Here is a 57,671-nt window from a genome sequence, read left to right as displayed (position 1 = left end):
TCCACGCCGATGCTGGTGGCGATCCCGGCGAAGACGACCTGGGTGACCCCGCGGCGCCGCAACTCCGCGTCCAGGTCGGTGTCGTGGAACGCCCCCCACCGCCGCTTGGTGACGCGGAGGTCGCCGGGCTGCGCGCCCAGTTCGGGGACCAGCTCGGCCCAGTCGGCCGGCGGGGTGCCGCCGCGGCCGCCGGCCTCGGTGCGGCCCGGGGCGCCCCCGGTGACGTTCACCAGGACGACCGGCAGCCCGTGGGCGCGGAAGGCCGCGGCGAGTTGGGCGCCGCGGGCCACGATCTCGGCGGCCGGGTGGATGGTGGGCAGCGCGGTGATGCCCTTCTGGAGGTCGATCAGGACCAGTGCGGTGGTGGCGTCCAGGGTGGTTGCGGGCACGGTAACTCCTCGGTGGGGTAAGGGGGTTGAGGGTTGGTTCAGCCGAGGGTGCGGGCGCCCGTGGTGCCGAGCGTCCGGTCGGCGAGGGTGAGCACCAGCAGCAGTACGCCGAGCGCCGCGCCGGGCAGCGCGATGGCGTGCAGGCCCGGGTCGGTGGCGCGCTGGCCGTAGAGCAGGCCGATGAGGCTGGAGGCGGTGATCGCGCCGAGGTACTGGGCGGTGCGCTGGAGGCCGGCGGCCGCGCCCACGCCGTCGGCCGGCGCCTGGGCGTAGACCGCGGCCTGGTTGCCGGTGGAGGCCAGCCCCTGCGGGATGCCGAACAGCGCGCCCGCGACGAGCAGGAGCGGCAGCGGGCTGGTGTCGCGCAGCAGCAGAAAGAGCGCGCTGCCGGCGGTCAGGCAGAGCGCGGCGACGGTCAGCGGGGCGCGGATGCCCCGGGTCCGGGCGCCGGCGAGCGAGCAGAGCGCGGCCGCACCGGACATCGGCAGCATCACCAGCCCGGCGTGGAAGGACGAGAAGCCGTGCGCCTGTTCCAGCCACTGGCTGAAGCCGTACAGCACGCAGTAGATGACCAGGTAGGTCAGGCCGTGTCGGAGGTAGGTCAGCACCAGCGCGCGATTGCGGGCCAACATCCGCAGGTCGATGAAGGGTTGGGGGTGGCGCAGCTGCCACCACACCAGGACGGCGGTCAGCGCCGCGGTCGGCGCGAGCAACGGCCACTGCGGGGCGTCGAGCCGGAGCAGGAAGAACATCGCGCAGGTCAGTGCGGAGGCGAAGAGCGCGATGCCGAACGGGTCGAGGGAGCCTTGGGGCGCGGCGTCGGGGCCGTCGGCGGCGGTCGCCGCCAGGGTGTCCCGGTCGGCCGGGAGCCAGAGCAGCGCGCCGGCCAGGGCCAGCAGCGCCAGCGGAACGTTGACCGCGAAGACCGCCCGCCAGCCGGCGGTCGCGGCGAGCAGCCCGCCGAGGGTGGGGCCGACCGCCGCACTGGCCAGCGCGGCCAGCGAGATCCGCCCGAGCACGGCGCGCGGCGTGGGCCGTCCCACCCGGCGCGACTCGGCGCGCAGCATCGCCATCGCCGCCGGGTACGCGGCCGCGGTGCCCACGCCGAGGACGATCCGGGAGACGATCAGCAGCGCGAACGTCGGGGCCAGCGCGCCGAGCAGGCCCGCCGCGCAGACCGCCACGGTGCCGGCGACGAAGACCCGGCGCGGCCCGAACCGGTCCGCGACCCGGCCCAGCGAGGGCTGCCCCACGGCGCTGGCGAGATACATCGCCGAGATCAACCAGGCGGTGTCGGCGGGGCCGACGCGGAAGTCCCGGCCGATGGCCACCAACGCGGTGGCGATCATCGTGGAGTTGATGGGGTTGAGGAGCGACCCCAGCAGTAGCGGGGTCATCAGACGGGCGCCGAAACCGTTCTCGCCGGTGGGGAGTTGGGACGGTTCGGTGGTCGGGGCGGCGGAGCGGTCCGGGGCGTCGGGGCTGCTCATTCCCCGATCAGCCGCCGTATCAGCGCGGTCGCCTCGGCCAGCGTCCGCTGCTCGTCGGCGGTCAACTGCTCGGCGATGGCCACCGCGAGCCAGTCGTTCTTGGCGGCCCGGACGTCCGCGAGGACCCGGTGGCCCCCCTCGGTGAGCGAGAAGACCACCTGACGGCCGTCGGTCGGATGCGGGCTGCGGGCGAGGATCCCGTGCTCCTCCAGCGCGCCGACGGTCACCCGCATCGACTGCGGACGCACCAGCTCGGCGCGGGCCAGCGCCGCGATGGTGGACGGTCCGTCGGCGTCGATCCGGGCGAGCACCGCGCGCTGCGTCGGGGTCAACTCGCCCTGTGGCGAGGCCGCGCGCAGCCGGCGCATCAGCAGGGACACGGTCGCGCCGAGGTCGGTGGCGATCCGTTTCTGGTCCTTGTCTGGCATGGCACCAGGCTAGGAGAATGACAGGGAAACTTGCAAGTAAGGCTTGCAAGTTTCCCTGTCGGAATGGTGGAGCGCTACGCGGGCCGCGGGTGGCGCGGTCGCCGCGCCCGGCCGGGAGATGGTCTTGCCAGGGTCACATACGGGGCTTACGGTCGCCTCCACACGCGTAGATCCGCGTGTTTGCAGGTCGACGCACCGACAAAGGAGCAGCCGATGTCCGATGTTGTGCGTGCCGCACTGGTCCAGGCGACCTGGACCGGCGACACCGAATCCATGATCGCGAAACACGAGGAGCACGCCAGGGCGGCGGCCGCGCAGGGCGCGAAGGTGATCGGATTCCAAGAGGTCTTCAACGCCCCGTACTTCTGCCAGGTCCAGGAGCCCGAGCACTACCGCTGGGCCGAGCCGGTGCCCGACGGGCCGACCGTGCGGCGGATGCAGGCGCTCGCCCGGGAGACCGGGATGGTGATCGTGGTCCCCGTCTTCGAGGTCGAGCAGTCCGGCTTCTACTACAACACCGCCGCCGTCATCGACGCCGACGGCACCGTCCTCGGCAAGTACCGCAAGCACCATATCCCGCAGGTCAAGGGCTTCTGGGAGAAGTACTACTTCCGCCCGGGCAACGCCGGCTGGCCGGTCTTCGACACCGCCGTCGGCCGGGTCGGCGTCTACATCTGCTACGACCGCCACTTCCCCGAGGGCTGGCGGCAGTTGGGCCTCAACGGCGCCCAGCTCGTCTACAACCCGTCGGCCACCTCGCGCGGCCTGTCCGGGTACCTGTGGAAGCTGGAGCAGCCCGCGGCGGCGGTCGCCAACGAGTACTTCGTCGCCGCGATCAACCGCGTCGGCGTCGAGGAGTACGGCGACAACGAGTTCTACGGCTCCAGCTACTTCGTCGACCCGCGCGGCCAGTTCGTCGGCGATCCGGCCAGCGACAGCAAGGAGGAACTGGTCGTCCGCGACCTGGACTTCGGGCTGATCGACGAGGTCCGCCAGCAGTGGGCCTTCTACCGCGACCGCCGGCCGGACGCCTACGAGGGGCTGATGCACCCGTGACGCGGGACGCCGACGAGCTGCACGCGCGCCACCAGGCGGTGCTGCCGTCCTGGCTGAGCCTCTACTACGAACGCCCGCTGGAGCTCACGCACGGCGAGGGCCGGCACGTCTGGGACGTCGAGGGCAACCGCTATCTCGACTTCTTCGGCGGCATCCTCACCACCATGACGGCGCACGCCCTGCCCGAGGTGACCAAGGCCATCGCCGAGCAGGCCGGCCGGATCGTGCACTCCTCCACGCTCTATCTCTCCCGCCCGATGGTCGAGTTGGCGGAGCGGATCGCCGCGCTCTCCGGCATCCCCGACGCCCGGGTCTTCTTCACCACCTCCGGCACCGAGGCCAACGACGCCGCGCTGCTGCTGGCCACCACCTACCGCCGGTCGAACCAGGTCCTGGCGATGCGCAACAGCTACCACGGCCGGTCGTTCTCCACCGTCGGCATCACCGGCAACCAGAGCTGGTCGCCCACCAGCCTCTCGCCGTTGCAGACCCTCTACGTCCACGGCGGGGTGCGCTCCCGGGGCCCCTACGCCGACCTCGGTGACGCGGAGTACATCGCGGCCTGCGTCGCGGACCTGGAGGACATGCTCCAGCAGACCGCCGGCGGCGTCGCCGCACTGATCGCCGAACCGGTGCAGGGCGTCGGCGGGTTCACCGCCCCGCCCGACGGGCTGTACGCGGCGTTTCGGGAGGTGCTGGCCCGGGAGGGCATCCTGTGGATCAGCGACGAGGTGCAGACCGGCTGGGGCCGCACCGGTGACCACTTCTGGGGCTGGCAGGCGCACGCCGACAACGGTCCGCCGGACCTGCTGACCTTCGCCAAGGGCATCGGCAACGGCATGTCCATCGGCGGAGTGGTGGCCCGCGCCGAGGTGATGAACTGCCTGCCAGCCAACTCCATTTCGACCTTCGGCGGCAGCCCGATCACCATGTCCGCGGGCCTGGCCAACCTCACCTACGTCCTGGAGCACGACCTCCAGGGCAACGCCCGACGGGTCGGCGGGCTGCTCATCGAGCGGCTGCGGGCGGTGGCGGCCGGCCTGGACGTGGTGCGGGAGGTGCGCGGGCGGGGCCTGATGATCGGGGTCGAGCTGGTCCGGCCGGGCACCGACGAGCGCTCGCCCGAGGCCGCCTCGCTGGCCCTGGAGGCGGCCCGGGAGCGCGGGTTGCTGGTCGGCAAGGGCGGCCAGGGCGGCAACTCGCTCCGCATCGGCCCGCCACTCACCCTCACCGTGGCCGAGGCCGAGGAGGGCGCGGAACTCCTCGCGGACGCCCTGCGGTGGGTGCAGGGGCGGTTGGTGGGCTAGGGCCTGTCCGATGGGTCGTGGTCGGGGCCGCAGCGGATCGCCGTCCGGTGCGGCCCCGTCGTGCGCGGTGCGTTTTTGACCGTCAGCCGGTCGGTGCGACATCCCCGTAACTGCGGCCCACCGCGGGGCCGTTGAGCCAGGCGGTGGCCTGGCCCTTGACGGTGTCGGAGCGGTAGACGCCCCACTTGTCGGTGACCCAGTCGGCGCGCAGCGTCGCCGCGGGGTACTGCTCCACGCCGCCGGGCAGCTTCTGGGCGGCGCCGTCGTGCCACAGCCGCACCCAGCCCTTGGCGGGGTCCTTGGAGACCTTGATGCCGATGACGAAGTCGTGCCAGGTGTTGAGGGCGAGCGGGGTGTGCCAGAGCCGGGTGGTCTTCAACTTCGGGTCGGCGTACTCCAGATCGACCAAGCCGTCCCCGCGGGCGCGCAGCGACAGCGGCGGGGTGGCGGCGCCCGAGCCGTAGTCCTTGAGCTGCCACAGGACCACCCAACCGCCCTTCTGCGTCGGCAGCGGGCCCCACATCGAGCGCCAGCCGATGTAGTAGACGTCGCCCTCCTTGGAGAAGCGCAGCGGCCCGTTGGCGGTGCGGTGGCCGCGGGTCTCCACCCGGACCCGGGTGGGGCCGTCGATCTTGTCGCCGGAGGTGTGGAGTTGGTAGGACTTCCCGTGCTTCCCGGTCGGGTCGTCGACGACCTTGACCGAGCCCGGCTTGGTCTCCACGCCCTCGAAGGCGGCGGTGCCCTTGGCCGGGTCGGCGCGCCACAGGGGGGCCGCGTGGTGGTCGGCGGCCGGGTGCGCGCCGCCGGGCCGGGCCGCGGACGGGGCCTGTTGGGCGGCCGCGGAACAGGCACCGGTCAGCGCGATACCGGCGACGAGGGCAACTCCCCACCGTATGCGGTGGGTTAGGGGGCGCTCCATGGGTGTACTCCCGACGTGGGGGGATGGGACGGGAGTTGAAAGTTAGGTTTGTTGCCAGTCGGCGTCAAGGGGGGGGTAGCGGGTGGCCGGTGCGCGGCGCATCGCGGGCCCCGGCGCTACTTCCGGGCGGCGGCCGCGCGCACCGCGCCGGCGACCTCGGTGAAGAAGCGGGAGTGGGCGCGCCGGCTCACCGGGGCCTCCGGGTTCCACGGCAACAGCCGGGCGCGCGCCTCGATGGCCCGCCAGTTCTCGTCCGCCCGCAGCGCCCCGATGCGGGCGGCGTTGACCCGCGCGTCGATCAGGACGACGTCCGGGGCGAGCGCGGCGGCCTCCGCCCAGCCGACCGTCGACCAGTTCGTCCCCGCGCCGGCCACCGGCTCCGGCAGCCTCACGCCGTGCTCGGCCAGCGCCCGCAGGTCGGGCCAGGTGCCCGGGCGGGCCAGGTGGACCTTGTCCGGGCCGGCCGGGGACAGCGCCACCACCCGGGGTTGCGCCGGGCCGGCGGTGGCCCGCCGCAGTTCGTCCTCCGCGGCGTCCAACTCCCGTGCCAGGGCGAGCGGTTCGCCGTGGCCGAGGGATCCGGCCAGCGCGGCGAAGCGCTCGCGCACCTCGGGCAGGCTGCGCCCCGGGCCGACCGCGACGGTGGCCACCGGGACCTGCTCCTCCAGCTCCTGCGCGGTCTTCGCGGCCAGTCCGTACAGGCTCTCGCCGTCGTAGGTCACCGCGACCACCAGGTCCGGGCGGTCCTCCAGCAGGGCGTCCGGGTGCAGCGCGGCGCCCGAGCCGAGGTAGCGGACCTCGGCCAGCGGCAGCTCACCTGCCTTGGCCGGGTCGGCCGACGCCCCGTCGTGCATCGACCCGAACAGGCCGACCGGCCGGATGCCGTGATCCCACAGCGTGGCCCCCGCCTGTATGTAGGCCACGATCCGTTCTGGCCGTTCTCCGGCCACCACCAGGCGCCCGCGGTCGTCGGAGAACTCCCACGGTGTGCTCTGCTCCATGACGCATCGCCTTTCCGGCGCCATCCGCGCTCCCTGACGCCTTGGGTGCCAAATGTGAAGGTGCGGTCCTGCGTTGACTTTCGATGTGGTGGGTCCGGGGACTGTTACCTGCCCATCCGGCAGCCCCGGAACCCCTCCCCAGCCTCCACCCGGTCCGGCCCCCGGCGCAGCCCGTTCGGCCACCCGGCCGACCGCCGCGACGAAACCAAGCCGGAGGCTGATCTTCCATCAGGCCCTTGCCGTGACGGGTGACATGCTTCTACGGTGTCTGCTTCCCGTCCGGAATCTACGGGTGTAGACCAGCTTGTGACATGGCGTCAGTCAAGATGGAAGGGGACTGCTCGGGTATGACTCGCACCCTCATCACCGGCGGCCTGGTGATCACCGCCGCCGAGGAACTGCACGCGGACGTGCTGATCGAGAACGGACGGATCGAGGCGGTGGCGACGCCGGGCAGTCAGCGGTGGACCGCCGACCGCGTCCTGGACGCCTCGCACAAGTACGTCATCCCGGGCGGGATCGACGCCCACACCCACATGGAGATGCCGTTCGGCGGCACCTTCGCGTCCGACACCTTCGAGTCCGGCACCCGGGCGGCGGCCTGGGGCGGGACGACCACCATCATCGACTTCGCGGTGCAGTCCAAGGGCGCGGCACTGCGGGCCGGCCTGGACGCCTGGCACGCCAAGGCCGACGGCCAGTGCGCCATCGACTACGGCTTCCACATGATCGTCTCCGACGTCAACGCCTCGACGCTGGCGGAGATGGACGGGCTCGTCGGCGAGGGGGTGACCTCGTTCAAGCTGTTCATGGCGTACCCCGGGGTCTTCTACTCCGACGACGGGCAGATCCTGCGTGCCATGCAACGGGCCGCCGGCAACGGCGGGTTGGTCATGATGCACGCCGAGAACGGCATCGCCATCGACGTCCTGGTCGAGCAGGCGCTCCAGCGCGGCGAGAGAGACCCTCGATACCACGGCGAGGTCCGCAAGGCGCTGTTGGAGTCCGAGGCCACCCACCGGGCGATCCGGCTGGCCCAGGTCGCCGGTGCGCCGCTGTACGTCGTGCACGTGTCGGCGCAGGAGGCCGTCGCCGAACTGGCCCGGGCCCGCGCCGAGGAGCTGCCGGTCTTCGGCGAGACCTGCCCGCAGTACCTCTTCCTGTCGACGGACAACCTCGCCGAGCCCGACTTCGAGGGCGCCAAGTACGTGTGCAGCACGCCGCTGCGCCCCAAGGAGCACCAGGCGGCGCTCTGGCGCGGCCTGCGCACCGACGACCTCCAGGTGGTCTCCACCGACCACTGCCCGTTCTGCTTCGTGGGCCAGAAGGAGCTCGGCCGCGGCGACTTCTCCAAGATCCCCAACGGGATGCCGGGCGTCGAGCACCGGATGGACCTGCTCCACCAGGCCGTCGTCGACGGGCACCTCTCGCGCCGCCGCTGGATCGAGATCGCCTGCGCGGCGCCGGCCCGGATGTTCGGCCTCTACCCGCGCAAGGGCACCCTCGCGCCGGGCGCCGACGCCGATGTCGTCATCTACGACCCGCGCGCCGAGCACACCCTCTCGGCCGCCACCCACCACATGAACGTCGACTACTCGGCCTACGAGGGCAAGCGCCTGACCGGGGGAGTGGAGACGGTCCTCTCGCGCGGCGAACTCGTCATCGACCGAAGGGAGTTCACGGGCCGTGCCGGGCACGGCGTGTACGTCCCGCGCGGCACCTGTCAATACCTGAACTGAGGAACCAAGGGGCATCACCATGGATTTCGGACTCGTCCTGCAGACCGACCCGCCCGCCTCCGAGGTCGTCCGCCTCATGCAGCGCGCGGAGGCGGGGGGCTTCACCTATGGCTGGACGTTCGACTCGTGCGTCCTGTGGCAGGAGCCGTTCGTCATCTACAGCCGCATCCTCGCCGAGACCAGCCGTCTCACCGTCGGCCCGATGGTGACGAACCCCAGCACCCGCGCCTGGGAGGTGACCGCCTCCACCTTCGCCACCCTCAACGACATGTACGGCAACCGCACCGTGTGCGGCATCGGCCGGGGCGACTCCGCGATGCGGGTGGCGGGCCGCAAGCCCAACACCCTCGCCAGGATCAGCGCGGCCATCAGGATCATCCGGGCGCTGGGGCGCGGCGACGAGGCGGACATCGGCGGCGGCACCGTCGTCCGCTTCCCCTGGGTGCGCGAGGGCGCCCAACTGCCCGTCTGGATGGCCGCGTACGGCCCCAAGGCGCTGAAGATGACCGGGGAGGAGGCCGACGGCTTCATCCTCCAGCTCGCCGACCCGTTCCTCACCGAGTGGATGATCAAGGCGGTCCGGGACGCCGCCGTGGTGGCCGGCCGCGACCCGTCCGACGTCAAGATCTGCGTCTCCGCCCCCGCCTACGTCACCGCCGACGACTCGCCCGAGGCGCTCGACCACGCCCGCCAGCAGTGCCGTTGGTTCGGTGGCATGGTCGGCAACCACGTCGCCGACCTGGTCTCCACCTACGGCGCCGACTCGGGCCTGGTCCCGCACGAGCTGACGGACTACATCAAGGCCCGCGACGGCTACGACTACGCCCACCACGGCCGCACCGACAACCCCGACACCGCCTTCGTCCCCGACGGGATCGTGGACCGTTTCTGCCTGATCGGCCCGCCCGCCGCGCACGTCGAAAAGCTGAACCGGCTGCGGGAGTTGGGCGTCGACCAGTTCGCGCTCTACGCGATGCACGACGCGAAGGAGACGGTGATCGACGCCTATGCGCGGGAGGTCATCCCGGCCGTGAACGGCTGAGCCGCGGACCGCGGCCCGGGGGTGGCGGTGCGGAGCCGGGGGACGGCGATGGCCGTCACCAGGAGCCCGGCCCGCGCCAGCCACCGCCCGTCGAACCCCGGCAGCCGGGCGCCGTTCACCTCGGGCCCGGGCACCAGCAGCCGGGCTCGGAAGGTGCCGGCCGCCGGATCGACGGTGACCTCGGCCTCCTCGAAGTCCAGCCACCGGTGGGTCAGCGGGAACCACGCCTTGTAGACGCTCTCCTTGGCGCTGAAGACCAGCCGGTCCCAGTGGATCTCCGGGCGCATCGCGGCGAGTTGGGCGACATGGGTCCGTTCGGCGGGGCGGAGCACGGTCTCTGCGACGCCGTTGCCGGGCAGCGGGCCGTTCGGCTCGGCGTCCAGGCCGACGGTGGCCAGCTCGGTGGCGCGGGCCAGCGCGGCCGCCCGGTATCCCCGGCAGTGCGTCATGCTGCCCACCAGCCCGTCCGGCCAGCGCGGGGCGCCGCGTTGGCCGGGCAGGATCGGCACCGGGTCGTGGCCGAGCCGGGCCAGTGCCTCGCGCGCGCAGGCCCGCACGGTGGCGAACTCCGCGCGGCGCCCGGCGACCGCCCGCTCGACCAGGGCGGCCTCCTGCGGGAACAGTCGGGGCGGCGGATCGGCGTCGCCGAACGCCTCGGCGGTCTCGATCGGCGGGGGCAGCAACTCGGATATCACGGCTATCACGGCGTCCTCTCGGGGTGTCCAGGCGCCGACACCGGGAGCGGGCCGGTCAGCACGCGGTTCGGGCGGCCGGGCGACCGACCATGACCCATCAGACAGACCCTAGCCCCGCACCCGGCAACCCCGCCTGAGAGTACGGGCGTTGACCGCCCCCTGACTGTGCCCCTCCGATGCCCGGAAAAGTTAGGGGTTGTGTGCGCCCGCCCGGCACCGGCAGGCTCCTGACGGACCGCTCGTTCCCATGGGGGAGCCGCCCCACGCGAGCGGGCACGAAAGGACGACGCCAGGTGAGCGCGAACCCCACCGACACCAGCCCGTGGATCCGCCGGTTCCACCCTGCTGACGGCGCGCGGGCCAGGCTGTTGTGCCTGCCGCACGCCGGCGGCTCCGCGCCGTTCTACTTCCCCGTCTCCAGGGCGCTCTCGCCCGACGTCGACGTGCTCGCCGTGCAGTACCCGGGACGGCAGGACCGCCGTCACGAGCCGTGCATCGACTCGCTGCCCGCGCTCGCCGACGCGCTGGTGGAGGAGGTACTGCCGTGGGCCGACCGGCCGTTGGCGGTGTTCGGGCACAGCATGGGCGCCACCCTCGGCTTCGAGGTGGCGCGCCGCCTGGAGAGCCGGGGCACGGTGCCGCTGGTGCTGTTCGCCTCCGGCCGGCGGGCGCCGTCCAGGCACCGCGACGAGAGCGTCCACCTGCGGGACGACGACGGGATGATCGCCGAACTGCGGGCGCTGAACGGCACGGACGCGGAGGTGTTCGGCGACGAGGAGCTGCTGCGCCTCGTCCTGCCCGCCATCCGCGGCGACTACCGGGCCGTCGAGACCTACCGCTACACCCCCGGCCCGAAGCTCGCCGCCCCCATCCAGGCGCACACCGGCCTCGACGACCCCCGGGCGAGCCTGGACGAGGTGCGGGACTGGGAGCTGCACACCGAGGGCTCCTTCGACCTGCACACCTACCCCGGCGGCCACTTCTACCTCAACGCGCAGGCGCCGTCGGTCATTTCGACGGTGGCGAAAACGATTTCCGGGCTGCTCGACGCCCGGTAGTTCGGCGCGGGCGCCGCGTTGATGCTCTCGTTATTCGCCCGGACTGGAAATTCTCGTGGTGCACCGAATACCATCCAGGCCGGCGTGAGTGTTTTCCGCGCCCTGGGTATTTTCGTGTGAGCGGTGGGGTTAATTGTGGCTACTGGACAAGTAATTCGTTTCGACGCGGTTCGCGGCTATGGGTTCGTGTCTCCCGAAAATGGTGGGGGAGACGTCTTTCTGCACGTCAACGACCTCCTGGTGGACAAGTCCCTGATCGCTCCCGGCGTCACGGTCGAGTTCGACATCGAGGAGGGCGACCGGGGCCTCAAGGCGGCCGACGTGCGGGTCATTTCGGGCGCCCCGGCCGTGCCCGCCGCCTCGTTCTCGGTGGGGCACCCGGTGTCGCGGGACGGCATCGAGGACGGCATGTGCGACGTGCTGACCGTTAAGGAATTCACCCGGGAAATCACCGAGACGCTGCTGCTCGCGGCGCCCGGTGCGACCGGGGAACAGATCCTCCAGATCCGCCGCCGGCTGACCGAGGTCGCCACCCGGCACGGCTGGGTCGAGGCGTAACCGCCGGCACGGATCATCCGGGGCGGACCGGCGGCGACAGCGCTGCCGGTCCGCCCCGCGGTTGTCGTGGGCGCCCCGGCCCGGGGAACGGGCGGCGGCGGGCGGCTCTGCGAGACTGGTCGCCCTGGGGCCGGTCCGTGCCCGATCCACCGGACGGGCGCCAGTCCTCAACAGGTCGTCGCGGAAGGCGGGGTGGAGCCGGCGTGCGGACGGAAGGCAGTCGGGCGGCCGCGGGGCGGCACGCCCCCGAACGGCCCCCGGGCACCCGGCTACGGCCGGTGGTGCTGGCGCCGGTGCGCGGGGTGGCGCTGTGGGCGATCGACGCCGCCGGCTTGGTGCTGCTGGCCGCGACCCTGATCACCGCGCAGGCCACCTACCTCCTCGGCATCCCCTACGCCCATGTCACCGTCGTCGAACGCGGCCGCGCGCTCACCAACCTGACCCGGCGACTGGCCGGCATCTGGTCGGCGGTGCCCGTCCCGGCGCCGTACCACCCCCGCCCCGCCCCGCCGCGGGCGGACGCCGACGGGCTGCACCGGTACCAGAACAAGCTCTACCGCTCGGCCTGGATGCCCCACCACAAGCTGCTGGTGCGCTGGATCGTCAACGACGACGCGTCCTGGCGGGACGTGGGGTGGCTGCTGCTGGCCCCGTTGAGCTGTGGGCCGTTGGCGGCGCTGCCGGCCGCGCTGATCGGGGCGGGCGCGGTGGTCGCCGCGGCGGGCGCGGGCGCGCTGCACCTCGGTGACCTCGTCGCCCCGCTGCGGTCCATCGATCCGGCCGGGGTGTGGCTGGTGCCCGCCGGGGCGCTGCTGGCCGCGGTCGGGTTCGCCGTCGGCCCGGCGCTGCTGCGCTGCCACGCCGCGGCCGCCCGGCTGTTGCTCGCCCCGTGCCGACGCTCCCGCTTCGGTGCGGCGGTGCGCGCGGTGATGCGCTCGGGGGTGGCGCTGCACCGGCTGACGGTGCTGATCGGCGTCGCGGTCGCGGAGTTGGCGATGTTCGCGTTCCTGGCCGTGGCGTTCGTCGTGCTGCACGTGCTGGGCCTGGCCGTGCTGTGGTGGGAGCTGGTCGCCGCACCGGCCCGCCGGCTGGTCGAGTTCGGCCGCCGACTGGTCCGCGACCGCACCGGTCGCACCCTCCCCGCGCCCTACCTCCCCGAGCCGCCGCCCCCGCGCCAGCGCGCCGACGGCCTCTACCGCTCCGGCAAGCGCCTCTACACCAGCCAGCGGCAGTCCGCCCAGCGCGAGCGCGTGCGGTGGATCAGGAACGACGTGGCCACCTGGCGCGACCTGGTCTGGCTGGCCACCGACCCGCTGCTGGTGGCCGCGGTGGTGCTGCCGCTGACGCTGCCCGCGCTGATCGGCGTCTTCGCCCTGCTGTGGCCCTGGCTGTGGTGGCCGTTGGCGGGGCCGTTCCTGCCCTACGACCCCGCGGCACCCTGGCACGCGCTGCTGAGGCTGCTGCCCGGCGACGGGGCGGCGGCGCTGTCCCACCCGGCCTTCGGCGTGCTGCTGGCGCTGCCGCTGATCGCCCTCAGCGGCGTCCTCGCCGAACCGCTGCTGCGGCTGCACACCCGCTGGGCGCAACTGTTGCTCGCCCCGACCGGCGGCCGGCTGCTGGCCCAACGGGTCGAGGAGCTCACCGAGACCCGGACCATCGCCACCCACGCCCAGGCGGCCGAACTCCGCCGCATCGAACGGGACCTGCACGACGGCTCGCAGGCCCGGCTGTTGGCCATCGGCCTGAAGCTGAACACCGTCAAGAACCTCGTCGACTCCGACCCCGCCGCGGCCAAGCAGGTCGTCGGGGAAATCCAGGAGGCCGCCGCCCAGGCCCTGGCCGAGCTGCGCGACCTGGTGCGCGGCATCCACCCGCCGGTGCTGGCCGAGCGGGGACTCGGCGACGCGGTCCGCGCCCTGGCCATGGACAGCCCGCTGGACGTCGCCGTGCACCTGGAGCTGACCGAGCCGATCCAGCAGCCGTTGGAGACCGCCGTCTACCTGGCGGTGTCGGAGCTGCTCAGCAACGTCACCAAGCACGCCAGCGCCAGCCGGGTGGCGATCGACCTGGTGACCAGGGACGGGGCGCTGACCGTGACGGTCACCGACGACGGGCGGGGCGGCGCGGCCCCCGGCCCGGGCAGCGGGCTCAGCGGCATCGCCCGCCGCCTCACCCCGTTCGACGGGACGCTTTCCATCGTCAGCCCGCTCGGCGGACCGACCACCATCACCCTCAACCTCCCGCTGGTAGGGGCCCGTTCGGACGCCTATAGGGGTGCGACGAACCCCTCGTAGGGGTAGGGCTGGGTCCGGGCAAGGGGTGGGTCTATCTAGACCCCACTTCGGGGCCTATACGGATTCCTCGCGTCCGGCTCCGGCCCTATCGTCGAAAACGACCGTCGGGACTCGCGTCCGGGCGCCGTTCGGGAAGCGAACACGGGAGAGCATTGAGATGAGCCAGGGCCAGCAGCCGCACTACGGTGCCGCGCCGTATCAGGAGCCGTACGGTTCCGCGTCCCAGGGGAACGCGCGGTTCACCGAGGAGGAGAAGAAGCAGATCGCCGCCGCCCGCCGCGGTCTGCTCAAGTCCCTGTTCATCAGCCTGATCCTGCCGCTCGGGCTGTACTACGGGCTGCGCGAGTACGGCGTCTCCCCGCTGAACGCGCTGCTCATCGGCTGTGTGCCGCCGTTCCTGAAGGCGCTCTACACGATCATCAAGGAGCGCAAGGCCGACCCGGTCTCCCTGTTCACCCTGAGCCTGCTGATCATCGGCGGCCTCACCTCCCTGATCACCGGCAGCCCCCGCTGGATCCTCGCCAAGAGCGGTGTGCTCACCGTCGTGCTCGGCATCGCGCTGCTGCTCACCACCCACAAGCGCCCGGCGATCTTCCAGGGCCTGATCAGCCTCCAGACGTCGGCCGAGTCGACCGCGAAGTGGGAGGCGCTCTGGCAGGACTACGCGGAGATCCGCCACATCATGCGGGTCACCAACGTCATTTGGGGCGTCGGCTTCTTCCTCGACGGCATCATCCGGATGTTCCTGGCCTATCGGCTCGACATCGACGCGGTGCCCACCGTCACCACCGTGATGTTCGTGGTGAGCATCGTGCTGTTCCAACTCGTCAGCAAGCGCTACGGCCGGCTCTACATGCGCCGCCGCGGGCTGCGGCTCAACGGCACCACGGTGGAACGCCTCTAGGGCCCGTCCCTAGGGCCATCCCGTTCCCCGCACACCGACGCGCGCCCGGCCGGCACCCCGGGCGCGCCCCGCCCCCCACAGGAGCCCCCATGCCGCGCGCCCACATCGCCGTCTTCAGCTACGCCGCAGGCGGCCACGTCACCCCGCTCCTCGGGATCGTCGAGGAACTGGTGGACCGGGGGCACCGGGTGACCTGGCCGACGACCGAGGAGTTCGCCGAGCGGGTCGAGGCCACCGGCGCCACGGCGCTGATCCACCCGGCGTCGCGGCCGGTCTTCGCCGGCGGGGCCGCCGCCGTCACCGCCGAGAACGCGGCGGAGCTGTCGGCGGCACAGTTCCGGCAGACCGTCGACGCCGCCGACGTCGCGGCGGCCCGCTTCGCCGCGGACGCCCCCGACCTGGTGCTCTACGACACCACCGTGCTCGCCGTCGGCCGGCTGATCGCCCTCAAGGCCGGCTGCCCCGCGGTCCAGGTGTTCCCCACCTTCGCCGCCAACGCCAGGTTCAACCTCTACGAGAAGCTGCCCGAGACCAGCAAGATGCTGGCCGAGACGGGCGTCTCGCGGATGATCGTCGACATGCTGGCCGAGTTCCTCGCCGTCCACGGGCTCGACATGACGGTGGACCGCTTCCACGCCAAGTCCGAGGCGCTCTCCCTGGCCGTGCTCCCCAAGCCCTTCCAGTACGCCGCCGAGCGGTTCGAGGACGGCGACCCGGTGTTCGTGGGCCCCTGCCTCGGCTCCCGCGCCGACGACCGGAGTTGGACCCCACCCGCCACCGACCGCCCGATCGTCGTGCTCTCTCTGGGGTCCCACCGCTACGACGGCGGCGAGCAGTTCCTGCGGGACTGCGTCACCGCGTTCGCCGACGCGCCCTGGCACGTCGTGCTCTCCACCGGGCATCACCTGCCGCCCGAGGAGCTCGGCCCGCTACCGTCGCACGTCGAGGCGCACGCCTGGCTGCCGCAGACCGCCGTGCTGCGGCACGCCGCCGCCTTCGTCAGCCACGGCGGCATGGGCGGCACCACGGAGGCGATGTACTTCGGGGCGGCTCAGGTCGCGGTGCCGATGATGCCCGAACAGGCCGCGGTCGCCGACCGGTTGGTGGAGACCGGCCTCGGCGTGAAGGTGCCGCACGAGGAGCTGTCGGGGGAGCGGATCCGGGACGCCGTGGCGCAGGTCCTCGGCGATCCCGACATCGCCCGGCGGGTGCGGGAGTTCGCCGGCCATGCGCGGGACGCCGGCGGCGCCCCGCGGGCCGCCGACGCGATCGAGGGCGTCCTCGGCGGGGCCGGCGGGCCCCAACAGACCACCACCCCCAGGGCCGACGCCGCCGGCTGACCCCCGCGGCCCGGCGTTGCCCACCGGCGTGCGTGCGGAGACCAGTTCTCCGCACGCACGCCGGACCTTTGTGTCGTGCGGCAGTTGCGTTACACCGTGCGTCGGAGGACAAAAGGCGGGCGGGCCACGGGAATCAACTCCCGTGGCCCGCCCGCCGTTTCGGCGTCCGCCCCGACTCAGCCGACTCAGCCGGCGCCGTAGAACTCGCGGACCGCGCCCACGATGCGCTCCTGGTCGGCCGCCGTGAGCTGGGTGTAGGTCGGCAGGTACAGGCCGTCCTCCGCGAAGCGGTGGGCGTTGAGGGTCGGCCAGATCGGATCGAGGTAGCCGGGTTGCTGGCTCATCGGCTTGAAGAACAGCCGGGTCTCGATGCCCGCCTCGGCGAGGAAGCGGCGCAGCTCCTCCCGGCGTTCGGCGCGCAGGTCGTACATCCACAGCACCTCGCGCGGCGGCATCAGTGTGATCCCGGGGATGTCCCGCAGGCCCTCGTCGTACCGCTTCTCGATGTCGCGGCGGCGGGCGAGGATCTCGTCGAGCCGTTCCACCTGCGCCAGCGCGACCGCGGCCTGCATGTTGGTCATGCGGAAGTTGTAGGCCAACTTCTTGTGCAGGAAGTTGTGTTCCGAGGAGAAGGCCATCCCGCGCAGATGGGCCATCTGGCCCGCCAGCCACGGGTCGTCGGTCAGGCAGATGCCGCCCTCACCGGACGTGATGATCTTGTTGGCGAAGAGCGAGAAGCACGCGATGTCGGCCACCGGCCGCACCCCGTGCGCCTCGGCGGAGTCCTCCACCACCCGCAGGCCGTACTGGAACGCGATGTCCATGATCGCGTCCATGTCGCAGCGGCGCCCGTAGACGTGCACCGGCATGATGACCTTGGTGCGCGGGGTGATCTTCTCCTCGATGCGGGCGGCATCGATGGTGAGGTCGTCGCCGCAGTCGACGAACACCGGCGTGCCGCCGACGTATTCGACCGCCCAGGCCGTGGCGATCATCGTGAACTCCGGCACGATGACCTCGTCGCCCGGCCCCACGCCCAGCGCCCGCAGCGCCAGCGTCAGCGCCGTCGTCCCCGAGGAACACGCGACGCCGTGCGCCACGTCGTTGTAGCCCGCGAACGCCTCCTCGAACCGTTTGACCGCCGGCCCCTGGGAGGAGATCCAGCCGCTGCCGACCGCCTCCGTCACATACTCCAGCTCACGCCCTTCGAGCCATGGCTGGGACACCGGGTACTCGTAACCCATGAACTTTTCGCTCCTCCACGTCGACCTTGCCTGATTCGGGTGCCGGTCACGCGTGGTCGGATGCGATCCGCTCCAGCTGCGCGGGGGCGGTCTCCACGCCCGGCATGGCCAGTACCTTCCGCTTCGCCTCCGCGGCCCGGTGGGCGAACGCACCGTCGCCGAGGACCGCCCCGCACGCCCGCGCCACCGCCTCCGCCGTCGCGTCGGCCGCCTGAAGTCCCAGCCCCAGCTCGGCGATCCGCCGCGCGTTGTGCGGCTGGTCCGCGCCCTGTGGGCACACCACCATCGGCACCCCGGACCGCAGCGCCTCCCGGATGCCGTTGTAGCCACCGTGGTTGAGGAACAGGTCGGCGACCTCCAGCACCAGCGGCTGCGGCACCGAGTCCACGAGGTGCACATGCGGGGCCCGCGGCAGATCCGCGCCGATCCCCCCGCTGGCCACCAGCGCCACGCAGTCCACCTCGGACAGCGCCTCCACGATGAGCCGCGCCTCGTGCTCCGGCCGGATCGACGACGGCAGGGTCACCCCCTGCTGCTGGAGTTCGGCCTGCATCGGCAGGGAGGTGCCCAGCGCGGCGTACACCAGCGGCTTGTCCGCGGGCAGTTCGGCGATCCAGGGCGGCAGCGACTCGCCGTGCCGGGCCAACACCGGCTGCCTGTAGCGCAGTTCGACCGGCCACGGGTGGGCGGTGAAGGACAGCTCGGCCGGGACGTAGTCCACCCGCCCGAAGCCGTACAGGCCCCGGCCCGAGCCCGTGACGCCCAGCGCGGCGCCGTGCGCGTCGAGCGGGTCGGCCAGCCGCGCCGGGTCCAGCAGGATCGTCGAGCCGCCCGACATCGTGACGTGCGGAACGCCCAACTGCTCGGCCGCCAGATAGCCCAGCAGGTCGAAGTCGTCGCGCAGCAGCAGGTCCGGCTTGAACTCCCGGGCCGCCTCGGTCACCGGCGGCAGCAGCTCCCGCCAGAAGTCGAAGGCGAACAGCGCGTTGAAGCCCTCGGTGTGGTCGGTGGCGTCGGTACTGGTCTCCACCCCGGCGGCCTCGGCCGCGGCCATGCCCTGGAGCATCGCCTTCAGCCCGTCGTAGGCGTTGGGCATCAGGGTGGAGATTCCGACCTTCTCCCGGGCCAGCTCCTTCACGACGGGTGCGGAGGTGATGAAGTGCACCTCGTGTCCGGCGTCGGTCAGGGCCCGGACCAGCGGGACGAACTTGCGGGCGTGCGAGGGCGAGGCGTTGACGGTGGCGAGGACGCGCACGGGGATCAGGCTCCTGTTCCAGCGGTACGGGTCAGGCCCGGGGGGACGGCTCGGCGGCGGCGTGCGCGAGGACGAGGTCCGCGGCCCGGGTGAGGCCGCCCGCCTCCCGCTGGCGCGCGCTCCAGTACCGCGCCCGCTCGGTGAAGCTCTCCTGCTCCAGCAGCGCGGTCAACTGCCGGGCGATCCACGCCGCGTCGGGCTCGGCCGCGTACGTGACGGTCAGGCCGAAGCCGGCGTCCACGACGCGCGCCGCCCAGTCGTAGCAGTCCATCCAGAACGGCATCACCAGCAGCGGCTTGCCGAAGTAGCAGCCCTCGCTGACCGCGTTGCCGCCGCCGTGGTTGAAGAACACCCGCACGTGCGGATGGGCCAGCACCTCGGTCTGGGACGGCAGCCACGACTCGATGCGCAGGTTGGCCGGCAGCTCCTCGCGCGGCGGCAGCAGGTGCTGCTGGGACTCCGGGAGGCGCCACAACACATGGTGCTCGGGGGGCAGTTGGCGGATGGCCTCGACCAGTGCGCCGATCTGTCCGGCGGAGGGGCGCATGATGGTGCCGAAGCCGATGTAGACGATCGACTCGTGCGCGTCGAGCCAGTCGCTCAGCGCGGTCCGCTCGGTCTCCGCCGGCACCGGCGGGACCAGCGCGCCGACCATGGTGAGGTTCTCCGGCAGGTCGGGGAACTCGTAGTCGACGCCGAAGACGGTGAGCCCCAGCACCGCCCGGGCGCCGTCCGCGTACTGGGACGAGACGCAGGCCGGGTTGGCGAAGCCGGCGGCCACCCGCTGCTCCACGAACTTCCTGATGCCGGCCGAGTTCGCGGCCCACTCGCCGACCTCGCGGGTGAACTCCTCGTTGGCCGCGAGCTGTTCGGGGGTCATCTTCAGCGGCAGGCCGGTGAAGGTCTTCGGGTACTCCTCGGGCACCCGGTGGCCGTAGACCGCGCCCATCGGGATCGGCACGGTCATCACGTACGGGATGTCCCGGGCCTGCGCCGCGTCGAAGGCGTAGGGCACGTCCTGGTCGGCGATGATCAGCGCGGGCCGCACCTCGTCCACGACGGTCAGCAGCCGGTCGTAGACGGTCTGGAGGAAGTCGGCGTCGGTGACCCGCTCCAGATACGCGGAGACCGCCTGGGCGCGGGAGGCGACGGTGAACGCCTCGAACGTCTCGTTGTCCCAAGTCTTCGGCAGGTGTGCCGGGTTGGGCTCGCCCAGGGACGCGAACCGCACGGGGGGCGTGCCGGGCAGCGCCTCGATGTCGCCGCGACAGTCCTCGGTCGTGGCGAAGACCGACTCGACGCCGCCGCGCCGGCCGAGCTCGGCGGCGATGGCCAGCAGCGGATTGATCCGGCCGGACTCCGAGCTGCTGACAAACAGCAGCGGCCCACCGTGCAGATCTGACATCGAGGGTTCCCCCAGTCGTTCCTCTTGAGTACCGGTACCGGCCGGTGGAGCTTCGCCCCTGTCGCCCGCCGCCGGGTCTGTGGTGGCGGAGTGCGGCGGCCGCACGTGAGATACGGGGGAGCGGGCCGAGCCGGCCCCATACAAGACGCGCCGGACCACCGGGAGCAACCCCTATCGCACCCCAGTCATCACCGGGAACGGGGCGGGAGCCGCCACCTCCTGCGGCAGCGGCTCCCGCCCACGCAACGTCCCCTTACGAGGCGACCGACTCGGGCGGCAGCGCGCCCTTGCTGCGCCCGACAGCGTTGTCGGTCACTAACGGTTCACCGTCCTTGAGGCGCAGCGGGAGGTCCGACCGGCGCTTCACGTTGAGCTTGCGGTACACCCGCGTCAGATGCTGCTCGACGGTGCTCGTCGTGATGTAGAGCTTGCGCGCGATCTCCCGGTTGGTGTGCTCGGTCGCGGCCAGCGCGGCGACCCGCCGCTCCGCGTCGCTGAGGGTGTCCACGGCGTCGGTGGGCGAGCCGGCCGGGCGGTGGGCGCCGTCGGACGGGTAGAGCACCTGCCGGCACAGCGTCTCCATGCCGCAGTCCTCGGCGACCTGCATCGCCAACTGCCCCATCATCCGCGCCCGGTTGAACTCCCCGAGCTCGTGGTGGGCGCGGCTCAGCTGCGCCCGGGTCAGCACCAGCTCGCAGCGGTCGCCGGACTCCTGGAGCAGCCCGATGGCCTCGCGCAGCAGCCCGGGGCGCTGCTTCAGGCACTCCGTCGCCGCCAGCACCCGCAGCGAAATCCCCCGCGTCCGGGGCGAGTCGGCGCCCGGCAGCGACAACTGCTCGACGACCATCCCGTGGGCGGCCTCGGGCCGGTCCATGCCGAGCTGTACCTGCGCCAGATCGCTGCGCCACGGTACGAGCGCGGGCAGGTCCAGCGTCCAGTCCCGGGCCAGGTCGCCGCACCGCCGGAAGTCGGAGAGGGCGGCCTGGAGCCGGTTGGTGGCCAGGTAGTGATGGCCCCGCGCGTGCAGGTACTTCAGCCCGTACAGACCCTGGAACATCGCCTTCGGCACGGCCCGGCGGACCACCCGGGAGGCGTCCTCGTGCTTGCTCATGGCGGTCTGCGCCAGCAACTGCACCGCCAGCGGATAGCCGATGGCCACCCCCCAGCCGTGCGCGGAGATCAGCCCCAGCGCCTGGACCGCCCGCTCCTCCGCGGCGGGCAGATCCCCTTGGCGCAGGGCGATTTCGGCGTGGATCGCGGTGAGCAGCGCCTGCCAGGTGTTGGCCCGGCTCGCCCGGGCCTCCGCCAGGAAGCCCCGGCAGGCCGTGGCGGCCCGGTCCAGGCGGCCGGCGTGCAGCAGCAGCGACAGCCCGAACTGCACCGTGCCGATGGTGGTGTCGCCCAACGAGATGCTGCTCAGCACGGACTCGGCCCAGTGCACCGCCGCCCCGTCCGGACCGTCGCGGAGCGCCGACGCCAGCACCGACGACGTGGTCAGCTCCGCCGGTTGCGCGATGAAGAGGCTGATGGCGGCCGGCGTCTGGGCCCCGTCGCGGTCCGTCGGGGCGCGGTCCAGCCGGAGCCAGTGCTGGAGGTCCTCCAGGCTGCCCAGGTCGGCCGCGGTCGAGGGATCGGAGGTGTCGACCACGGACTCCAGCCGCGCCAACAGCTCTTGGGCGTTCTCCACCCGGCTGTGCCAGAGCAGGTACCGGGCCACCGTGATCGCGTCCCGGTCCTGGAGGAGCCCCGCCACCAGGGCCTCCTTGAGCGGGGTGAGGTGGCAGGCGGCGGCGGACGGGTCGCGGCGCCACTTCAGCCGCGCCAGCGACAGCGTGATCAGCGCGGCCTGTTGCGGGTCGTCGTCGCAACTGCACCGGGCCAGTTCCAGGCACTCCACGGCGAGGTCCACCCGCTCCTCGGCCAGGGCCTGCGCACAGGCGTCCTGGAGGACCGGAACGGCCCAGGCATCCGGGGCGTTCCCCGCGGCGATCAGGTGCTCGGCGATGCTGAGCGGATCGGCGCCGCAGTCGTGCAGCAGCCGCGCGGCGTGCAGGTGCATCCGGCCGCTGTCGTCGAGCGGGAGGGTGTTGAGCACGGCGGCGTTGACGGCCGGGTGCCGCAGTTGACCGTCCCGTTGGAAGCGGGAGTGGGTCAGCACGCCCATGATCTGCTCGACCTGTGCGCTCTTCATGCCGGTCACCTGCCCGATGAGGGAGGGGCTGGCGTGGTCGCCGAGCAGGGCCAGGCCGCGGGCGACCTCGATGGTGCTCTCGTCCCAGCGGTACAGACAGGCGAACACGGCCTGTTGGAAGGACTCCTTGGCGATCGGCCGCGCCGACAACGTCCGTCCGCCGCCCGGCTGTTGGACCATCGCGTCCTCGATCAACCCGCTCAGCAGCAGCGGGTTCCCGCCGCTCACCTCGCTGTAGGCGGGGGCCAGTCGGGCCGCGGTGACCTCGTCGACGTGTTCGGCGAGCACCTCGGTGATCCCGGCGACGGTGAGCGGAAGGAGCTGGATGCGGTGGGAGTTGGGCTGGCGGAGCAGCTCGGCACGGAAGGTGGGGTGGGCCGGGGGCGAGACCTGGCACTCGCTGAGGAGCACCAGCAGCCGTTCGCTCCGCAGACGGCGCAGCAGGAACAGCAGGATCTGTAACGACGACTCGTCGGCATGCTGGATGTCATCGATGGAGAGCACCACGTGCCGCTGGGTGGTGAGTTCCAACAGGGCGCTGCACAGGGTCCGGGCGAGCTGCGCAGTGGTCTGCTGCATGGTGACCGGATCAGGTCCCTCGGCGGGGGCCGGGGCCTGGGCGAGCAGCGCGTGGGCGTCCCCGCCGAGCGCCGGTTGGAGTTCCTGGTGGTGGAGCACTTGGCTGATGAGGCCGAACGGATGGGTCTGTTCGGCGCGGGATCCGGTCGCGGTGAGAACGACGGCGCCGGTTTCCTCGGCCTGCTCGGCGAACCTGTGGAGCAATGCGGTCTTGCCGCAGGCGACGGGCGCTTCGACCAGGACCGTCTGAGCTTTGCCCTGTTCCGACTTGGAGTACAGGTTTCTCAGTAGAGCCATCTCGAAGTCGCGTTCGGCGAATAGCATGCACTGTCCCCCTTCCAAACTCCCATCCGTCGCCGCAAAGTTTCAGTCAATACTTGTTAACGAGGGGTTTTCTGAGGCGACGTCAAGGAGCTGGCCAATTCCGTGAGTGGTAAATCTATCGCATATGCCCGGCGGTTGGGTTCGGCAATTTGGCGGCCGATCTGGTATCCGGGCGCCGGCATCCGCTCCGGGTCCGCTGCTATGCGCGCGATTCCCGTCGAAATCTTGCCATCGGAGCTCGGGGTTTGCGACCGGGTCTTGGTCAAGAGACGCCGCATCGCGGGCAATTGAGACACGGGTCACATGTCGCGGATGCCCATGAGATCCCGGTCACGTCCCCGGGGTGCGATTGAGGTACGCCAGCACCGCCAGCACCCGGCGGTTGTCGTCGTCGGAGGCGGCCAGGCCCAGCTTGTTGAAGACCCTCGTGGTGTGCTTGCTGACCGCGCCCTCGCTGACGTAAAGCCGGGCCGCGATGGCCGCGTTGGACCTCCCCTCGGCCATGAGCTGGAGGACCTCGATCTCCCGGGCGGTCAGCGCCGCGAGCGACGTGGTGCCGGCGTTGCTGGTCAGCAACTTGCTGATGACTTCCGGGTCCAGGGCGGTGCCGCCCGCGGCGACCCGGTGGACCGCCTCGATGAACTGAGACTCGTTCAGCACCCGGTCCTTGAGCAGATAGCCGACCCCGCCGGCCGAGTCCGAGAGCAACTCCCGGGCGTAGAGCTGCTCCACGTGCTGGGAGAGCACCAGCACCGGCAGGCCGCGGTTCTCCCGCCGGGCGGACAGCGCGATGCGCAGCCCCTCGTCGGTGTGGGACGGCGGCAGCCGCACATCGACCACGACGATGTCGGGGACGTGCTGCCGCAGCGCCTCCTCCAACTCCGGGCCGCTGCCGACCGAGGCGATGATCTCGAACCCGTGGGAACTGAGGAGGTTGCTGATCCCGTCTCTCAGTAGGAAGAGGTCCTCCGCGAGGACGACTCGCATTGCGGCTCCAAGGGCAGAACTCACTACGACGGGCGCATCGGCGACTCGCAGTCTACCCACTGGCCCACGGCCGTCCGGGGATGTGAAGGGCTGTTCACAACTGGGAGCGCCCCACGCGTCTTTCCGCGCCGGCACGCCGGAGGTGGGAGGTCTGAACCTTCTTCCCCACTGACTCGGTAGCGGCCCTTAGGGGGCACCGCGAAGACGCCTGTTAGGGGTCGCTAGGGGTGGTAGCCCGGCGCGGCCGCAGCGTAGCCTCCGAACGAAGATATGAATCGGCCGGATTCCGTTCGTCGTCGATTCAAGATGTCGGAATTTCCGCGTCACATTGCGAGGAAAAGGCGCGGTGTAGGCGTCCGGTCGCCCGGCGAGTAAGTCGCCGGAGCCGGCCACGGGCGATTCGTGCGCACGCCGGCATTCGTTGCCGTTCGGTGAGTGCGTGAACACACGGGGGTAACGGGGGCTTTGGATGTCTGACAGGCATGACGTGCCGGGCAACGGTGTGGCCGTCGTCGGGTTGGCCCACCGATTTCCAGCGGCGAAAGAACCGGATGCCGGTACCGTCAAGGAGGCCGGCGAGCCGGGCGAACCCGCACTGGTCGCGCTGACCAGGGAGGCGCTCGGTCCCCTCGTGCACCAGGTCGCCGACGGCGCCGCGGTGTTCCTCTGCGGCGACGCCCCCCGCCAGGGCCACCTCCTGGCGCCGCTCCTCGGGAATCCCGCCCCACGCCCAGCCGCGGAGGACGGGGGCCCCGCCCTCGACCGCGCCATACGCCACGCCTGCACCACGCTCCTCACCGGTACCGCAACGCGCGCCGTCATCGGCGGAATCTGGCCACCCCAACATCCGGACGGACCAGGCGAATTCGGCACTCGGGGCCGCACCGACGCGGACACCTGCGCCGTCCTCGTCCTCAAGACCGAGGCCCGCGCCCGCGCCGACGGCGACCCCATCCTGTGCGTCCTGCAGGACGGCGCGCTCCCCGAGCCCACGGACACCCACCACGCCGAGGCGTCCCCGACGGACGGCACGCCCGTGCCCGAAGTGGCGGCGCTCGCCGAGGCCGTCCGACGGCTGGAGCGCGGCGGGCACGGCAGGCCCCCCGCGGCCCGAGACGGCGGCCGCGGCACCCAGGACGGCGAGAACGAGGTCACGGTCGCAGTGCAGCCCCACCGGTCCCACGAACCCGACGCCCCCCTCCCGCGCTCCGGGGCGGCCCGGCCCACCACCCCCCACGGCACCGCGTTCCTCTTCTCCGGCCAGGGCAGCCAACGCCACGCCATGGGGCGCCAACTCCACCGCACCCAGCCGGCGTTCCGGGAGGCGTTCGACGAGGCGTGCAGCCACCTCGACCCCGGCCTCGAAACCCCGCTCGCCACCCTGCTCTTCGCCGGCCACGCCGACAACGCCGGCCACGCCGACAACGCCGGCCACGCCGACAACGCCGGCCACGCCGACAACGCCGGCCATGCCGACCGCGCCCACCCGCTGCTGCACCGCACCGACCACACCCAGGCCGCCCTCTTCGCCCTCGAAGTCGCCCTCTACCGGCTCGTCGAGAGCCGCGGACTGCGCCCCGACCACCTGATCGGCCACTCCATCGGCGAGTTGGCCGCCGCGCACGTCGCCGGCGTGCTCTCGCTCCCGGACGCCTGCGCCCTGGTGTCGGCCCGCGGCCGGCTCATGCAGGCCCTGCCCGAGGGCGGCGCGATGGTCGCCGTCCAGGCCACCGAGGACGAGGTCCGCGCCCAACTCGCCGCCGTCGACGGCGCGGACGGCACCGTCGACATCGCCGCCGTCAACGGCCCCTCCTCCGTGGTCCTCTCCGGCGACGCGCAACCCGTCCAGGACCTCGCCGCACACTGGTCCCGGGCCGGCCGCAAGACCAGCCGACTGCGGGTCAGCCACGCCTTCCACTCCCCGCACATGGACCCGATGCTGGCGGACTTCCGCCGCGTCGCCGAGGCCCTCACCTTCCACCCGCCCGGCATCCCCGTCGTCTCCAACGTCACCGGCGACCTCGCCCGCCCCGAGGACCTCACCACCCCCGACTACTGGGTCCACCACGTCCGCCGCCCCGTCCGCTTCCTCGACGGCATCCGCACCCTGCACGCCGCCGGCGCCCGCACCTTCCTCGAACTCGGCCCGGACGCCACGCTCACCCCCCTCGTCCGCGACTGCCTCCCCGACGACGCCCCGGCCACCGTCGTCCCCGCCCTGCGCCGCGACCGCGACGAGGCGACCACCCTCGACGCCGCCCTGGCCCGCTGCCGCCGGCCACACGACGCCACGCCCCCCACCACCGCGCCCCGCACCGACGCCCGGCACCTAGCCCCCCTCACCGCACCCGAACAACACCGGGCCCTCCTCGACCTCGTCCGCACCGAAGTGGCCCGCGCCCTCGACACCGTGCCGGCCGGGCAGATCGCCGACGACGGCCCGTTCACCGACCTCGGCGTCGGCTCGCTGACCGCCGTGGAGATCCGCGACGCGCTCACCGCCGCCACCGGCACCCCCCTGCCCAGCACCCTGCTCTTCGACCACCCCACCCCGCGCGCCCTCGCCCACCATCTCCACCGCCAACTCCTCGGCGTCACCGACCCGCAGGCCGACCACGACCCGACCGACGACACCGCCGGCGACCCGGACGAACCCCTCGCCATCGTCGCGATGAGCTGCCGACTGCCCGGCGGCATCCACACCCCCGAAGACCTGTGGGAACTGGTCCGCACCGGCGGCGACGCCATCACCGGCTTCCCCGAGGACCGCGGCTGGGACACCACCCGGCTGTTCCACCCCGACCCCGAGCGCCCCGGCACCTCCCACACCCGGCACGGCGGATTCCTGCACGACGCCGCCGAGTTCGACCCCGGCCTCTTCGGCATCTCCCCCCGCGAGGCCCTCGCCATGGACCCCCAGCAGCGCCTGCTGCTGGAGCTGAGCTGGGAAGCCCTCGAACGCGCCGGCATCGACCCGACCTCCCTGCGCGGCAGCCGCACCGGCGTCTTCGCCGGCACCAACGGCCAGGACTACGGCACCCTGCTGCTCGGCGCCCCCGACGACCTGGAGGGCTACCGCGGCACCGGCAGCGCCGCGAGCGTGGTCTCCGGCCGCCTCGCCTACACCTTCGGCCTCGAAGGCCCCGCGGTGACCGTCGACACCGCCTGCTCCTCCTCCCTGGTCGCGCTCCATCTGGCCGCCCAGTCACTGCGCGCCGGCGACTGCTCGATGGCACTGGTCGGCGGCGTCACGGTGATGGCCACCCCCGCGAAGTTCGTCATCTTCTCCCGCCAGCGCGGGCTGGCCGCCGACGGCCGCTGCAAGTCGTTCGCCGAGGCCGCCGACGGCACCGGCTGGAGCGAGGGCGCCGGCGTCCTGCTGGTGGAGCGACTGGCCGACGCGCGCCGCCGCGGACACCCGGTCCTGGCCGTCGTCCGCGGCTCGGCGATCAACCAGGACGGCGCCTCCAACGGCCTCACCGCCCCCAACGGCCCCGCCCAACAGCGCGTGATCCGAGCCGCGTTGGCCAACGCCCGGCTGACCACCGCCGACGTCGACACCGTCGAGGCACACGGCACCGGCACCCGCCTCGGCGACCCGATCGAGGCCCAGGCACTGCTGGCCACCTACGGCCAGGACCGGCCGGCCGAACGCCCGCTGTGGCTGGGCTCGTTGAAGTCCAACCTCGGCCACACCCAGGCCGCCGCCGGCGTCGCCGGCGTGATCAAAATGGTGCTGGCCATGCACCACGGCCTGCTGCCGGGCACCCTGCACCTCGACCGGCCGACCTCGCACGTCGACTGGGCGGCCGGCGCCGTCGAACTGCTGGCCGAGGCCCGGCCCTGGCCCGAGACCGGGCGCAGCCGACGCGCCGCGATCTCCTCGTTCGGGGTGAGCGGCACCAATGCGCATGTCGTGCTGGAGCAGGCGCCGGAGGAGGACCGGCCTGCGGCTGACGGCTCCTCGTCCCCTGCGGCCCCGGTGGCTACTGCCCCCGCCACCCTGCCCTGGCTGGTGTCCGCCGCCACCCCGGCGGGGCTGCGGGACCAGGCCCGACGGCTCCACGAACACCTCGCCGCGCACCCCCAACTCGACCCCGCAGACGTCGGGTTGTCCCTGGCCACCACCCGCGCCCAACTCGGCCACCGGGCGGCCGTCGTCGGCGCCGACCGGGACGCCCTCCTGGCCGGCCTGGCCGCGCTCGCCCGCGACGAACCCGCCGCGGGCGTGGTCCGCGCGCCGTCGGCCCCCGCCGGCCGCGGTCGACTCGGCGTGCTCTTCACCGGCCAGGGCGCCCAACGCCTGCACATGGGACGCGCCCTGCACGCCCGCTTCCCGGTCTTCGCCGACGCCTTCGACCGGGCCTGCGACCTCCTCGAACGGGCCCTGGGCGCACCGCTGCGCCCTGTGCTGTGGGGCGCCGATCAGGACCTGCTGAACCAGACCGTGCACGCCCAGGCCGGCCTCTTCGCCGTCGAGGTTGCCCTGTTCCGCCTGCTGGAGTCGTACGGGGTCGCCCCGGACGCGCTGATCGGCCATTCGATCGGCGAGTTGGCGGCCGCGCACGTGGCCGGGGTGCTGTCGCTGGAGGACGCCTGCACGCTGGTCGCCGCCCGCGGCCGGCTGATGCAGGCGCTGCCCCAGGGCGGCGCGATGCTCGCCGTCCAGGCACGCGAGGACGAGATCGCCGAACTGCTCGGCGCAGCGGTGTCGTTGGCCGCGGTCAACGGCCCGGAGTCGGTGGTGGTCTCCGGCGACGCCGACGCCGTCGAGACCATACGGGAATGGGCCCAGGCACACGGCCGCAAGACCAATCGGCTGCACGTCTCGCACGCCTTCCACTCCCACCGCATGGCCGGCATGCTCGACCAATTCGCCGACGTAGCCGAGCAGTTGACGTACCACGCCCCACGGATTCCGGTGATCTCGACGCTGACCGGCGAGCCGGCCGGCGAGCGGGAGCTGTGCTCGCCCGCGTACTGGGTGCGCCAGGTCCGCGAGGCCGTGCGGTTCGCCGACGCGGTCCGCACCGCCGCCGCACAGGGCGTCACCCGCTTCATCGAGGTCGGCCCGGACAGCGTGCTCACCGCCCTGGCCGACACCACCCTCGCCGGCAGCGACCCGGCCGCGCTGTGCACCGCCGCCCAACGCGCCGACCGCGACCCCGAACTCGCCCTGCTCACCGCCCTGGCACGGCTCCACACCCACGGCACGGACCTCACCTGGGCCCCGCTGTTCCCCGGCGCCCGCACGGTCACACTGCCCACCTACGCCTTCCAACGCCAGCGCTACTGGCTCGACGCCCCGACCCCGTCGCCCGCAACGGCCCCCGCCGACCCCGCCGACCACCACTTCTGGGACGCGGTGACCGGCGAGGACTGGGACACCCTCCGCGCCGCCCTCGGCCTGGACGACGCCACCTCGCTGTCGGCCGCCCGCGCCGCGCTCACCGCCTGGCGCCAGGCCCAGGACACCCGAGCCACCCTCGACCGGTGGCGCTACCGCATCCGGTGGGCGCCCCTCACCGGCGCCAACAGCGCCCCTCTCAACGGGACTTGGCTGCTGGTCCAGCCGTCCACCGACGGGCCCGCCGACGCCGTCGCCGACGCCCTCACCGCCGCCGGCGCCCGCGTCGTCCGGATGCCCGTCGACGGCGCCCGCGACCGCGCCGAGTTCGTCCGCCTCCTCACCGCCGCCCTCGACGGCGCCGACGAGCCGACGGCGGTGGTGACCACCCTCGCCACCGACCTCCGGCCACACCCCGACCACCCGTCCCTGCCGTTGGGCACCGCCGGCCTCACCGCCCTGCTCCAGGCCCTCACCGACCTGGACATCGACGCGCCCCTGTGGTCCCTCACCCAAGGCGCCGTGCACGCCACCTCCGCCGACCGCCTCGACGCCCCCGCCCAGGCACTGGCCTGGGGACTGGGCACCGTCGCGGCGCTGGAACACCCGCGGCAATGGGGCGGCACCATCGACCTCCCGCCCGTACTGGACGCGCGCGCGGCCGAGCGACTGTGCACCGTCCTCTCCGGACACACCGGCGAAGACCAGGTCGCCATCCGGGACATGGGCCTCCTCGCCCGCCGCCTGGTACGCACCCCCCGGGACGCCGCAACCCAGCCCCACCCCGCCCGCCGGGACCTGTCCGGCACCACCCTCATCACCGGCGGCACCGGAGCGCTGGGCGCCGACGTCGCCCGCCGGCTGGCCCGGGAGGGCGCCGCCCACCTCCTCCTCACCAGCCGCCGCGGCCCCAACGCCCCCGGCGCCCCCGAACTCCGGGCCGAACTGACCGCGCTCGGCGCGGACGTCACCGTCGTCGCCTGCGACGCCGCGGACCGCACCGCCCTGGCCGCGCTGCTCGACACCGTGCCCGCGGACCGCCCGCTGCGCACCGTCGTCCACGCCGCCGGCACGCTCGCCGACGGCACCCTCCAGACCCTGACCCCCGAGCGCTTCGCGGCGGTCCTCGACGCGAAGACCGCCGCCGCCCACCACCTCCACGACCTCACCCGCCACCTCGACCTCGACGCCTTCGTCCTCTTCTCCTCCGACACCGGCACCCTCGGCAGCGCCGGCCAGGCCAACTACGCCGCCGCCAACGCCGGTCTCGACGCCCTCGCCCAACACCGCCGCGCCCACGGACTCCCGGCCACCTCAATTGCCTGGGGCCCCTGGGGCGCCCACGGCATGGCCGCCCGCGGCGCCGCCCAGGACCGGCTGCGGCTGCGCGGACTGGGCGCCATGGCGCCCCAACTCGCCCTCGACGCCCTGTTCCAGGCGCTGGACGACGACGAGACCCTGCTGACCATCGCCGACATCCAGTGGGAGCGCTTCACCGCCGCGTTCACCGCCGCCCGCCCCAGCCCCCTGCTGAGCGCCCTGCCCGAGGCGGCCCGGAACACCACAGGCACCACCCAGACCACCCCGGACGCCGACTCCCCGGCCAACCGCCTGGCCGGCCTGCCCGCCGCGGAACGGCGGCACGCCCTCACCGAGACCGTCCGCACCCACGCCGCCTCGGTCCTCGGCCACGCCGACCGCGACGCGGTGTCCGCCAACCGGCCCTTCAAGGACCTGGGTTGCGACTCCCTGACCGCCGTCGAGCTGGCCAACGCCCTCGGCGCGGCCACCGGAATCCGCCTGCCGGCCACCGCGGTCTTCGACTACCCCACCCCGCGCGCCCTCGCCGAACACCTCGCCGCCACGCTCTTCCCCGGCACCCAAACACCGGACGCCGCCGCCCCCACCACCGACGGCACCCCCGCCGCCGACGAACCGGTGGCCATCATCGGCATGGCCTGCCGCTTCCCCGGCGGCATCCGGACCACCGAGGAGTTCTGGACGTTCCTCACCGAGGGCCGGGACGCCATCGACGACTTCCCCACCGACCGCGGCTGGGACGCCGACGCCCTCTACGACCCGGACCCCAACGCCCCCGGCAAGTCCTCCGTCCGCACCGGCGGATTCCTGCACGACGCCGCCGACTTCGACCCCGCGTTCTTCGGCATCTCCCCCCGCGAGGCCACCGCGATGGACCCCCAGCAGCGGCTGCTGCTGGAGACCTCCTGGGAGGCCATCGAACGCGCCGGCATCGACCCCACGTCCCTGCGCGGCAGCCGCACCGGCGTGTACGTGGGCATCAACACCCACGACTACGCCGAACTGCTCCTCGACGCCGGCGACGACCTGGAGAGCTTCCGCGGCACCGGCACCGCCTTCAGCGTGATGTCCGGCCGCGTCGCCTACACCCTCGGACTGGAGGGCGCCGCGGTCTCGGTCGACACGGCCTGCTCGGCGTCCCTGGTCGCCCTGCACTCGGCGGCCCAGGCACTGCGCGCCGGCGAGTGCACGCTGGCGCTCACCGGCGGCGCGACCATCATGGCGACCCCGCGCCGCTTTGTGGAACTGTCCCGCCAGGGCGCCCTCTCCGGCGACGGCCGCTGCCGCGCCTTCGCCGACGGCGCCGACGGTACCGGCTTCGCCGAGGGCGTCGGCATGCTCCTGGTGGAGCGCCTGTCGGACGCGCGCCGCAACGGGCACCGGGTGCTGGCGGTGATGCGCGGTTCGGCCGTCAACCAGGACGGCGCGTCGAACGGCCTGACCGCGCCGAACGGTCCGTCCCAACAGCGGGTGATCCGCCAGGCGTTGACGAACGCCCGCCTCTCGGCCGCCGACGTGGACGTGGTCGAGGCGCACGGCACCGGCACCAAGCTGGGCGACCCCATCGAGGCCCAGGCACTGCTGGCGACCTACGGCCAGGACCGGGCCGCGGACCGTCCGCTGCTGCTGGGCTCGGTGAAGTCCAACATCGGCCACACGCAGGCGGCCGCGGGCGTGGCCGGCGTGATCAAGATGGTCGAGGCCATGCGCCACGGCCTCGTACCGAAGACCCTGCACGTCGACGCGCCCTCACCACACGTGGACTGGTCAACGGGCGCGGTGGAGTTGGCCACGGAGAACCAGTCCTGGCCGGACTCCGGCCAGGTGCGCCGCGCGGGCGTGTCGTCCTTCGGCATCAGTGGCACCAACGCCCATGTGATCCTGGAGCAGGCGCCGGAGTTGGATGTTGCGGAGGGCGAGCCGCGGCCGTCGGACGGGGCGGGTCCGGTGGCGTGGGTGCTGTCGGGCAGGTCCGAGGCGGGGTTGCGGGCGCAGGCGGATCGGTTGGGTGAATTCGTCTCCGATCGGCCGGAGTTGGTGCCGGCTGATGTGGCGTTTTCGTTGGCGTCGTCGCGTGCGGTGTTGGAGCACCGGGCGGTGGTGGTTGGTGCGGATCGGGAGGCGTTGCTGGCGGGTGTGCGGTCGGTGGCGGCCGGTGATCCTGCTGCGGGTGTGGTGACGGGGGCCGGCTTGGATGTTGGTTCGGGTGCGGTGTTGGTGTTCCCGGGCCAGGGCTCGCAGTGGGTTGGCATGGCCGCCGAACTCCTCGACTCTTCCGAGGCGTTCGCGTCGCGTTGGGCCGAGTGTGAGCGGGCGTTGGCGCCGTTTGTGGACTGGTCGTTGACGGAGGTGGCGCGCTCGACCGACCCGGCCGTACTGGAACGCGTTGATGTGGTCCAGCCGTTGCTGTGGGCGGTGATGGTGTGTCTGGCGGCGACGTGGCAGGCGGCTGGTGTGGAGCCGGCGGCCGTGATCGGTCACAGTCAGGGTGAGATCGCGGCTGCTGTTGTCGCCGGTGCGCTGTCGGTGGAAGACGGCGCGCGGGTGGTGGCGTTGCGCTCGCAGGCGATCACCGCGCTGTCGGGTGCCGGCGGCATGCTGTCCGTTCCGCTGCCCGTCACCGAGGTGGAGTCGGTCCTGGCCGGCTACGAGGGCCTGGGCGTCGCGGCGGTCAACGGCCCGTCCGTGACGGTGGTTTCGGGCGACGCGGCGGCTTTGGATGCCGTGCAGGCAGCCTGGGAAGCGAAGGACATCCGCGTCCGCCGCATCCCGGTGGATTACGCCTCGCACTCCCCGCACGTCGAGGCCATTCGCGACCGCATCCTCTCCGACCTCGCCCCGATCGTCCCGGCTTCGTCGCCCGTGGGCTTCTTCTCCACACTCACCGGCGAGGCGACCGACACCGCCGGCCTCGACGCCGGTTACTGGTACCGCAACCTGCGCCAGACCGTCCGTTTCGAGGAAGCGATCCGGGCTGCGGTTTCCGCTGGCCACACGGTCTTCATCGAGGCATCTGCGCACCCCGTGCTGACCGTTGGCGTCGAGCAGACTCTCGACGCGGTGAGCGCGATCGGTGCCGCCTTCGGCACCCTGCGTCGCGACCACGGCGACACGGCCCAACTCCTCACCTCCCTCGGCCAGGCGCATCTGTACGGTCTGCCCGTTGCCTGGGAGAAGGTCCTGGCCCCGCACCACCCCCAGCGGGTCGATCTGCCCACCTACGCCTTCCAGCGTCAGCGTTACTGGCCCAAGTCCGTGGTGCGGGTGTCTGGCGATGCGCAGGGTCTGGGGTTGGGTTCGGCGGGACACCCGTTGTTGGGTGCGGCGGTGACGTTGGCGGACTCCGAACAGGTGGTGCTGACGGGCCGGTTGGCGCTCTCCACGCACCCGTGGCTGGCCGATCACGCCGTCATGGGGACCGTCGTGCTGCCTGGGGCGGCCTTCCTGGAGTTGGCGGTCAGCGCCGGTGAACAGGTCGGGCACGGTTCGGTGGAGGAGCTGATCCTGGAGAAGCCGCTGCGGCTCACCGAGTCCGGTGGGGTGCAGGTGCAGGTCAGCGTGCAGGCGCCCGACGAGGGCGGTAGGCGGGCGTTGGCGATTCACTCGCGGCGCGAGGCGGAGACCGGCGGCGTCTGGACCCGACATGCGACGGGTGTCCTCGCGGCGGCGTCGGCCGCTCCGTCGCCGACCGGCCTGGACATCTGGCCACCGTCGGGCGCGCGGGCCGTCGAGACCGACGGGTTCTACGAGCGCCTGCTCGGGATGGGGTACGAATACGGGCCGGCCTTCCGTGGGGTCCGGGCCGCCTGGGAGCGCGACCAGGAGTTGTTTGTCGAGGTCCAACTGCCGGAGGAAGTGCGCTCGTTGGCGGGGGAGTTCGGCCTGCATCCGGCGCTGCTCGACTCGGCGTTGCAGAGCCTGCGCCTGGCGTCCTTCGCGGAGCAGCCCGCTCCCGGGCAGGTGCGGATGCCGTTCTCGTGGAGCGGTGTCAGCCTCCATGCCGCGGGTGCCGCGACGATGCGGGTGCGCATCGCGCCCGCCGAGTCCCCCGAGGCCGTGACGCTCACGCTGGCCGATGCCACGGGGGCGCCGCTGGCCACCGTCGATGCGTTGGTGTCCAAGGCGGTGTCCGCAGGTCAGATAGGGGAGGCGGGCGCGGGGGACGGCCTGCTGGCGGTCGAGTGGGTGCCCGTGGCGACCCAGCGCGGGGACGGGACTGGGATACCCAACTGGGTGGGGCTGGGCAAGCTCCAGGGCCCCGGCGGTTGTCACGCGGACCTGGTGGCGCTCGGTGCCGCCGTGGACGCGGGGGCACCGGTCCCGGACGCCGTGGTCGTCGAACTGGCGGATGTCTGTGCCACCGACGCGACCCCGCGGGCCCATGTGCACGCCGTGTGGGAACTGGTGCGGGCCTGGCTTGCCGGCGCATGGTCCGCCGCGTCCCAGCTGGTCGTGGTGACGCGGGGCGCCGTGGGTGCCACCGCGGGGGACCGGGTCGACGGACTGGCCCAGGCCGGTGCCTGGGGCCTGTTGCGGTCCGCCCGTTCGGAACACCCCGGGCGGTTCGCGCTCGTGGACCTGGACGAGCCCGACGAGTTGGACGTCCCGGCGGCCTTCAGCGAGTCGCTGCCCGCGGCCCTGGCGGTCGTGGCGGCGGGCGAGCCGCAGGTCGCGGTGCGCGACGGCATACCGCTCGTACCGCGGTTGGCACGGGACGCGACACCGGCGCAGCCCGTAGCCGTACCCGCGCAGACCACAGCCGTTGCCGCTGCCGAGGCGCCCCTCAGCCCGTTCGCGCCGGACGGCACCGTCCTCATCACCGGCGGCACAGGCACCCTCGGCCGGCTGATAGCCAGGCACCTGGTGGTGCAGCACGGCGTGCGGCACCTGCTGCTGACCAGCCGTCGGGGCCCGGCGGCCCCGGGCGCCCAGGAACTGGCCGCGGAACTCGCCGAGTTGGGGGCGTGCGCCGAGATCCGGGCCTGTGACGCCGCGGACCGGGACGCCCTGGCCGAGGCGTTGGCCGGGGTCCCCGAGAACCGGCCGCTGCGGGCCGTCCTGCACGCCGCGGGCGTGCTGGACGACGGCGTCATCGAGGCGCTCACCCCCGAGCGACTGGAGACGGTGCTCCGCCCCAAGGCCGATGCGGCACTCAACCTGCACGAGCTGACCCAACACCACGACCTGACGGCGTTCGTGCTGTTCTCGTCCGCGGCCGGGGTGTTCGGCAATGCGGGCCAGGCCAGTTACGCGGCCGGCAACGCCTTCCTGGACGCGCTGGCCCAACACCGCAGGGCCCGGGGCCTGCCCGGCACCTCGCTGGCCTGGGGACTGTGGGCCGAGGCCAGCGGCATGACCGGGCACCTCGCCGACACCGACGGTCAGCGGATGGCGCGTCGCGGCGCCCTGCCGATCAGCACCGAGGGCGCCCTCGCCTTCCTCGACGCCGCCCTGACCCGGAGCACCACCGGAGCGCTCGCCCTACCGGTCCGCCTGGACCTCAACGCGCTGCGCGCCCACGCCACCGACGGTTCCGTGCCCGAGGTGCTCGGCGCCCTCGCCCGCGGCCTGGTCCGCCCCGCCGTCTCGCGCGGCCGCGGCACGCCAGGCACCGGCGGCCCGGCCGGCGCCCCAGGCACCACCGGCACCTCGTTGGCCGAGCGCCTGGCCGGACTGCCGGCCGAGGAAATCGACCGGCTGCTGCTGGACCTGATCTGCGGACACGTCGCCACCGTCGTCGGCTACGCCACGCCGGACGCCGTGCAGCCCAACCGCCCCCTGAAGGACCTGGGCTTCGACTCCCTGATGGCCGTGGAACTGCGCAACCGGCTCAACGCCGCGACCGCCCTGCGCCTCCCCTCCACCCTGGTCTTCGACTACCCGACCCCCTTCGCGATCGCCAAGCTGCTCCAATGCGAACTGGTCACCGAACCGGCCGCCGCACCAGGCACCGCAGCGACGTCGGTCGACGGCGAACTCGACCGCCTGGAGGCCGCGTTGGCCGCCATGGAAGACGCCGACGACGGACGTCAGCGGATCGTCGCCAGGCTGGAAGCGATGCTGGCCAAGTGGCAGGACATCGCCGCAACGGGCCCGGACGACGACCCGGACGACGTCACCGACCGGCTCGACGCCGCCACCGACGAAGAGATCTTTGCGTTCATTGACACCGAGCTCGGGTCCTGACCCCGATCCAGACCCGGCGCGCGTTGCGCGAGAAAGTGGCACTAGATGGTGAACCAGGACAAGCTGCGGGACTACCTCAAGCGCGTCACGGCGGACCTGCACCAGGCCCGCCAGCGCATCCGCAGCCTGGAAGCATCCGAACGCGAGCCGATCGCCATCATCGGCATGGCCTGTCGCTACCCCGGCGGCGTGACCTCGCCCGACGGCCTGTGGCAACTGGTCAGCAACGGCGAGGACGCCATAGGTGACTTCCCCGCCGACCGCGGCTGGGACCTCGACCGGCTGTACTCCCCGGACCCCGACCGGCCAGGCACCACCTACACCCGGCAGGGCGGATTCCTCTACCAGGCAGCCGACTTCGACCCCGAGTTCTTCGACATCTCACCGCGCGAGGCACTCGCCATCGACCCGCAGCAACGCCTGCTGCTGGAGACCGCCTGGGAAGCCATCGAACGCGCCGGCATCGACCCCACCACACTCCACGGCAGCCGCACCGGCGTCTTCGCCGGCACCATGTACCAGGACTACGCGTCCCGGTTGAGCGCGGTGCCCGAGGGCCTGGAGGGCTACGTCGGCAACGGCAGCGCCGCGAGCGTCGCCTCCGGCCGGGTCGCCTACACCCTCGGCTTCGAGGGCCCGGCGGTGACCGTCGACACGGCGTGCTCCGCGTCCCTGGTGGGCCTGCACCTGGCCGCCCAGGCACTACGGAACGAGGAGTGCTCGCTCGCCCTCGCCGGCGGCGTCACCCTCATGGCCAGCCCCCGCGCGCTGCTCAGCTTCAGCCGACAGCGCGGCCTCGCGCCCAACGGCCGGGCCAAGTCCTTCGCGGCCGACGCCGACGGCACCGCCTTCGCCGAAGGCGTCGGCATGCTCCTCCTGGAACGCCTCTCGGACGCCCGACGCAACGGCCACCGCGTCCTGGCAGTGATCCGCGGCTCCGCGGTCAACCAGGACGGCGCCTCCAACGGCCTGACCGCCCCCAACGGCCCCTCCCAACAACGCGTCATCGAGCAGGCCCTCCGCAGCGCCGGCCTGACCACCGCCGACGTGGACGCCGTCGAGGCCCACGGCACCGGCACCCCGCTCGGCGATCTCATCGAGGCCCAGGCCCTGTTGGCCACCTACGGCCAGGACCGCCCGGACGGCCGCCCGCTGCTGCTCGGCGCGCTCAAGTCCAACATCGGCCACACCCAGGCGGCCGCGGGCGTGGCCGGCGTGATCAAGATGGTCGAGGCCATCCGACACGGGGTACTGCCGCCCACCCTGCACGCCGACCACCCCACCCCCGAAATCGACTGGAACGCCGGCCAACTGCGCCTCCTCACCGAGGCAACCCCCTGGCCCGAAACGGACCGGGCACGCCGCGCGGCCGTCTCCTCCTTCGGCATCAGCGGCACCAACGCCCACGTCATCCTCGAACAGGCACCGCACGACGAGGAGTTGGCCGAAGCGCCGGGCGCGTCGTCGGAGTCCGACGGCCCGGCGAACGCAGTGATCCCGTGGACACTGTCCGCCAGGTCCGAGCCCGCCCTGCGCGCACAGGCCCGCCGCCTGGGCGCCCATCTGCTGGACCACCCCGAACTGTCCCCGCTCGACGTGGGCTTCTCCCTGGCAACGACGCGCTCCGCGTTCCCCCACCGCGCGGCGGTCGTGGCTGCCGACCGCGACGCCCTGCTGACCGGCCTGGCGGCACTGGCCGAGGACCAGCCGGACCCCGGCGTCCTCCGCGGCCGGGCCCACCCCGCCGCCGGCCGAGTGGCCTTCCTCTTCTCGGGCCAGGGCACGCAACGCCTGGGCATGGGTCGGGAGTTGTATGCCCGCTTCCCGGTGTTTTCTGAGGCTTTCGACGCGGTGGTGGGTGAGCTTGAGCGTGCGTTGGGCTCGCCTGTGCGTGGGGTGCTGTGGGGTGAGGACGAGGCCGAGCTGAATCGGACTGTTCACGCTCAGACGGGGTTGTTTGCGGTTGAGGTGGCGCTGTTCCGCCTGCTGGAGTCCTTCGGCGTCGTCCCGGACGTGTTGATCGGTCATTCGATTGGTGAGTTGGCGGCGGCGCATGTGGCGGGGGTGCTGTCGCTGGAGGATGCGTGTGTGTTGGTTGCTGCCCGTGGTCGGTTGATGCAGGCGTTGCCGGAGGGTGGGGCGATGCTCGCCGTCCAGGCCCGCGAGGACGAGATCGTCGGCGCTGGCTTGCTGGGTGAGTCGGTGTCGTTGGCTGCGGTCAATGGGCCGGATTCCGTGGTGGTCTCCGGCGATGCCGACGGGGTTGAGACCGTACGAGACTGGGCGCAGGCGAACGGCCGTAAGTCGAGCCGGCTGCGCGTCTCGCATGCGTTCCACTCCCACCGCATGGACGGCATGCTGGACGAATTCACCGCCGTGGCAGAGCAGTTGACATACGCGGCGCAGCGGATTCCGGTGATTTCGACGCTGACGGGTGAGGTCGCTTCCGGGGACGAGGTGTGTTCGGCGGCGTACTGGGTGCGGCAGGTGCGGGAGGCCGTGCGGTTCGCGGATGCGGTGCGCGGCGCGGCCGGTGTCGGCGTGACCCGGTTCGTTGAGGTCGGCCCGGACGGTGTCCTCACCGCCCTGGCGGGAGCCGTCCTTGCCGAGGGCGCGGTCGACTCCCTCTGCGTGGCGACGCAGCGCGCGGACCGCCCCGCCGAACACGCTCTGGTCTCCGCTCTGACCCAACTCCACCTTCACGGCGCACAGTTCGACGTGGCGCGACTGCTCGCCGGCGGTCGGGCGGTCGAACTGCCCACGTATGCCTTCCAACGGCAGCGGTACTGGATGGAGGCCGGTCCGGCCGATGTGCTCGGGCTCTCCGCCGAGGCGGTGGGGATGGCGAAGCGCGGCGACCGGTCGGCGGTGGATGACTGGCGCTACCGGATCTCGTGGGCGGCCCTGAGCGAGTCCGAGGAGAATCGGCTCTCGGGCCGGTGGCTGCTGCTGACCGGCGAGAGTGATGAGGAATACGCCGATGTCGCACGGCAGTTGGCGGCACGTGGGGCGGAGGTCAGCCGGCTGAGTGTGCCGTCCGTGGTGGATCGTGCCGGGCTTGCTGAGCTGCTCCGCTCCAGCGTGGGATCGGCGGCGGTGTCCGGGGTGCTGTTGGCGCTGGATGCGGTGCGGACGGCGAGCGCGGTACAGGCGCTGTCCGACGTCGAGGTCTCCGCAACTGTCTGGGGGCTGACGAGGGGTGCGGTGTCGGCTACTCCCTCCGATGAGGTCATCGATCCGAACGCCGCGATGGTGTGGGGTTTGGGTCGTGTGGTGGCGTTGGAGTCGCCGAATCGTTGGGGCGGTCTGGTTGACGTGCCGGCCGTGCTGGACGACCGGGCGGGGCGCCGGCTGGCTGCCGTTCTGTCGCAGGGCGTTGAGGACCAGGTGGCCGTACGTCCCTCCGGCGTCTTCGGCCGGCGGTTGGTGCGTTCGGGCCGTGTGGCGGGGGAGGAGTGGTCGGCTGCCGGTGGCACGGTGCTGGTCACCGGCGGTACGGGTGCGTTGGGTGCGCAGGTGGCCCGTTGGGTTGTCCAACGGGGCGCGCGTCGCGTCGTTCTGCTGAGTCGGCGAGGTGAAGAGGCCCCTGGCGCGCTGGAGTTGCGGGAGGAGCTGACGGCGGCCGGTGCGGAGGTGCGCATCGCTGCCTGCGACGTGGCCGATCGTGCGGCGTTGGCTGGGGTGTTGGCCGACGAGGAGGTCTCCGCGGTCTTCCACACTGCCGGTGTGTTGGACGACGGTGTGGTGGACGGGCTGACGCCCGACCGCTTCGCTCGGGTCTTCGCTCCCAAGGCCGATGCGGCTCGCCACCTGGACGAGCTCACCCGCGACCACCCCCTCACCACCTTCGTCCTCTTCTCCTCCATGGCCGGGGCCATCGGCGGTGCGGGGCAAGGGAATTACGCGGCGGCGAATGCGTGTCTCGATGCGCTGGCGGAGTCGCGGGTGCGTGAGGGGCTGCCGGCCACGTCGGTGGCGTGGGGTGCCTGGGACCAGGCGGGCATGGCCACCAACAACGCCGTGGCCGACCGGCTCGCTCGCGGTGGTGTCGGCACCATGGCGCCGGAGCTGGCGCTGCGCGCGTTGGAACGGGCGTTGGGGGCCGAGGTCTGCCCGCTGATCGCCGACATCGACTGGGAGCGTTACGCTCCCGCGTTCACCGCGGCCCGGCCCAGTCCGCTGCTCGGCGGAGTGCCCGAGGCCCGAGGCGCGTTGGAGGGCGCGGACCCGGCCGGTACGGCGGGTGAGGAGGGCGCGCTGGCGGCCCGACTGACAGGGCTGCCGCCCGCCGAGCGCGAGCGGACTGTGTTGGACCTGGTATGCGCCCAGGCAGCCGCTGTACTCGGCCACCGGACGCGGGACGCCGTCGCCCCGGACCGGGCCTTCCGGGAGCTCGGCTTCGACTCCCTCACCGCCGTCGAGTTCCGCAACCGCCTCACGTCGGCCACCGAACTCCCGCTCCCCGCCACCCTGATCTTCGACTACCCCACCCCGACCGCGCTTGCCCGCCACATCACGGCCCAGGCACTCGGCGACGACGCACGACCCGACGACGAGGCGCGGACGACCGCCGCGGCGCTGCCGGGCACCGACGATCCGATCGCCATCGTGGGCATGTCCTGCCGCTTCCCGGGCGGCGCCAACTCCCCCGAGGACCTGTGGCGGCTGCTGGTCACGGGCGTCGACACCATGGGGCCGTTCCCCGAGGACCGCGGCTGGCAGCTCGACTCGCTGATCGACCCGGAGCGCAGCCGGCCGGGCACCAGCTACGTCGGCGAAGGCGCATTCGTCCGCGACGCGGCCGACTTCGACGCCGAGCTGTTCGGGATCTCGCCGCGCGAGGCGCTGGCGATGGACCCGCAGCAGCGACTGCTCCTGGAAGCCTCCTGGGAGGCGATCGAGCGGGCCGGTATCGACCCGGTCTCGCTCCGCGGGGACCGGGTCGGCGTCTTCGCCGGCACCAACGGCCAGGACTACAGCACGCTGTTGCTGCACGCGACCGAGGACGTCGAGAGCCAACGCGGCACCGGCGGGGCGGCCAGTGTGTTGTCGGGCCGAGTGTCCTACGTCCTCGGCCTGGAGGGCCCGGCCGTCTCCGTCGATACGGCGTGTTCGTCGTCGTTGGTGGCGTTGCATTGGGCTGCGCAGGCGTTGCGTGGTGGTGAGTGTTCGTTGGCGTTGGCCGGTGGTGTGACGGTGATGTCGACGCCGGGTGCGTTTGTGGGGTTCTCGCGGCAGAGTGGGTTGGCTGCTGATGGGCGGGTGAAGGCGTTTGCTGAGGCGGCGGATGGCACGGGTTGGGGCGAGGGCGTTGGCGTTCTCGTCCTGGAGCGGTTGTCGGATGCGCGTCGGAATGGGCATGAGGTGTTGGCGGTGGTGCGTGGCACGGCCGTTAACCAGGATGGTGCGTCGAATGGTTTGACGGCGCCGAATGGGCCTTCTCAACAGCGGGTGATTCGGCAGGCGTTGGCCAGTGCGGGGTTGTCGGCGGCTGAGGTGGATGCCGTCGAGGCGCACGGCACCGGCACCCGCCTCGGTGACCCCATCGAGGCCCAGGCGCTGCTGGCGACGTATGGGCAGGAGCGTGATGCCGACCGGCCCCTGCTGCTGGGTTCGATCAAGTCGAACATCGGGCACACGCAGGCCGCCGCGGGAGTTGCCGGTGTGATCAAGATGGTGCAGGCGATGCGGCACCGTGTGTTGCCGAAGACGCTGCATGTGGATGCGCCGTCGTCGCAGGTGGATTGGTCGGCGGGGGCGGTGGAGCTGCTCACCGAGAACCGGCCTTGGGAGGGTGGGGACGGTCGGGTGCGTCGTGCCGGCGTTTCGTCGTTCGGCATCAGCGGCACCAACGCCCACGTCATCGTCGAGCAGGCGCCCGTCGCGCCCACCCAGGCCGCCGGGGTACAGCCCGTGGCCGGCGGGGTGGTGCCGTGGACGGTGTCGGCGACTTCGGAGGCCGGCATCCGCGCCCAGGCCGAGCGGTTGCATGCCTTCCTGGCCGAGCGTCCGGAGCTGTCTCCGGCCGACATCGGCCACTCCCTGGCTACCACCCGGGCTGACTTGGAACACCGCGCGGCCGTCGTGGCCGCCGACCGCGAACGGCTCCTGAACGGCCTCGAAGCGCTGGCCGAGGCGGCCCCCTCGGCCGATGTGGTGCGCGGCGTCGCCGCGTCCGTCGCCGGACGGACCGGGTTCCTGTTCTCGGGCCAGGGTGCCCAACGGCTGGACATGGGGCGGGGGTTGCACGCCCGCTTCCCGGTGTTCGCCGATGCCTTCGACGCGTGCGTCGAGGGGCTGGAGCGGGCGTTGGGCTCGCCGCTGCGTGAGGTGGTCTGGGGCGAGGACGAGTCCCGTCTCCACCAGACCGTGCACGCCCAGACCGGGTTGTTCGCCTTCGAGGTGGCGCTGTTCAGGCTTCTGGAGTCCTTCGGGGTCGTCCCGGACGTGCTGATCGGCCATTCCATCGGTGAGTTGGCGGCGGCGCATGTGTCTGGTGTGTTGTCGCTGGAGGACGCGTGCGCGTTGGTCGCCGGCCGCGGCCGGCTGATGCAGGCGTTGCCTGAGGGTGGCGCGATGCTCGCCGTCCAGGCCAGCGAGGGCGACATCGCCGATCATCTGGGCGAGTTGGTGTCGCTCGCCGCGGTCAACGGCCCGGGCGCGGTCGTGGTCTCCGGTGATGCCGACGCCGTCGAGGTTGTGCGCGAGTGGGCCCAGGCGAACGGCCGGAAGACCACCCGGCTGCGCGTCTCGCACGCCTTCCACTCGCACCGCATGGACGCCATGCTCGACGCATTCGCCGCCGTTGCTGGCAAGTTGACGTACCGGGCGCCGCGGATCCCGGTGGTTTCGACGCTTACCGGCGAGGTCGCGTCCGCGGACGAGCTGTGCTCGCCCGCGTACTGGGTGCGGCAGGTGCGCGAGGCGGTCCGCTTCGCTGCCGCGGTGCGTACGGCAGCCGACGCCGGCGTGACCCGGTTCGTGGAGGTCGGCCCGGACGGTGTGCTCACCGCCCTGGCCGCCGGCACGCTCGCCGATGCGGATACAGGCACAGGCACAGGTACAGGCATAGATGCGGAGACGGAGACCGGGCGCGCCACCTGCGTGGCGACGCAGCGCGCCGACCGCGACGCCGAGCACACCCTCGTCACCGCCCTCGCCCAACTCCACACCGTCGGTGTGTCGGTCGACTTCGGCCCCGCGGTGGTGGGTGGACGCACGGTGGAGCTGCCGACGTACGCGTTCCAGCGGCGGCGGTACTGGGTGCAGACCTCGCCGCTGCGCGCCGGGGACCTGCCGTCGGTGGGGCTCGGCACGGTCGGGCATCCGCTCCTGGGGGCGGCCGTGACGCTGGCGGACTCCGGGCAGGTGGTGCTCACCGGCCGGTTGTCGCTGTCGTCGCAGCCGTGGTTGGCGGATCACGCGGTGCTCGGGTCCGTGGTGCTGCCTGGGACGGCCTTTGTCGAGCTGGCGGTGCGCGCGGGGGACCAGGTCGGTTGCGATCTGGTGGAGGAACTGGCCCTGGAGGCGCCGCTGGTGCTCCCGGAGTCGGGTGGCGTGGCGTTGCAGGTCGTGGTGGAGGCCGAGGACGCGGCCGGCCGGCGGTCGGTGAGCGTGTACTCGCGGCCGGACGAGGACCCCGAGGCGCCGTGGACCCGGCATGCCACGGGCGTGCTGGCCGGCGCGTCCCGCAAGGGCGCCGTCGCCGCGGAGTCCGAACCGTCCGCGGGCTTCGAGGTCTGGCCGCCAGCGGCCGCGGAGGTCGTGGAGACGGCGGATGCGTATGAGGCGCTGGCGAGCGCGGGTTACGGGTACGGGCCGGTGTTCCGCGGGTTGCGTGCGGTGTGGCGGGACGGTGGCGCATTGTGGGCGGAGGCGGCGCTGCCGGAGGGCGTTGACGGGGTGACCGGCTTCGGCGTGCATCCCGCGCTGCTGGATGCGGCCCTGCACGCGGCGCGCGTGGGCGGGTTGTTGGAGCCCGGGCCGGCCGAGGGGCCGCGACTGCCGTTCGCCTGGTCGGGCGTGCGGGTGCATGCGGTGGGGGTGACCCGGGTGCGGGTTCGCCTGGCCGCGCTGGGGCGCGACACCATGTCCGTGGAGATCGCCGACGAGACCGGCGCACCGGTGGCCACCGTTGAGAGCCTCGCGGTGCGCGCCGTCGCCCCGGAACAGCTCCGCGCGGCCCGGGAGTCCGGTGCGCTGTTCGAAGTGCAGTGGGAGACCGTCGAGTTGGGACGGACGTCGACTGCCGGTCACTGGGTCGGGGTCGGCGCCGGTCGGGACCGGGACACGTTGGGGGTAGGCGACTGGTACGCGGACGTGGCTGCGCTCGGCGCCGCCCTCGCCGCGGGTGCTCCGGCGCCCGACGCGGTCCTCGTCGACGTGGTGGGCGACGGGACCGAGGAGGTCCTGGTCTCGGTGCTCGACACGGTCCAGGCATGGTTGGCCGACGAGCGCCTCGCCGGGTCGCGGATGGTGCTGCTCACCGGCGGTGCCGTGGCCGTCGGGACGTCACACGACGCGATGGACGCGCCAGCGCAGGCCGGCGTCTGGGGACTGCTGCGCTCCGCGCAGGCCGAGCACCCGGGCCGGTTCGTGCTGGTGGACCGGGAACCTGGAAAGGCTCCAACGGCAGCCGTGCTGGCGGGAGTTCTCGCCGGCGACGAATCCCAGGTCGCGTTGCGCGGCGGGGCGGCCTACGTACCGCGGCTGCGCCGTGCCGCCACCGTCACCGCCGGGGCGGCCGCCGACGCGTCCCCAGCCACCACGCCCGCCCGCACCGCCTGGAACCCCGACGGCACCGTGCTGATCACCGGTGGCACCGGGTCCCTCGGCGGGCTGCTCGCCAGGCACCTGGCGGCCCGGCACGGGGTGCGGCACCTGCTGCTGATCAGCCGCAGCGGGACCCGCGCCCCCCAAACGGACGAGCTGGTCGCGGAGTTGGCCGGGCACGGCGCCGAGGCGCGGATCGCCGCGTGCGACGTTGCGGACCGCGCGGCGCTGGCCGAGGTGCTGGCGACGGTACCGGCCGAGCACCCGCTCACCGCCGTGATCCACGCGGCCGGCGTGCTGGACGACGGCATCGTCGAGTCGCTGACCCCGGAACGGGTCCGCACCGTGCTGCGCCCGAAGGTCGACGCCGCCTGGCACCTGCACGAGATCACCCGCGAACTGGGCCTGGAACTCGACGCGTTCGTCCTGTTCTCCTCGGCCGCCGGCGTGCTCGGCGCCTCCGGACAGGGCAACTACGCGGCGGCCAACGCCTGCCTGGACGCGCTCGCCGCGCACCGGCACGCCCAGGGACTGCCCGCGACCTCCCTCGCCTGGGGGCTGTGGGAACAGTCCGACGGCATGACCGCACAACTCGCCCAGGCGGCAACGGCCCGCAAGTCCCGGGCCGCCATCCGCGCCCTGTCCGCCCAGGACGGGCTCGACCTGTTCGACGTCGCGCTCACCCGGCCCGCGCCGCTCCAGGTGCCCGTCCGGTTCGACTTCGCGGGCCTGCGCCAGCGGGCCGCGGCGCCCGCCGGACTGCCGCCGATGCTGCGCGGGCTGGTCAGCACGCCGGTCCGGCGCACCGCACGGACCGGTGGGGACCGGGCGCCCGAGCTGCGGCGCCGCCTGGCCGGCCGCAGCAAGGCCGAGCAGCAGCGCATCGTCCTGGACCTGGTCCGCTCCCACGTGGCCACCCTGCTCGGGCACGGCTCGGCGGACGCGGTCGGCTCCGGCCGGCTCTTCAGCGAGCTCGGCTTCGACTCGCTGACCGCCATCGAACTGCGCAACCAACTCGGCGCCGCCACCGGCGGGTTGCGACTCCCCGCGACGCTGATCTTCGACTACCCGACGCCGGCCGCACTCGCCACGTACCTGCGCGGCGAGGTCCTCGGCGACGCCGCGGACGACGCCGCCGAGCCGGTGACGGCGGCGACGCCCCACCCGACGGCGGGCGATGCGCCCGAACCGATCGCCATCGTGGCCATGGCCTGCCGCTACCCCGGCGGCGTCACCAGCCCCGAACAGCTCTGGGACCTGGTCGCCAGCGACGGCGACGCCATCTCCACCTTCCCCACCGACCGTGACTGGGACCTGGCCAGGCTCTTCGGCACCGGCCCCGACAACCCCGGCCGCAGCAACACCCGCGAGGGCGGATTCGTCTACGACGCCGCCGAGTTCGACGCCGCGTTCTTCGGCGTCTCGCCGCGCGAGGCCACCGCGATGGACCCGCAGCAGCGCCTGCTGCTCCAGACCTCCTGGGAGGCCCTGGAACGCGCCGGGATCGACCCGGCGTCCCTGCGCGGCAGCCGCACCGGCGTGTTCGCCGGCCTGATGTACCACGACTACGCGTCCCGACTGAAGGCCGTCCCCGACGAGGTCGGCGGCTACGTCGGCACCGGCAACTCCGGCAGCATCGTCTCCGGCCGCATCGCCTACACCTTCGGCTTCGAGGGCCCGGCGGTCACCGTGGACACCGCCTGCTCGTCGTCGCTGGTCGCGCTGCACCTGGCGGCCCAGGCACTGCGCGCCGGCGAGTGCTCGCTGGCCCTCGCCGGCGGCGTCACCGTGCTGGCCAGCCCCGAGGTGTTCGTCGAGTTCTCCCGGCAGAACGGGCTGGCGCCCGACGGCCGCTGCAAGGCGTTCGCCGACACCGCGGACGGCACCGGCTGGGGCGAGGGCGTCGGCGTCCTGCTGCTGGAACGGCTCTCCGACGCGCAGCGCAACGGACACCAGATCCTCGCCGTGCTGCGGGGCTCGGCGGTCAACCAGGACGGTGCCTCCAACGGCCTGACCGCGCCGAACGGCCCGTCCCAACAGCGGGTGATCCGCCAGGCATTGGCGAACGCCCGACTGTCGACCGCCGACGTGGACGCGGTGGAGGCGCACGGCACCGGAACCCGACTGGGCGACCCCATCGAGGCCCAGGCACTGCTCGCCACCTACGGGCAGGAACGGCCCGACGACCGGCCGTTGCTGCTGGGCTCCATCAAGTCCAACATCGGCCACACCCAGGCCGCCGCCGGCGTCGCCGGCGTGATCAAGATGGTGCAGGCCATGCGGTACGCCACACTGCCGAGGACCCTGCACGTCAACGAGGCGTCCTCGCACGTGGATTGGGCGGCCGGGGCGGTCGAACTCCTCACCGAGGCCCGCCCGTGGCCCACGACCGGCCGGCCCCGCCGCGCCGGCGTCTCCTCCTTCGGCATCAGCGGCACCAACGCCCACGTCGTCCTGGAGGAGCCGCCGGCGGGGGACCGGACCGCACCGGACGCACAACCCACCCACCAGCCAGCCACCAACGAGCCGGACACCGCCGGCCCCCGAACCGCCCTCCCCTGGCTACTGTCCGCGGCCTCCGAGACCGCACTCCGGTCCCAGGCACAACGGCTCCACGACCACCTCACCCACCACCCCGACTCGTCCCCCGCGGACATCGGCCACTCCCTGGCCACCACCCGTGCCGCACTCGACCACCGGGCCGCGGCGATCGGCGCCGACCGGGACGAGCTGCTGCGCGCCGTCGCGGCCCTCGCCGCCGGCCAGCCCTCGCCCGCCCTCGTCCACGGCGTCGCGGTCGGTGATAGGGGCAGGCTAGGGGTGTTGTTCTCCGGCCAGGGCTCGCAGTATTCAGGCATGGGCCGCGAACTGTGGGAACACTTCCCGGCGTTCGCGGAGGCGTTCGACGCGGTCTGCGACCGCCTGGACCAGAGCCTGCCGGGCTCGCTGCGCCAGGTGGTGTGGGGCCGGGACGAGGACGAGCTGAACCAGACCGTCCACGCCCAGGCCGGGCTGTTCGCGGTCGAGGTGGCGCTGTTCCGCCTGCTGGAGTCGTTCGGGATCGCCCCGGACGTGCTCATCGGCCACTCCGTGGGCGAGCTGGCGGCAGCCCACGTGGCCGGCGTGCTCTCGCTGTCGGACGCCTGCACGCTGGTCGCCGCCCGCGGCCGGCTGATGCAGGCCCTGCCCCAGGGCGGCGCGATGCTCGCCGTCCAGGCACGCGAAGAAGAGATCACACCACTGCTGGGAGAGTCGGTGACACTGGCGGCCGTCAACGGACCCGAAGCGGTCGTGGTCTCCGGCGACGCCGACGCCGTCGAGACCGTACGGGACTGGGCCCAGGCACACGGCCGCAAGACCAACCGGCTGCGCGTCTCGCACGCCTTCCACTCCCCGCACATGGACGGCATGCTCGACGCATTCGCCGCCGTGGCCGACAAGTTGACGTACCGGGAGCCGAGCATCCCGGTCATCTCCACCCGCACCGGCCGGGCCACCGACCCCGAGGAGCTGTGCTCGCCCGCGTACTGGGTGCGCCAGGTCCGCGAGACCGTGCGGTTCGCCGACGCGGTCCGCACCGCCGCCGCACAGGGCGTCACCCAGTTCATCGAGGCCGGCCCCGACGGGATCCTCGCGGCCCAGGCCGGCACCGTACTGGCCGACCACGCCACACCGGCCACGGTCGTGGCCACCCAACGCGCCGGACGCCGCGGTGACCGGACCCTCGTCACCGCCCTGGCAACCCTGCACACCGCCGGCACCCCCCTCAACTGGGGCCCCCTGTACGCCCCCTATCGACCCCGCCGGGTGGAACTGCCCACCTACGCCTTCCAGCGCCGCCGCTACTGGCTGGAGGCCGCCACCACGCCCCAGGCGGAGAGCGCGGCCCTGGCGCCCGACGCGGTCGAGTCCCGCTTCTGGGATGCCGTCGAGAACGAGAACCTGGAGGACCTCGCCCGCACCCTGCGGGTCGACGACGACCAGGCACTCCGCCCCCTCCTCGACACCCTCACCCCCTGGCGCCGCAACCACCGCACCCGATCGACCGTCGACCGCTGGCGCTACCGCACTCACTGGACACCGCTCACCGGCACCCCGCAGGACACCCCTGCGCCCGCCCTGAACGGAAGCTGGCTGGTGGTGACGTCGAACGAGGGTCAACAGCAGCTCCTATCCGAGGAGTTGAGCGCACTGCTCGCCCGCAACGGCGCCACCGCCACCACCCTCCACCTCGACCCGGCAGACCTCGACGACACCCTCCTCGCCGACCGACTGCGAGCCGCCACGGCCGGCAGCGCGGAATCCCCCCTGCGCGGCGTGCTCTCCCTGCTCGCCCTGGACGACGCGCCCCACCCCGCCCACCCCCACCTGCCCAACGGCACCGCACTGACCGCCGCACTCGTCCGCGCCCTCGACCGGGCCGGCAGCACCACACCTCTGTGGTGCCTGACCCGCGGTGCGGTGGCGGTCACCGACGACGGCCAGGCACCCGACGCGGTCACCCACCCCGAACAGGCCATGATCTGGGGCCTGGGCCGCGTCGTCGCCCTCGAACACCCCGGCCTCTGGGGCGGTCTGATCGACCTGCCACAGACCCTCGACGCGCACACCGCGCAGGGCCTGGCCCGACTCCTCACCGGCGACACCGACGAGGACCAGCTCGCCCTGCGCCCGCACGGCACCTACGCCCGCCGACTCCACCGCGCACCCCAGGCACCCGACCCGTCCGCCGAGCCCTGGCGGCCCCATGGCACCGTGCTGATCACCGGCGGACTGGGCGCACTGGGCGCGCACATCGCCCGCTGGGCGGCAGCCAACGGCGCCGCACACCTGGTGCTCACCAGCCGCCGCGGCGAGGACAGCCCCGGAGCCGCCGAACTCCGCGCCGAACTGGTCGAGTTGGGCGCCGAGGTCACCCTCGTCGCCTGCGACATCGCCGACCGGGAGGCCGTCCGCGCCCTGCTCGACGCCGTCCCGACGGAGCACCCGCTCACCGCCGTGGTGCACGCCGCCGGCATCAGCCAGACCACCGCCCTCACCGCCACCGACCCCACCGCATTCGCCGACGTCGTTGCAGGCAAGGCGGCCGGCGCCCGCCACCTGCACGAACTGCTCGGCGACCGGCCCCTGGACGCCTTCGTCCTCTTCTCCTCCGTCGCCGGCGTCTGGGGCAGCGGCGGCCAGAGCGCCTACGCCGCCGCCAACGCCTACCTCGACGCCCTGGCCGAACAGCGCCGGGCCCGGGGACTGGCCGCCACCGCCGTGGCCTGGGGCCCCTGGGCGGACGGCGGCATGGTCGCCGACCCGGCCGCCGAGGCGGCACTGCGCAAGCGCGGACTGGTCACCCTCGACCCCGAGCCGGCCGTGCAGGCCCTTGTCCAGGCAGTCGCCGAGGGCGCGGCCGTGACCACCGTCGCCGACGTCAACTGGCAGGTATTCGGCCCGCTGTTCACCCTGGCCCGCCCCGCTCCGCTCCTCACCGAGCTGCTCGCCCAGGAAGCCGACCCGAACCCCACCATCACGTCCACCGGCACGCCCACCACAGGACACCCGGCCGGTCACGACGCCGACGAACCGTCCCCCGCCGCCGCATTCCGCCAACGCCTCACCGGCGCCCCGGACGGCGAACGGGAACGCCTCGTCCTGGACCTCGTCCGCACCGAGACCGCCGCCGTCCTGGGCCACTCCGCCGCCGACGAGATCGACGTCCGACGCGGCTTCCTGGACATGGGCATGGACTCCCTCGGCTCGCTCCAACTCCGCAACCGGCTGGGCGAACTCACCGACGTCGCACTGACCGCGACGGTCACCTTCGACCACCCCACGCCGACCAGTCTGGCCCACCACCTGTGCGCCGAACTCACCGACGGCACCGCCGCGGTGGACCAACTCCTCGCCGACCTGGACCGACTGGAGTCCGGGCTGGCCGACCTACCCGACGACGAACTGGCCCGGACCCGCATCAACCTGCGGCTCCAGGGGCTGATGGCGAAATGGAAGCAACCTGAAGCACCCGCGGACGGCGCCGACGCGCACCGCGACTTGGCATCGGCCACCGCCGATGAGCTGTTCGACCTCATCCACGAGGAATTCGGAAAGTCTTGACCAGGCCGGACCCGGGTGGTCGGCAGCTGGAACATGGGGGTATCGCTGTGGCGCGTGAGCAGAAGCTTCTGGACCACCTCAAGTGGGTGACGGCCGAGCTCCGACAGGCAAAGAACCGTCTGGCGGAACTGGAGACCACCGAAGGGGAAGCCCGGGAGGACATCGCCATCGTGGCGATGAGCTGCCGGTACCCCGGCGGCGTCAACAACCCCGACGACCTGTGGCGACTGGTCCTGGACGGCCGGGACGCCATGTCGGCGTTCCCGGTCGACCGCGGCTGGCAGACCCCGGACGGTGCGTCCGAGGACGGCACCGACGCCGGTTTCGCCACCGACCAGGGCGGATTCCTGCACGACGCCGGCGACTTCGACCCCGCGTTCTTCGGGATCTCCCCCCGCGAGGCGCTGGCCATGGACCCCCAGCAGCGCCTCCTCCTGGAGACCTCCTGGGAGGTCCTGGAAGCCGCCGGCATCGACCCGGGCACCCTCCACGGCAGCCGCACCGGCGTCTTCGTCGGCTCCAACACCCGTGACTACGTCGGCACCCTCAACCGCTCCGACCACGACCTCGGCGGCCTGGTCGCCACCGGCATCTCGGCCAGCGTCTTCTCCGGCCGCATCGCCTACACCCTCGGCTTCGAAGGCCCCGCCCTCACCGTCGACACCGCCTGCTCGTCGTCGCTGGTCTCCCTCCACCTGGCCGCCCAGTCACTCCAGAAGCGCGAGTGCGCGCTCGCCCTGGCCGGCGGCGTGACGGTGATGTCCACCCCCATCGGCTTCGCCGAGTTCACCCGCCAGAACGGCCTGGCCGCGGACGGTCGGGTCAAGGCGTTCGCCGAGGCCGCCGACGGCACCGCCTGGGGCGAGGGCGTCGGCATGCTCCTCCTGGAACGCCTCTCCGACGCCCAGCGCAACGGCCACCAGGTCCTCGCCGTCCTCCGCGGCTCCGCCGTCAACCAGGACGGAGCCAGCACCGGCCTCACCGCCCCCAACGGTCTCGCCCAGCAACGCGTCATCCTCCAGGCACTCTCCGACGCCCGCCTGACCGCGGCAGACGTCGACGCGGTGGAGGCCCACGGCACGGGCACGAAGCTCGGCGACCCCATCGAGGCACAGGCACTCCTGGCCACCTACGGCCAGGGCCGGGACGCGGACCGCCCGCTGCTGCTCGGCTCCATCAAGTCCAACGTGGGCCACACGCAGGCCGCTGCGGGCGTGGCCGGCGTGATCAAGATGGTCCAGGCGATGCGGCACGGGGTGCTGCCGAAGACCCTGCACGTGGACTCCCCGTCCTCGCACGTGGATTGGTCGTCCGGCGGGGTGGAGCTGCTGACCGAGAACCGCCCGTGGCCGGATTCGGGTTCGGGTTCGGGTTCGGAGACGGAAACGGGTCGGGTACGCCGGGCCGGCATCTCCTCCTTCGGCATGAGCGGCACCAACGCCCACGTGATCCTGGAGCAGGCACCGGAGCTGGAGCCTGCGGAGGCCGAGCCCGAGGCCAAGCGTTCGGCTGCGGGTCCGGTGGCGTGGGTACTGTCGGGGAAGTCCGAGGCGGGGCTGCGGGCGCAGGCCGAGCGACTGCGTGACTTCGTGGCCGAACGCCCGGAGTTGGCCCCTGGTGACGTGGCGTTCTCGCTGGCGTCGTCCCGGGCGCTGTTCGATCACCGGGCGGTGGTGGTTGGCGCCGACCGGGACGAGCTGCTGACTGGCGTAGCTTCGGTGGCGTCCGGCGAGCCAACTGCGGGTGCGATCACTGGTGTTGGAGTCCGCGCGGGCTCCGGAACCGGTGCGGTGTTGGTGTTCCCGGGTCAGGGTTCGCAGTGGGTTGGTATGGCGGCGGACTTGTTGGGTTCGTCGGAGGCGTTTGCGTCGCGTTGGGTTGAGTGTGAGCGGGCGTTGGCGCCTTTTGTGGACTGGTCGTTGACGGAGGTGGCGCGGTCTGCCGATCCGGCGCTGCTTGAGCGGGTTGACGTCGTCCAGCCGTTGTTGTGGGCGGTGATGGTGTGTTTGGCGGAGGTGTGGCGGGCGGCTGGTGTGGAGCCGGCTGCGGTGATCGGTCACAGTCAGGGTGAGATTGCGGCTGCTGTTGTCGCGGGTGCGTTGTCGGTGGAGGACGGCGCGCGGGTTGTCGCCCTTCGCTCGCGGGCGATCACGGCTCTGTCGGGTGCGGGCGGCATGTTGTCGGTTCCGTTGCCGGTTGCTGAGGTGGAGTCTGTCCTGGCTGCTGGCTATGACGGTTTGGGGGTTGCGGCGGTCAATGGGCCGCGGGTGACGGTGGTTTCGGGTGATGCGGCGGCTTTGGATGCGGTGCAGGCGGCTTGGGAGGCGGAGGGTGTCCGTGTTCGTCGGGTGCCGGTGGATTACGCCTCGCACTCCCCGCATGTTGAGGCCATCCGGGACCGCATCCTCGCCGACCTCGCGCCGATCGCTCCGGTTTCGTCGTCCGTTGGTTTCTTCTCGACGCTGACCGGTGAGGCGATAGATGCCGCTGAACTCGACGCTGACTACTGGTATCGCAACCTGCGCCAGACCGTCCGTTTCGAGGACGCGGTCCGGGCTGCGGTTTCCGCTGGTCACACGGTCTTCATCGAGGCTTCTGCGCACCCCGTTCTGACCGTTGGCGTGGAGCAGACTCTCGACGCGGTGAACGCGATCGGCGCGTCCTTCGGCACCCTACGTCGCGATCAGGGTGACCTGGCGCAGCTCCTAGCGGCGTTCGGGCAGGCCCACGTCCTCGGGCTGCCCGTCGCTTGGGAGAAGAGCTTCGCTGCGCACCACCCTCGGCGCGTGGAACTGCCGACGTATGCCTTCCAGCGGGAGCGGTACTGGCCGAAGTCGTCGGTGCGGGTGTCTGGCGATGCGCGGGGGCTGGGACTTGGTGCCGCAGGCCACCCGTTGTTGGGTGCCGCGGTGACATTGGCGGATTCGGATCGGGTGCTCTTGACGGGACGGTTGGCGTTGTCGTCGCATCCGTGGTTGGCGGATCATGCGGTGTTGGGGTCGGTGGTGTTGCCGGGGACGGCGTTTGTGGAGTTGGCGGTGCGTGCGGGTGATCAGGTGGGTTGTGACCTGGTTGAAGAGCTGACGTTGGAGGCGCCGTTGGTGCTTCCGGAGTCGGGTGGTGTTGCGGTTCAGGTCAGCGTCGAGGGTGCGGATGAGTCGGGTCGGCGTGTGGTGAGTGTGTTCTCGCGGCCGGATGAGGATGTTGAGGGGCCGTGGGTGCGGCATGCCTCGGGTGTGTTGTCCCGGGCAGCTGTGGGTTCGGTTGATGTTGGTGGGTTTGGGGTGTGGCCGCCGGTGGGTGGGGTGGCGGTGGATGTGGTGGGTGCGTATGAGGGTCTTGAGGGTGCGGGGTATGGGTATGGGCCGGTGTTTCAGGGGTTGTGTGGGGTGTGGCGCGAGGGTGATGTGGTGTGGGGTGAGGTGGTTTTGCCTGAGGGCGTGGAGGGTGTTGAGGGGTTTGGGGTGCATCCGGCGCTGTTGGATGCGGCGTTGCATGCGGTAGGCGTGGGTGGGTTGTTGGGGGCGGGTTCTGGTTCGGGGCCGCGGTTGCCGTTTGTGTGGTCGGGGGTGCGGGTGCATGCGGTGGGTGCGATGCGGGTGCGGGTGCGCTTGCAGCGGTTGGGTGGTGATGCGGTGTCGGTGTGTGTGGTGGATGAGTCGGGTGCGCCTGTGGTGACGGCGGAGTCGTTGGCTTTTCGTGAGGTGGCTGCGGAGCGGTTGGCGGTTGGTGGTGCGGGTTCGGGGTCGTTGTTTGAGGTGGAGTGGCAGCAACAGTCGCAGTCGCGTTCCGGTGTCACTTGGGGGGATTGGGTTGGCCTGGGTGGGTTGACTGGTCCTGGTGGGGCGTATGCCGATGTGGCGTCGCTGGTAGCGGCGTTGGACGGTGGCGTGGCCGTTCCGGAGGTCGTTGCGGTGGAGAGCCCTGATGTTGTTGGGGTGTTGGGGTTGGTGCAGGGGTGGCTTGGTGAGGAGCGGTTGGCACAGTCACGTTTGGTCGTCGTTACGCGGGGTGCGGTGGGTGTTCGTGCGGGGGATGGTGTCGGGGGGTTGGCGCAGGCTGGTGCGTGGGGGTTGGTGCGTTCTGCGCAGTCGGAGCATCCGGGCCGGTTCGTGCTGCTGGACATCGAGGACGGCGGCGAAGTCAGCTCTTCTGTCGGTGAGTTGAGTGGTGATGAGCCTCAGGTGGCGGTGCGGGGTGGTGAGGTGTTTGTGCCGAGGCTGCGTCGCGTGCCCGAGCCTCAGGGCGAGGTGTCTGGGGAGGTGTGGGGTCCTGAGGGAACGGTGTTGATTACCGGTGGTACGGGGACGTTGGGTGGTTTGGTGGCCCGGCATCTCGTGGTTCGGCACGGGGTGCGGCATCTGTTGCTGCTCAGCCGTCGGGGTGTGGATGCTCCGGGAGCTGGTGAACTGGCCGCGGAGTTGGCGGAATTGGGCGCTCAGGTGCGTGTGGCGGCCTGTGATGCCGCCGATCGTGAGGCGTTGGCGGGTGTCCTGGCCGAGATCCCCGAGGACCGGCCGTTGCGTGGCGTGGTTCATACCGCGGGTGTGTTGGATGACGGTGTGGTGGAGTCGTTGACGGGTGAGCGGTTGGGGGTGGTGTGGCGTTCGAAGGTTGATGTGGCGTGGAATGTGCATGAGTTGACGCGTGGTGTGGGTCTTTCGGCGTTTGTGTTGTTCTCTTCTGCTGCTGGGGTGTTGGGGGCTTCGGGGCAGGGGAATTACGCGGCGGCGAATACGTATCTGGATGCGTTGGCGCAGCATCGACGGGCCCAGGGCCTGCCGGCGGTGTCGATGGCGTGGGGTTTGTGGGAGCAGGCCAGTGGAATGACCGGCCACCTCGACGACGGGGACAAGGGCCGGATCAGCCGTACCGGTATTGGCGTACTGAGTTCGGAGCGGGGGCTTGAGCTTTTTGATTCCGCCCTTGCCGCCGATCGCGCCGTAATTGCCCCGGTGTCGTTTGACTTCGCTGCGCTTCGGGCCGATGCGGTCTCGAAGGGCGTCGCGCCAGTGTTGCGTGATCTGGTGCGGGTTCCGGTGCGGCGTGCGGTGGGTGGGAGGGAGGTGGAGGTCTCCGAGTTTGCGGCCCGGTTGGCGCGGCTGGATGCGGCGGAGCAGTTGCGGGACGTGTTGGAGATGGCGCTTCGGCACATTGCCCAGGTGTTGGGTCATGCGTCGGCGTCGGAGGTCGAACCGACCCGTCCGTTCAAGGACTTGGGCTTCGACTCGCTGACTGCCGTTGAGCTGCGGAATCGCCTGAATGCGGCGACGGGGTTGCGGCTGCCGGCGACATTGGTTTTCGACTATCCGACTCCGGCCGTCCTGGCGGAATTCGTCCGGGGCGAGGTCACGGGGCGCGGGCAGCAGTCGGCCGGAAGTGCCAACCCGACGGCGGTGGTGACTACTTCCGCGAACGAGCCGATCGCCATCGTCGGCATGGCCTGCCGCTACCCGGGCGGCGTGAGTACCCCGGACCAGTTGTGGGACCTGGTGGCCTCCGGCGGGGACGGCATCTCGGGCTTCCCCACCGACCGTGGTTGGGATCTGGAGGCGCTGTTCGACGTCGACTCGGGGAAGCCAGGCACGTCGTATGCGCGGGAGGGCGGCTTCCTGCATGAGGCGGCCGACTTCGACCCGGCGTTCTTTGGTATTTCGCCGCGTGAGGCGGTGGCGATGGATCCTCAGCAGCGGTTGTTGTTGGAGGCGTCGTGGGAGGCGATTGAGCATGCGGGTA

At 72.4% G+C, this 57,671-nt stretch carries 23 protein-coding genes (1 of these 23 running past the window's edge); 12 read left to right on the top strand and 11 right to left on the bottom strand.

Going from position 1 to position 57,671, the window contains the following annotated elements:
- The 3 genes in view from ACFVFQ_RS22355 to ACFVFQ_RS22345 are tightly spaced (at most 38 nt apart) and all read right to left on the bottom strand, a layout consistent with a single transcriptional unit that may run on beyond the window.
- Positions 1 to 389: the 5' portion of an isochorismatase family protein gene (locus ACFVFQ_RS22355; protein ID WP_383418732.1), read on the bottom strand. Its footprint begins 163 nt before the window's first position; 389 of the gene's 552 nt are visible here — the first part of the coding sequence; its start codon is at positions 387 to 389; its stop codon lies beyond the left edge, outside the window.
- Between the two features lie 38 nt (positions 390 to 427).
- Positions 428 to 1,879 carry an MFS transporter gene (locus tag ACFVFQ_RS22350; protein ID WP_383418730.1) on the bottom strand — a complete coding sequence of 484 codons (1,452 nt, stop codon included), beginning with the start codon at positions 1,877 to 1,879 and terminating at the stop codon, positions 428 to 430.
- A complete protein-coding gene (locus ACFVFQ_RS22345) occupies positions 1,876 to 2,307 on the bottom strand; it encodes a MarR family winged helix-turn-helix transcriptional regulator (protein ID WP_274912478.1) in 432 nt (143 codons plus the stop codon). The genes ACFVFQ_RS22350 and ACFVFQ_RS22345 overlap by 4 nt, the downstream gene beginning before the upstream one ends.
- A 213-nt stretch (positions 2,308 to 2,520) precedes the next feature.
- On the opposite strand from ACFVFQ_RS22345, the gene ACFVFQ_RS22340 reads away from it, so the two are divergent.
- Positions 2,521 to 3,363 (top strand): nitrilase-related carbon-nitrogen hydrolase, encoded by an 843-nt coding sequence (locus ACFVFQ_RS22340; RefSeq protein WP_383418727.1) that lies wholly within the window; start codon positions 2,521 to 2,523, stop codon positions 3,361 to 3,363.
- Positions 3,360 to 4,670 carry an aspartate aminotransferase family protein gene (locus ACFVFQ_RS22335; RefSeq protein ID WP_383418725.1) on the top strand — a complete coding sequence of 437 codons (1,311 nt, stop codon included), beginning with the start codon at positions 3,360 to 3,362 and terminating at the stop codon, positions 4,668 to 4,670. Before ACFVFQ_RS22340 ends, ACFVFQ_RS22335 begins: the two co-directional genes overlap by 4 nt.
- Before the next feature lie 82 nt (positions 4,671 to 4,752).
- Here the strand turns inward: ACFVFQ_RS22335 and ACFVFQ_RS22330 are convergent, their stop codons facing one another.
- Both ACFVFQ_RS22330 and ACFVFQ_RS22325 read right to left on the bottom strand, forming a co-directional pair.
- Positions 4,753 to 5,589, bottom strand: coding sequence for a heparin lyase I family protein (locus ACFVFQ_RS22330; RefSeq protein WP_383418723.1), 837 nt, complete (start codon positions 5,587 to 5,589; stop codon positions 4,753 to 4,755).
- Positions 5,590 to 5,705: 116 nt separating this feature from the next.
- Positions 5,706 to 6,590 carry an ABC transporter substrate-binding protein gene (locus ACFVFQ_RS22325; RefSeq protein WP_383418722.1) on the bottom strand — a complete coding sequence of 295 codons (885 nt, stop codon included), beginning with the start codon at positions 6,588 to 6,590 and terminating at the stop codon, positions 5,706 to 5,708.
- A gap of 347 nt (positions 6,591 to 6,937) precedes the next feature.
- Here ACFVFQ_RS22325 and hydA point away from each other — a divergent pair, with 347 nt between their 5' ends.
- Complete coding sequence (gene hydA, locus ACFVFQ_RS22320) at positions 6,938 to 8,329, top strand: dihydropyrimidinase (protein WP_383418720.1); 1,392 nt, start codon at positions 6,938 to 6,940, stop codon at positions 8,327 to 8,329.
- A 19-nt stretch (positions 8,330 to 8,348) separates the two neighbouring features.
- Complete coding sequence (locus ACFVFQ_RS22315; RefSeq protein ID WP_383418718.1) at positions 8,349 to 9,371, top strand: TIGR03842 family LLM class F420-dependent oxidoreductase; 1,023 nt, start codon at positions 8,349 to 8,351, stop codon at positions 9,369 to 9,371.
- Here ACFVFQ_RS22315 and ACFVFQ_RS22310 read toward each other — a convergent pair.
- Positions 9,335 to 10,066 carry a 4'-phosphopantetheinyl transferase gene (locus tag ACFVFQ_RS22310; RefSeq protein WP_383418952.1) on the bottom strand — a complete coding sequence of 244 codons (732 nt, stop codon included), beginning with the start codon at positions 10,064 to 10,066 and terminating at the stop codon, positions 9,335 to 9,337. The two genes, ACFVFQ_RS22315 and ACFVFQ_RS22310, sit on opposite strands and share 37 nt — an antisense overlap.
- A 293-nt stretch (positions 10,067 to 10,359) precedes the next feature.
- On the opposite strand from ACFVFQ_RS22310, the gene ACFVFQ_RS22305 reads away from it, so the two are divergent.
- The 5 genes from ACFVFQ_RS22305 (at position 10,360) to ACFVFQ_RS22285 (ending at position 16,220) form a co-directional block, all read left to right on the top strand.
- Entirely contained in the window at positions 10,360 to 11,124 is a 765-nt protein-coding gene (locus tag ACFVFQ_RS22305; protein ID WP_383418716.1) for a thioesterase II family protein, read from the top strand.
- A 186-nt stretch (positions 11,125 to 11,310) separates the two neighbouring features.
- Positions 11,311 to 11,682 carry a cold-shock protein gene (locus ACFVFQ_RS22300; protein ID WP_383418714.1) on the top strand — a complete coding sequence of 124 codons (372 nt, stop codon included), beginning with the start codon at positions 11,311 to 11,313 and terminating at the stop codon, positions 11,680 to 11,682.
- Positions 11,683 to 11,885: 203 nt separating this feature from the next.
- Complete coding sequence (locus tag ACFVFQ_RS22295) at positions 11,886 to 13,976, top strand: sensor histidine kinase (protein WP_383418712.1); 2,091 nt, start codon at positions 11,886 to 11,888, stop codon at positions 13,974 to 13,976.
- Positions 13,977 to 14,133: 157 nt separating this feature from the next.
- Positions 14,134 to 14,880, top strand: coding sequence for a VC0807 family protein (locus tag ACFVFQ_RS22290; RefSeq protein ID WP_383418710.1), 747 nt, complete (start codon positions 14,134 to 14,136; stop codon positions 14,878 to 14,880).
- Between the two features lie 89 nt (positions 14,881 to 14,969).
- Complete coding sequence (locus ACFVFQ_RS22285) at positions 14,970 to 16,220, top strand: macrolide family glycosyltransferase (protein ID WP_383418708.1); 1,251 nt, start codon at positions 14,970 to 14,972, stop codon at positions 16,218 to 16,220.
- A gap of 185 nt (positions 16,221 to 16,405) precedes the next feature.
- Here the strand turns inward: ACFVFQ_RS22285 and ACFVFQ_RS22280 are convergent, their stop codons facing one another.
- The 5 genes from ACFVFQ_RS22280 to ACFVFQ_RS22260 all read right to left on the bottom strand — a co-directional run bounded on the left by ACFVFQ_RS22280 (position 16,406) and on the right by ACFVFQ_RS22260 (position 24,205).
- Entirely contained in the window at positions 16,406 to 17,464 is a 1,059-nt protein-coding gene (locus ACFVFQ_RS22280; RefSeq protein WP_383418706.1) for a DegT/DnrJ/EryC1/StrS family aminotransferase, read from the bottom strand.
- A 46-nt stretch (positions 17,465 to 17,510) separates the two neighbouring features.
- Positions 17,511 to 18,719, bottom strand: a complete 1,209-nt coding sequence (locus ACFVFQ_RS22275) for a glycosyltransferase (protein WP_383418704.1) — start codon at positions 18,717 to 18,719, stop codon at positions 17,511 to 17,513.
- Positions 18,720 to 18,750: 31 nt separating this feature from the next.
- Entirely contained in the window at positions 18,751 to 20,124 is a 1,374-nt protein-coding gene (locus ACFVFQ_RS22270; RefSeq protein WP_383418702.1) for a glycosyltransferase, read from the bottom strand.
- 253 nt (positions 20,125 to 20,377) lie between these two features.
- Positions 20,378 to 23,218, bottom strand: a complete 2,841-nt coding sequence (locus tag ACFVFQ_RS22265; protein WP_383418700.1) for an AAA family ATPase — start codon at positions 23,216 to 23,218, stop codon at positions 20,378 to 20,380.
- Between the two features lie 330 nt (positions 23,219 to 23,548).
- Positions 23,549 to 24,205 (bottom strand): response regulator, encoded by a 657-nt coding sequence (locus tag ACFVFQ_RS22260; protein ID WP_383418698.1) that lies wholly within the window; start codon positions 24,203 to 24,205, stop codon positions 23,549 to 23,551.
- A 469-nt stretch (positions 24,206 to 24,674) separates the two neighbouring features.
- On the opposite strand from ACFVFQ_RS22260, the gene ACFVFQ_RS22255 reads away from it, so the two are divergent.
- The 3 genes from ACFVFQ_RS22255 to ACFVFQ_RS22245 form a co-directional block, all read left to right on the top strand.
- Positions 24,675 to 37,058 carry a type I polyketide synthase gene (locus tag ACFVFQ_RS22255; RefSeq protein WP_383418696.1) on the top strand — a complete coding sequence of 4,128 codons (12,384 nt, stop codon included), beginning with the start codon at positions 24,675 to 24,677 and terminating at the stop codon, positions 37,056 to 37,058.
- Between the two features lie 45 nt (positions 37,059 to 37,103).
- Entirely contained in the window at positions 37,104 to 51,935 is a 14,832-nt protein-coding gene (locus tag ACFVFQ_RS22250) for a type I polyketide synthase (RefSeq protein WP_383418694.1), read from the top strand.
- Positions 51,932 to 57,671, top strand: a 5,740-nt coding sequence (locus tag ACFVFQ_RS22245; RefSeq protein WP_383418692.1) for a beta-ketoacyl synthase N-terminal-like domain-containing protein, incomplete at its 3' end; no start/stop codon positions are given. The genes ACFVFQ_RS22250 and ACFVFQ_RS22245, both read left to right, overlap by 4 nt.

The sequence above is a fragment of the Streptomyces sp. NPDC057743 genome, from assembly GCF_042798755.1.
Classification (GTDB): Bacteria; Actinomycetota; Actinomycetes; order Streptomycetales; family Streptomycetaceae; genus Streptomyces.
The sequence above is the reverse complement of the archived record's forward strand: the minus strand, read 5'-3'. Positions and strand labels throughout refer to the sequence as shown.

What these genes read in the sequence shown, in the direction of transcription:
- ACFVFQ_RS22340 (WP_383418727.1), top strand. Translation starts at nt 2,521, where the DNA reads ATGTCCGATGTTGTGCGTGCCGCACTGGTCCAGGCGACCTGGACCGGC.
- ACFVFQ_RS22255 (WP_383418696.1), top strand. Translation starts at nt 24,675, where the DNA reads ATGTCTGACAGGCATGACGTGCCGGGCAACGGTGTGGCCGTCGTCGGG.
- ACFVFQ_RS22270 (WP_383418702.1), bottom strand. Translation starts at nt 20,124, where the DNA reads ATGTCAGATCTGCACGGTGGGCCGCTGCTGTTTGTCAGCAGCTCGGAG.
- ACFVFQ_RS22290 (WP_383418710.1), top strand. Translation starts at nt 14,134, where the DNA reads ATGAGCCAGGGCCAGCAGCCGCACTACGGTGCCGCGCCGTATCAGGAG.
- ACFVFQ_RS22350 (WP_383418730.1), bottom strand. Translation starts at nt 1,879, where the DNA reads ATGAGCAGCCCCGACGCCCCGGACCGCTCCGCCGCCCCGACCACCGAA.
- ACFVFQ_RS22345 (WP_274912478.1), bottom strand. Translation starts at nt 2,307, where the DNA reads ATGCCAGACAAGGACCAGAAACGGATCGCCACCGACCTCGGCGCGACC.
- ACFVFQ_RS22260 (WP_383418698.1), bottom strand. Translation starts at nt 24,205, where the DNA reads ATGCGAGTCGTCCTCGCGGAGGACCTCTTCCTACTGAGAGACGGGATC.
- ACFVFQ_RS22325 (WP_383418722.1), bottom strand. Translation starts at nt 6,590, where the DNA reads ATGGAGCAGAGCACACCGTGGGAGTTCTCCGACGACCGCGGGCGCCTG.
- ACFVFQ_RS22285 (WP_383418708.1), top strand. Translation starts at nt 14,970, where the DNA reads ATGCCGCGCGCCCACATCGCCGTCTTCAGCTACGCCGCAGGCGGCCAC.
- hydA (WP_383418720.1), top strand. Translation starts at nt 6,938, where the DNA reads ATGACTCGCACCCTCATCACCGGCGGCCTGGTGATCACCGCCGCCGAG.
- ACFVFQ_RS22280 (WP_383418706.1), bottom strand. Translation starts at nt 17,464, where the DNA reads ATGGGTTACGAGTACCCGGTGTCCCAGCCATGGCTCGAAGGGCGTGAG.
- ACFVFQ_RS22330 (WP_383418723.1), bottom strand. Translation starts at nt 5,589, where the DNA reads ATGGAGCGCCCCCTAACCCACCGCATACGGTGGGGAGTTGCCCTCGTC.
- ACFVFQ_RS22250 (WP_383418694.1), top strand. Translation starts at nt 37,104, where the DNA reads ATGGTGAACCAGGACAAGCTGCGGGACTACCTCAAGCGCGTCACGGCG.
- ACFVFQ_RS22265 (WP_383418700.1), bottom strand. Translation starts at nt 23,218, where the DNA reads ATGCTATTCGCCGAACGCGACTTCGAGATGGCTCTACTGAGAAACCTG.
- ACFVFQ_RS22315 (WP_383418718.1), top strand. Translation starts at nt 8,349, where the DNA reads ATGGATTTCGGACTCGTCCTGCAGACCGACCCGCCCGCCTCCGAGGTC.